Annotated in this window: 34 protein-coding genes and 1 tRNA gene (1 of these 35 running past the window's edge); 9 read left to right on the forward strand and 26 right to left on the reverse strand. The window is 67.4% G+C overall.

What is annotated here, in order from left to right:
- Window positions 1-289: 289 nt before the first annotated feature.
- Complete coding sequence (locus KAJ83_RS00005; protein ID WP_210679971.1) at window positions 290-967, reverse strand: hypothetical protein; 678 nt, start codon at window positions 965-967, stop codon at window positions 290-292.
- A gap of 202 nt (window positions 968-1,169) precedes the next feature.
- Window positions 1,170-1,898, reverse strand: coding sequence for a DUF1194 domain-containing protein (locus tag KAJ83_RS00010; RefSeq protein WP_210679972.1), 729 nt, complete (start codon window positions 1,896-1,898; stop codon window positions 1,170-1,172).
- Between the two features lie 234 nt (window positions 1,899-2,132).
- On the opposite strand from KAJ83_RS00010, the gene KAJ83_RS00015 reads away from it, so the two are divergent.
- Together KAJ83_RS00015 and KAJ83_RS00020 are read left to right on the forward strand one after the other, a co-directional pair.
- Window positions 2,133-2,963 carry an alpha/beta hydrolase gene (locus tag KAJ83_RS00015; RefSeq protein WP_210679973.1) on the forward strand — a complete coding sequence of 277 codons (831 nt, stop codon included), beginning with the start codon at window positions 2,133-2,135 and terminating at the stop codon, window positions 2,961-2,963.
- A gap of 102 nt (window positions 2,964-3,065) precedes the next feature.
- Window positions 3,066-3,755, forward strand: coding sequence for an SCO family protein (locus tag KAJ83_RS00020; RefSeq protein ID WP_210679974.1), 690 nt, complete (start codon window positions 3,066-3,068; stop codon window positions 3,753-3,755).
- 18 nt (window positions 3,756-3,773) lie between these two features.
- On the opposite strand, the gene KAJ83_RS00025 is transcribed toward KAJ83_RS00020, so the two are convergent.
- The 14 genes from KAJ83_RS00025 to KAJ83_RS00090 all read right to left on the reverse strand — a co-directional run bounded on the left by KAJ83_RS00025 (window position 3,774) and on the right by KAJ83_RS00090 (window position 18,813).
- Window positions 3,774-4,274, reverse strand: coding sequence for a copper chaperone PCu(A)C (locus KAJ83_RS00025; RefSeq protein WP_210679975.1), 501 nt, complete (start codon window positions 4,272-4,274; stop codon window positions 3,774-3,776).
- Complete coding sequence (locus tag KAJ83_RS00030) at window positions 4,240-5,241, reverse strand: cytochrome c oxidase assembly protein (protein WP_210679976.1); 1,002 nt, start codon at window positions 5,239-5,241, stop codon at window positions 4,240-4,242. Before KAJ83_RS00030 ends, KAJ83_RS00025 begins: the two co-directional genes overlap by 35 nt.
- Before the next feature lie 103 nt (window positions 5,242-5,344).
- Window positions 5,345-6,967, reverse strand: coding sequence for an NTP transferase domain-containing protein (locus KAJ83_RS00035; protein ID WP_210679977.1), 1,623 nt, complete (start codon window positions 6,965-6,967; stop codon window positions 5,345-5,347).
- Window positions 6,968-6,990: 23 nt separating this feature from the next.
- Window positions 6,991-7,698: an XdhC family protein gene (locus KAJ83_RS00040; RefSeq protein WP_210679978.1), complete on the reverse strand. Its 708-nt coding sequence runs from the start codon at window positions 7,696-7,698 to the stop codon at window positions 6,991-6,993.
- A gap of 4 nt (window positions 7,699-7,702) precedes the next feature.
- Complete coding sequence (locus tag KAJ83_RS00045; protein WP_210679979.1) at window positions 7,703-8,026, reverse strand: XdhC family protein; 324 nt, start codon at window positions 8,024-8,026, stop codon at window positions 7,703-7,705.
- Window positions 8,027-8,115: 89 nt separating this feature from the next.
- Complete coding sequence (locus KAJ83_RS00050; protein WP_210679980.1) at window positions 8,116-9,381, reverse strand: vWA domain-containing protein; 1,266 nt, start codon at window positions 9,379-9,381, stop codon at window positions 8,116-8,118.
- Window positions 9,382-9,427: 46 nt separating this feature from the next.
- Window positions 9,428-10,363, reverse strand: coding sequence for an AAA family ATPase (locus KAJ83_RS00055; RefSeq protein WP_210679981.1), 936 nt, complete (start codon window positions 10,361-10,363; stop codon window positions 9,428-9,430).
- Between the two features lie 98 nt (window positions 10,364-10,461).
- Window positions 10,462-10,845 (reverse strand): YdbL family probable chaperone protein, encoded by a 384-nt coding sequence (locus KAJ83_RS00060; protein ID WP_210679982.1) that lies wholly within the window; start codon window positions 10,843-10,845, stop codon window positions 10,462-10,464.
- Window positions 10,820-11,056 carry a YnbE family lipoprotein gene (locus tag KAJ83_RS00065; protein WP_210679983.1) on the reverse strand — a complete coding sequence of 79 codons (237 nt, stop codon included), beginning with the start codon at window positions 11,054-11,056 and terminating at the stop codon, window positions 10,820-10,822. The genes KAJ83_RS00060 and KAJ83_RS00065 overlap by 26 nt, the downstream gene beginning before the upstream one ends.
- Before the next feature lie 72 nt (window positions 11,057-11,128).
- A complete protein-coding gene (locus KAJ83_RS00070; protein ID WP_210679984.1) occupies window positions 11,129-13,702 on the reverse strand; it encodes an intermembrane phospholipid transport protein YdbH family protein in 2,574 nt (857 codons plus the stop codon).
- Window positions 13,703-13,869: 167 nt separating this feature from the next.
- Window positions 13,870-14,661: an FAD binding domain-containing protein gene (locus tag KAJ83_RS00075; RefSeq protein ID WP_210679985.1), complete on the reverse strand. Its 792-nt coding sequence runs from the start codon at window positions 14,659-14,661 to the stop codon at window positions 13,870-13,872.
- Between the two features lie 26 nt (window positions 14,662-14,687).
- On the reverse strand, window positions 14,688-17,063 hold the full coding sequence (locus KAJ83_RS00080) for a xanthine dehydrogenase family protein molybdopterin-binding subunit (protein WP_210679986.1): 2,376 nt from the start codon (window positions 17,061-17,063) through the stop codon (window positions 14,688-14,690).
- Between the two features lie 177 nt (window positions 17,064-17,240).
- Window positions 17,241-17,729 (reverse strand): (2Fe-2S)-binding protein, encoded by a 489-nt coding sequence (locus KAJ83_RS00085; protein ID WP_210679987.1) that lies wholly within the window; start codon window positions 17,727-17,729, stop codon window positions 17,241-17,243.
- 223 nt (window positions 17,730-17,952) lie between these two features.
- Window positions 17,953-18,813, reverse strand: a complete 861-nt coding sequence (locus KAJ83_RS00090) for an SRPBCC family protein (protein WP_210679988.1) — start codon at window positions 18,811-18,813, stop codon at window positions 17,953-17,955.
- 223 nt (window positions 18,814-19,036) lie between these two features.
- On the opposite strand from KAJ83_RS00090, the gene KAJ83_RS00095 reads away from it, so the two are divergent.
- The 3 genes from KAJ83_RS00095 to KAJ83_RS00105 all read left to right on the forward strand — a co-directional run bounded on the left by KAJ83_RS00095 (window position 19,037) and on the right by KAJ83_RS00105 (window position 20,110).
- Window positions 19,037-19,555 (forward strand): Panacea domain-containing protein, encoded by a 519-nt coding sequence (locus tag KAJ83_RS00095; RefSeq protein ID WP_210679989.1) that lies wholly within the window; start codon window positions 19,037-19,039, stop codon window positions 19,553-19,555.
- A 142-nt stretch (window positions 19,556-19,697) separates the two neighbouring features.
- Window positions 19,698-20,003 carry an ETC complex I subunit gene (locus KAJ83_RS00100; RefSeq protein WP_210679990.1) on the forward strand — a complete coding sequence of 102 codons (306 nt, stop codon included), beginning with the start codon at window positions 19,698-19,700 and terminating at the stop codon, window positions 20,001-20,003.
- A 30-nt stretch (window positions 20,004-20,033) separates the two neighbouring features.
- A tRNA-Arg gene (locus KAJ83_RS00105) sits at window positions 20,034-20,110 on the forward strand.
- A 37-nt stretch (window positions 20,111-20,147) separates the two neighbouring features.
- Here the strand turns inward: KAJ83_RS00105 and KAJ83_RS00110 are convergent.
- The 6 genes from KAJ83_RS00110 to metC all read right to left on the reverse strand — a co-directional run bounded on the left by KAJ83_RS00110 (window position 20,148) and on the right by metC (window position 26,750).
- On the reverse strand, window positions 20,148-21,176 hold the full coding sequence (locus tag KAJ83_RS00110; protein ID WP_210679991.1) for an endonuclease/exonuclease/phosphatase family protein: 1,029 nt from the start codon (window positions 21,174-21,176) through the stop codon (window positions 20,148-20,150).
- A 134-nt stretch (window positions 21,177-21,310) separates the two neighbouring features.
- Window positions 21,311-22,702, reverse strand: a complete 1,392-nt coding sequence (locus tag KAJ83_RS00115) for an adenylate/guanylate cyclase domain-containing protein (RefSeq protein WP_210679992.1) — start codon at window positions 22,700-22,702, stop codon at window positions 21,311-21,313.
- Window positions 22,703-22,826: 124 nt separating this feature from the next.
- On the reverse strand, window positions 22,827-23,981 hold the full coding sequence (modC, locus tag KAJ83_RS00120) for a molybdenum ABC transporter ATP-binding protein (protein ID WP_246484115.1): 1,155 nt from the start codon (window positions 23,979-23,981) through the stop codon (window positions 22,827-22,829).
- Window positions 23,978-24,682 (reverse strand): molybdate ABC transporter permease subunit, encoded by a 705-nt coding sequence (modB, locus tag KAJ83_RS00125; protein WP_210679993.1) that lies wholly within the window; start codon window positions 24,680-24,682, stop codon window positions 23,978-23,980. Before modB ends, modC begins: the two co-directional genes overlap by 4 nt.
- Window positions 24,679-25,518 (reverse strand): molybdate ABC transporter substrate-binding protein, encoded by an 840-nt coding sequence (gene modA / locus KAJ83_RS00130; RefSeq protein ID WP_210679994.1) that lies wholly within the window; start codon window positions 25,516-25,518, stop codon window positions 24,679-24,681. Before modA ends, modB begins: the two co-directional genes overlap by 4 nt.
- An 83-nt stretch (window positions 25,519-25,601) precedes the next feature.
- Window positions 25,602-26,750: a cystathionine beta-lyase gene (gene metC / locus KAJ83_RS00135; protein ID WP_210679995.1), complete on the reverse strand. Its 1,149-nt coding sequence runs from the start codon at window positions 26,748-26,750 to the stop codon at window positions 25,602-25,604.
- 193 nt (window positions 26,751-26,943) lie between these two features.
- Here metC and KAJ83_RS00140 point away from each other — a divergent pair, with 193 nt between their 5' ends.
- Together KAJ83_RS00140 and KAJ83_RS00145 are read left to right on the forward strand one after the other, a co-directional pair.
- Window positions 26,944-28,056 (forward strand): NAD(P)/FAD-dependent oxidoreductase, encoded by a 1,113-nt coding sequence (locus tag KAJ83_RS00140; RefSeq protein ID WP_417568565.1) that lies wholly within the window; start codon window positions 26,944-26,946, stop codon window positions 28,054-28,056.
- A 148-nt stretch (window positions 28,057-28,204) separates the two neighbouring features.
- Window positions 28,205-30,394, forward strand: a complete 2,190-nt coding sequence (locus KAJ83_RS00145; RefSeq protein WP_210679997.1) for a malate synthase G — start codon at window positions 28,205-28,207, stop codon at window positions 30,392-30,394.
- Between the two features lie 28 nt (window positions 30,395-30,422).
- Here the strand turns inward: KAJ83_RS00145 and KAJ83_RS00150 are convergent, their stop codons facing one another.
- The 4 genes from KAJ83_RS00150 to KAJ83_RS00165 all read right to left on the reverse strand — a co-directional run bounded on the left by KAJ83_RS00150 (window position 30,423) and on the right by KAJ83_RS00165 (window position 37,785).
- A complete protein-coding gene (locus KAJ83_RS00150) occupies window positions 30,423-31,967 on the reverse strand; it encodes a sensor histidine kinase (RefSeq protein WP_210679998.1) in 1,545 nt (514 codons plus the stop codon).
- Window positions 31,968-32,362: 395 nt separating this feature from the next.
- Window positions 32,363-33,751: an MFS transporter gene (locus KAJ83_RS00155; protein WP_210679999.1), complete on the reverse strand. Its 1,389-nt coding sequence runs from the start codon at window positions 33,749-33,751 to the stop codon at window positions 32,363-32,365.
- Between the two features lie 83 nt (window positions 33,752-33,834).
- Window positions 33,835-36,297, reverse strand: a complete 2,463-nt coding sequence (locus KAJ83_RS00160) for a GcvT family protein (RefSeq protein ID WP_246484118.1) — start codon at window positions 36,295-36,297, stop codon at window positions 33,835-33,837.
- 141 nt (window positions 36,298-36,438) lie between these two features.
- Window positions 36,439-37,785, reverse strand: coding sequence for a TolC family protein (locus KAJ83_RS00165; RefSeq protein WP_210680000.1), 1,347 nt, complete (start codon window positions 37,783-37,785; stop codon window positions 36,439-36,441).
- A 394-nt stretch (window positions 37,786-38,179) separates the two neighbouring features.
- Here KAJ83_RS00165 and KAJ83_RS00170 point away from each other — a divergent pair, with 394 nt between their 5' ends.
- Window positions 38,180-57,418 carry a LamG-like jellyroll fold domain-containing protein gene (locus tag KAJ83_RS00170; protein ID WP_210680001.1) on the forward strand — a complete coding sequence of 6,413 codons (19,239 nt, stop codon included), beginning with the start codon at window positions 38,180-38,182 and terminating at the stop codon, window positions 57,416-57,418.
- A 41-nt stretch (window positions 57,419-57,459) separates the two neighbouring features.
- A protein-coding gene (locus tag KAJ83_RS00175; RefSeq protein ID WP_210680002.1) for a peptidase domain-containing ABC transporter crosses the window boundary here: on the forward strand, window positions 57,460-57,671 show its 5' end (the start). It continues 1,927 nt past the right edge of the window; only the first 212 of its 2,139 coding nucleotides appear in the window; its start codon is at window positions 57,460-57,462; its stop codon lies beyond the right edge, outside the window.

Here is a 57,671-nt window from a genome sequence, read left to right on the forward strand (position 1 = left end):
CATCGCCCGCGCCACCCTTCCTACCCGACCAAAGCCGAACGCGATCCGCATGGGTCGTGATCAACAAGATTTGGTATAACGGGGGGAGAGGGGGCACACGCCGTCGGGAGCGATCGGTCCTCCCGATCTCGCCATGCGTCCCCGATTTGGTCATGCGGGGTCCGCCAATACTTGTGGCGCTATCACCCGGCGGGCGGCCCGACGATCCGTCAATAACGCCCGACCCTATTCATTGATAGGGAAGCGATGATGCCCGATAGCGGGAGGGAAAGGGGGCGGCGCGATCGGTTTATTGCGCCGTCAGGATACGGACGCTCGGTTCCTGATCGGGCGGGGCGGCGGTGGAGGACGCGTTCCCCGACATGTCGGCGGACGATGCATTGCCGGATGAGGTGCCGGCGGATTGCGTGCCGGTCTGGCCTTGCTGGCCGGCCTGACCCTGCTGGCCGGCTTGGGCTTGTCCGGAAGGTGACGTCCCTTGGTTCTGGGCTTGCGTCCTCTGCTGTTGCCCCTGCCCTTGGGATGTTTGCGAGGTCATGCCCGATTGCATGCCCGGCTGGGTCGCGGACGACTGGCCGCGCATATCCTCCGCGCCGAGGAAAGGCAGGGAGATCGAGGCCGAGCTTTCCGTCTTGTTCAGGAAATACCAACTGCCACCCGCCAGGACGCCGACCGTGATGCCGAACAGAAGGACCAGGGTGGTTAGGATCGCGGTGGTCAGTTTCCTTTGTCGGCCGAGATTGCCGACATCGGAGAGCACCCGGTCCAATTTGTTGTCGAGCTTGCCGGAACCGCTGTTCATTTCCGACTGGAGGCGGATCAGCGCGGCGGAGAGGTCGGCGCGCAGCGCGCTATGGGCCTGCTGCACCGATTTCGATTCGGCCGCGACAATACGCAAGGCGGCCCGCACCTGGGCCTCCACGGCGGACAGGTGGGCTCTCAACTCCTCGCGGGATAGGTCGGTCATGTCCCTTCCCAGCTTCTCGCTTGGGCCGACGCGTTCGCGACCGGCCCGGGGCTTTTCTGCGATCCGGCCGGAATGCGCGGTCCCGATCGGTTTGCCGGATCACCTCACCGTCTCGACGGTGCCGGACGTATATTTGTCTATCCGATTTGCAAGAAGGTTGCCAAGTATTCCCTGCCACCCGTCCATACCCGCGCAGTATACGTTAATTCGCGGTGAATTGAAGATGTTTCGAACCCTTTCGATTACCGTTCGCGCGGAAGGGTGTCGCGACATCGGATAGGGTTCCCGGGGCCTGCGAGACCGGCACGTAGCGGATCTCCCGCAGCATCTTCCGCCGGATCGCGTCGCGATAGTCGGGATAGGCGTTCGCGCGTTCCACGAAGGCGCCGAACCCGGCGATGACCTTGTCCTTGTAATAGAGGTCCAGGGTCCACTCCTCGTTCAGGATGGCGAGTGCGTTGACGGTAACGCCCCGCGCGGCCGCGGTGAGGCGGAAATGTTCGAGGTCGGGGCCGTTATTGTGCCGCCCGTCGCCGCTGATATCGATGATCCGGCGGACCGCGCGATAGGGACTTCGGTCCAGCACGCCGAGCGAGTAGCCGATGGCGGTCGAGATCGCGGTGGCTCCGTCCCGGGTCGCGCGCTTGAGCCCCCCGATCCGCGCGATCGCGGCGTCGATCGATGCCGGACCGTCCAGCAAGGTCCAGGGCAGGGCCAAGACCTGGCTGGTGGCCGACGACCATTGCACGACGGCGATGGCGATCGATGCGTAGGGACCGGCGGATATCGCCTGTCGAATCTCCGGATCCCGGAGGGCATGGGCGATGCCCTGGCGCTGGAGGTCGTATTCCTGGGTATCGACGCTATAGGAGCAGTCGATGGCGAGCACGAGGAGGAGATCGACGGTCCGTCCCTGGTCGGCGGCGATCATGCTCTGGGCGCGCGCCTCCCCCGTACCGGGCGGAAGACCGGCCAGCCACATGAATGCGATGGCGGTCGCCGCGATCGCGTTGAGAGTTCGAGAATGCTGGCGGCGGCGTGTGATCGGTCCATCCTCTCGTCATCGGGAGTGCTCGTGTATAAAAGCCCAAGCCGTGCTTGCCACGCAACAGGGGCGACCGGTGAGCACGCGGGACGTGATGGCGGGAAAGGTGGAATGAAGGCGATGATGTGGATCCTGGGGGTGATCGTGATCGCCTATGGTGCCGTGCTGGCCGGTCTTTACGTGGGGCAGCGGGGATTGATGTACCACCCGGCCGCGGGGGCGCCGCAGCCGCCCTCCGTCGTCGGCGTGCCGGAGATGACGGTGCTTCGCATCCCGTCCCATGACGGGCTGACCCTGCGTGCCTGGTGGGCGCCGCCGGCGGGGACGGGGCGGCCGGTCCTGCTCTATTTCCATGGCAATGCGGGCGATCTGGACGACCGGGCGGGGCGGGCGCGGTTCTTCCTGGACCGGGGCTATGGGCTGTTGCTGATGAGTTATCGCTATAACGGCGGAAGCGGGGGGAGCCCGGGCGAGAGCGCCCTGATCGCCGATGGCCATGCGGCCGCCGACTGGCTGGCGGCGGAACATGGGATCGGGGCGGATCGTATCGTGCTCTATGGTGAGTCCCTCGGCTCCGGCATCGCCTCGGCCTTGGCGGCGGAAGGGCGCGGGCGCACCCTGATCGTCGAGGGCGGCTTCGATTCCGCCGCCAATGTGGCCCAGGGCCACTATCCCTATGTTCCGGCGAAATGGTTGATCAAGGATCGGTTCGATAGCGCGGGGCGCCTCGCCAAGGCGCATGGCGTGGCGAAGCTGTTCGTCCATGGCGCGCGGGACCGGATCATTCCCCTGGCCCGCGCACGCGCCCTGCACGAGGCCGCCGCCGGGCCGAAACGCCTGGAAATCCAGGCGGAGGGTGGGCACAGCGACCTCTACGACCATGGCATGGGCGCGCTCGTCGCGGCGTTCCTGGAGGCGCACTACCCGACGCCTTCGCCGGACGATCGATAGGGCACGGCCCCCTGCAACCATTCGTCCCATTGCGCCGCCACGCCGGGGGGATTAGCTGCTTCGCCTGTGAAGCGCCCCTTCGAACCCGGGAGAGCCCGCGCCATGATATTCGGAATCCGCCATCTTCGCGCGCCGTTCACCGCGCGGATCGCGATGCTAATTTGCACCGGATTTCTGATCGCCGCCTTGCCGGGATGCGATGAGGACGATTCCTGGAACGAGACCGATATCGCCGGAACCCTGCCGCCGCTCGACTTCACCATGACGCGCGCGGAGGATGGCCGGACGGTGACGGCGTCGGATTATCGCGGCCGGATCGTCCTGCTCTATTTCGGCTATACCTTCTGTCCGGATGTGTGCCCGACGACGCTTTCGAGCGTCACGGCTGCGCTCGACCGGCTGGGCGGCAAGGCGTCGAAGGCACAGGTTCTTTTCGTCACCGTCGATCCGGCGCGCGACGATTCGGCGGTTCTGAAGCGATATGCCGATGCCTTCGGGGCGCGGGTCGATGCGTTGCGGGGGACACCGGCGCAACTTTCGGCATTGGCGAAACGTTATCGCGTCGCCTATTCGGTCCGGCCGGAGACGGAGGACCGCCCTTATGAGGTCTCTCACGGCTCCGCCGTCTATGTCTTCGACCGGTCGGGGGAGATTAGGCTCCTCGCCTCGTCGCTGGCGACGGGGGAGGCGGATGTCGACGGGCTGGCGGCCGATCTCTCCCGCTTGATCGAGGGCCGCTTCCAATCGGGCTGGGTCGGTCGTCTTCTGACCATGATCGGCATGCCCGCCTAGGCTCGCTATTGACGGGCGTTATCCCCCTGCGCCACGCACCGTGAAGCGGGCGGTCAGATCGGCCCCGTCCGAGAAACGCAAGGTGACGGGCACCGTCCCACCAACCTTCATCATCCCGTCATCGGGGGCCATGCACATCAGGTGATGGCCGTGCGGGGCGAAGCGGACGGTGCCGCCCGCGGGCACATCCACGCGCGCGATCGGCACCATCCGGTCGGCGCCGTTCCCGTCGCCGGTTCGGTGCAGCATCATCCGGCCGCAGGCGGGGGAGGAGGCCGCGACCAATGCACGGCCCCGCGTACCGTCGTTATGCAGGGTGAAATACCCGGCCGCCGGTCGCGCCGGGATGATCATGCGAATCCAGCCGTCGCTCAGATGCAGGCCGTCCGTGCGCGCCTCTCCAGCATGGGCGGCCGTCATGGCGAATAGTGGGCCGAGGGCGAGCGCGGCGCCGAGAAAGAGGGGGCGAAGACACCCCCCGGCCCTATGTCCATTGGCCGGAATCGATGATCGTCGCATCGCTTGCCGTCTCCTCCTTCCCGGTCTCCCGTTCCTCGACCTGGCGCATGAAATTCAGCGTCAGGATTACCCCCGCGACGCTCATCATCGCGCCGGGTATCCACACGATCAGCCCGCCGAACATCTGGTCGCGCAGCGCCCCCACGGCCGGATAGATGCGCCCGCACCAGTGATAGAAATCGTACCAGTCCTGGCCGGAAAAGGTGATCATCGCCCCCAGCAGGATCTGCGGGAACATCACTCCGACGGCGAGGCCGCACCGCCCCAGGAAGGACAGCCGCGCGGGCGGGCACGGCCGTGGGTCGAGCACGAGGCTCCAGAACAGGAGCCCATCGACCACCATGCTCCAATTCATCAGGGCATAGAGGTCGGGATCGATCATCGCGGCGAAATGCACGGACGGAACCAGCCATAGGCCGATCAACCCGACGAACAGAAGCGCGGCGATCAGCGGTTGCTGGATCCACCCCACCGGCCGCGTCAGCCAGGGCGAGCGTGCGAGACGCGCGAGCGGTGCCGGCATGCCGCGCAGCAGCGCCGCGCCGGGCCAGGCCAGCACGATCAGCAGCGGCCCCAGATGGTGCATCACCACATGCTGAATACGGTTCAGGAAGAACATATGTTCCGCCAGATATTCGAACCGCGTCAGCAGGACGGCGTAGGTCACCGCGAGGCCGACCGCGAAGCAGAGGATGCGCCAAAGCGGCGGCTGCTCCCCCTCCGGCGCGGCGATCACGCCCCGCGCGTACCACCAGGCGGCCACCCAGAAGGCGAGGAACTGTAGCGGCGCGAAGTCCCAAGGCGCCCAGACGGGCAGGGAGGCGGGATCGGTCCGCGTCCACCACCAGAAGAGCGTCCCCAGCGCGAGGATCGCCAGATAGACCGCGCCATCGAGCGGGCGCAGCCCCGGCTCGCCCTGTCCGTTCGGGCTGTCCGGCGGGGTTCGAGAGGTGGCGGGATCGACCATGGCCCCGTCATACGCCCCCTATCCCGGTGTTTCGAGGGGGCACGCCTGCGGCCTTTTGCCCGCACCCGGCGCGGCGTTCCCGCATCGGGCGTCCCGGTCGGCGTCAGGTATCCCGCGCGCGGGCCAGGGCCTCCGGCGTGTCGATGTCGTTGAGCACGGAATCGTCATCCATCTCGACCTCGACCACCTGATCCTCGTAGGCGCCGATCAGGGTCTTCGCGCCGGCATCGCCGGCAAGGTCCTGCATCTCCGCGAAGAAGCGCCGCGCGAAAAGGACGGGATTGCCCCGCTTGCCCCGATAGGTGGGTACGCAGATCGCGCGTCCCTCCGTCGGGTCGAAAGCCGCGATCAAGCGGTCGATCGCCCGGTGCGTGACACGCGGCATGTCGCCCAGGCAGACCACCACCCCGTCCACCGCCTCCGGCAGGGCGGCGATGCCGCGCTTCAGGCTCGCGCTCAGGCCCTGGTCGTAATCGGGGTTGTGCACGAAGGCCGCCTCGCAGGAGGCGACGGCGGCGCGCACTCCCTCCGGTTCATGGCCGGTGACGACGGTGAGGCCGTCGATATCGGAATGGGCCAGCGCCTCCGCCGCGTGCGCCACCATCGGGCGGCCCGCCACCTCGGCCAGAAGCTTGTTGGTCTCCCCCATCCGGCGGGATTGCCCGGCCGCCAGCAGCAGGCCCGCGATGCGTGGCGCGCGCTTCGCGCCGGTATCGACCGGTGCTTCCTCCGCGCGCGGTTGCGGGCGCGAGGGGATTTCCTTCAGCAGGCCGCCATCGCCCATGCGCATGATATCGGTACGGGTCACGGGCACGTCGGCGCACAGTCGAGAGAGCACCCAATCGAAGCCGTTCGGCTTGGGCGAGCGCACGCAGCCCGGCGCGCCGATCACGGGCTTGCCCTTAAGCTCGCCCAGCAGCAGCAGATTTCCAGGATCGACCGGCATGCCGAAATGGGTGAGCTTCCCGCCCGCCGCCTGGATCGCGGCCGGAATGACATCGCCGCGGTCGACGATCGCCGAGGCGCCGACCGCGACCACGATGTCCGATGCGTCGGCGGCCGCGTCCAATTCGCCGGCCAGGGCCTGGATTTCATGCGGCACGCGGGCCTCCGAGACCATTCGGCTGCCGAGCGTCGCCAGCCGGCGCGTCATCACCGGCACCGTCTTGTCCAGAACGCTGGCCTTGGTTTCGGGCAGGCGCGTCTGGATTAGGGCGACCCGCTTCTCGACCAGCGGGGCGACGCGCATCAACGGCCCGTTCTCGGCGGCCAGACGCTCCGCCTCCGTTACCGCCGCCTCGGGCGCGGCGAAGGGGATGATCTTGATGGTCGCGGCCATCTGCTTCGCCTCGACGATCTCGAAGGCGGGCAGGGTGGCGATCGTCACCGCCTCGTCGATCAGATTGATGGCGTCCAGCCGCGCGCGCTCCATCACCAGAACGCCGCGCGTCTTGACGATCAGGTTGGCGCGGCCGGTGAAGGGGGCGGCCGCCGTCAGATTGGCGCCGCAGGCCGCGCGCGCGATACGGCCCGCCGCCTCGTCCTCATGCACGTCGCCGGGGTCCAGCCGCGCGGTGACGACGTGGTCCCGCCCATCGGCGCGCAGCGCCGCCACATCCGCGGCCGACAAGGTTCGCCCCTTCTTGAAGCGCGTTCCGTCGACCGTCTGGCTATGGGCCAGGATGGCGCCGACGGCCTGGTCGAGCGGCGTGGGACCGAACCGCATATCCTCGACTTTCCTTCCGGGGCTCAGCGTCCCTTGGCGCCGCGCAGCGCCAAGGTGATCTGGGCCATGACGGAAATCGCGATCTCCGCCGGGCTGACGGCGCCGATATCGAGGCCGATGGGGGCGGCGATACGCTCGATCTCCTCCGGGGCGAGGCCGCTTTCGCCCAGGCGTTCGACCCGCGCGGCATGCGTCTTCTTGCTGCCCAGCGCCCCGACATAGAAGGCGTCGGAGCGCAGCGCGCGCACCAATGCGGGGTCGTCCAGCTTCGGGTCGTGGGTCAACGCGCAGACGGCCGTCCGCCGGTCGGGCGCCAGCGCTTCCAGCGCCTCGTCCGGCCAGCGTTCGTCGACCGCGACATCGGGAAAGCGTTCGGGCGTGGCCCAGGCACCGCGCGGATCGATCACCGTCACCGCATAGCCGGCGAGCGCCGCCATCGGCGCCAGCGCTTGCGCGATATGCACCGCCCCGATGCAGAAGAGACGCAGCGGCGGATTGAATATCTGCACGAAATAGGCATGGCCGTCCCCGGCATCGACCGTGCGGCCCTTGTCGGCGGTCAGCGCGGCCTCCGCCGCGTCGAGGACATCGGCGGGCGCGATCAGCCCCCCGCCCGCGATTTCGCCATCCACCAGCAGCGCCTGATCGCCGTTGTCGAGGCGGGTGATCAGCGCCGTGCGCTTCTTCTCCGCCCGCGCGGCGTTCAATGTCTCCAGGAGCGCGCGTTTCATCGCCTCACGCCTCCAACCGCTCGACGAAGACCTTCACCTCGCCGCCGCAGGCCAATCCCACCTCCCAGGCCATGGCGTCGGAGACGCCGAACTCCAGCAGCTTCGGCGTGCCGGTTTCCATGATGTCCAGGGCCTCGGTCACGACCGCGCCCTCGATGCAGCCGCCGGAGACGGAGCCCTCGAACTCCGAGTCCTCGTTGACGATCAACTGGCTGCCGACCGGGCGCGGGGAGGAGCCCCAGGTTCCGACGACGGTCGCGATGGCGACCTTCTTGCCACCATCGGCCCATTGCGCGGCCCGGGTCAGGAGATCGGGAGTGGTGGTCATGATCGGCCTCGTCTGCTGGGGCGTCGCTCCGGGAGGGGTGCCCCAAGGTTCGTCGCCAAAGGTTTGTCGTTCAAGACTTCGGATATGGGTCACGCGGCCAGTTTCTTCCAGCGGACCATCTCGCCCGTCGCGGCGCTTTCGCTTCGGCTGAGAGTGTCCGCCAGCTTCGCCAGGCTGTCCAGGTTATGGACCGGGCGGAACTCATCCACATGCGGGATCATGGCGCGCGCGCCCGCCGTTTTGGGGGCGTAGCCGTCGTAACGCAGCAGCGGGTTCAGCCAGATCAGCCGCCGGCAGCTTTTATGCAGCCGTTCCATCTCGACCTCCAGGCCGGCCGCTCCCTCCCGGTCCAGCCCGTCGGTGATCAGCAGCACGACCGGCCCCTGGCTCAACACCCGGCGGGACCAGTCCGCGTTGAAGCGGTGCAGGGACTCACCGATGCGCGTGCCGCCGGCCCAGTCCTCCACCGCCGCCGTCACCTTGTCGATGGCGGCGTCGGGGTCGCGGTCGCGCAGATGGCGCGTGATGTTGGTCAGCCGCGTGCCGAACAGGAAGCTGTGCACCCGGTCGCGATCGTTGGTCAGCGCATGCAGGAAATGCAGCAGCATCCGCGCATAGCGGTCCATCGACCCCGAGATGTCGCAGAGCACGACAAGCGGCGGGTTCTCCCGCCGGCGGCTGCGCTTCTTCAACCATATCAGGTCGCCCCCCTGCCGCGCGGAGGCCCGCAGCGTCGCGCGCAGATCGGCGCGCCGCCCGCCCGGATCGGCCCGGTAGCGCCGGGTCTTCACCGGTTTGATCGGCAGGCGCATGCGCTTGATCGCCTGCCGCGCGCGGTCGAGCTCGTCCTTCGTCATCTTCTCGAAGTCCTTCTCCGCGAGAACTTCCCGGTCGGTGACGGAAAGCGCGGCGTCGAGTTCGATCTCCTCCTCTTCCTGCTCCTGGGGGCGCTCCGGCTCGCGCTCGCCCGCCAGGGCCTCGGCCACGCGCGGGGAAAGCTCGGGCTTGTCCTCCGGCGCTTCCTCGCCGCGCATCGCCGGCAGCAGCATGCCCATCATGCGTTCCAGCAGGTTCGGGTTGCGCCAGAAGAAATGGAAGGCCTGATCGAACACCTCGCGCTGATCGCGCCGGTTCACGAAGACGGCATGCAGGGTCCAGTAGAAGTCCCGGCGGCTGGCGACCCCGACCTGGGAGACCGCGTCGATCGCGTCCAGCACCTTGCCCGGGCCGACCGGCAGGCCCGCGGTGCGCAGCACGCGCGCGAAATGCATGATGTTCTCCGCCAGCCGCCCGCCGTCCGCGTCGCCGAGGACGAGGTTGGGGGCGGGATCGTGCCGGTTGGCGTCGTCGCTCATCGTGACGGGTCCTCGAAGGGGAGGGGGCGACGCGGGACTGTGGCCTTCAGGCGGCCTGACCGGCCATCTCGCGCTTCACCTCGTCCAGTATCCGGGCGGCCTCCGAGCCCTGGAGCTTCTGGATGTCGTCCTGATATTTCAGCAGCGCGCCCAGCGTGTCGTTGATCGTGTCGGGGTCCAGCGCCAGCCGGTCGAGCTGCGTCAGCGCCTGGGCCCAGTCGATCGTCTCCGCCACGCCGGGCAGCTTGAAGAGGTCCATGGTGCGGATTTTCTGCACGAAGGCCACGATCTGACGCGACAGGTCCTCCGGCGCGTTCGGTGCCTTCACGCGCAGGATTTCCAGCTCCCGCTCCGCGTCGGGGTAGTCGACCCAATAATAGAAGCAGCGGCGCTTGATCGCGTCGTGGATTTCGCGCGTGCGGTTGGAGGTCAGGATGACCAGCGGTGGCTGATCGGCCTTGATCGTGCCCAGTTCCGGCACCGTCACCTGAAAATCGGAGAGTATTTCGAGCAGGAAGGCCTCGAACGGCTCGTCGGTGCGGTCCAACTCGTCGATCAGCAGGATCGGCGCCTTGCCGCCGGTCGCTTCCAGCGCCGTCAGGATGGGCCGCTTGATCAGGAAGCGCTCGGAGAAGAGATCGCTTTCGAGTTGCTCCCGCCCCCGGTCGCCGGAGGCCTCCGCCAGACGGATTTCCACCATCTGGCGGGGATAGTTCCATTCATAGACGGCGGAGGAAACGTCCAACCCTTCATAGCATTGGAGGCGGATCAACGGCCGGTCCAGGGTTTCGGCCAGGACCTTCGCGATCTCCGTCTTGCCGACGCCGGCCTCGCCCTCCAGGAACAGCGGCCGGCCGAGGCTCAGGGAGAGGTAGAGCGCGGTCGCCAGCGAGCGGTCGCAGACATAGCGGCCCGCGCGCAGCAGGGCCTCGGTCTCATCGACATTCCGGGGGACCCGGGTCGGGGGCGTTTGGGCTGGCATCGGGCTTACCTCATGGCCGGTTCGCGCATTGCTGCTTCCCGGCACGATATAGGCGCCGGGGGTGGACCCTCAACCGCTGCGAGGGTCGGTGCGCGCGCTCAAGGCTTCTGCGCCCAGCTTCCATCCTGCTTCAGGAACCACCAGCCGCTCGGTGCCTTGTCGTAGATCGTCTGGGCGTAGATTTTCGCCACCGCTTCCATGGGGGCGTTTTGCTGGGCGGATTGTTCCTGGTAATAGGCGCGGCGCTTCTCGTTGATGTCGGAGACGAGCGAGCGCAGCGCCGCGTCCGCGCGCGCCTCGTCCCGGATGACGGCGAGGCCGTCATACCGCTCGCCGACGATTCCGGCATCGCGTGGGGCGTCCAGTGGCGCGCTCCACGCCGCGCCCGGCATGACGGCGGCCATGCCGATCGCCAGGAAACCGGCGGCCATCACGCGCAGCGCGCCGCGCCGCGCTTTAGAAAATCGGGTTGTTCTGGACATCCTTCTCCGCCTTCTCCTCGACGCGAAGCCGGACGTCGGCGTCGAGCTTTACATTGAGATTGATGGTGATCGGTTCCTTCGGCGCCTGGACCGCGACCGTCGGCGTGCAGGCGCCCAGTCCCAGCAGCGTGGCCGCCAAGAATACCGTTGCCAGAAGCGCCGGGATCAACACGCCGCGCCGGGCGCGCGGTTCCGTTGGGGCGATATGCATTCGCTCAAGCGTCCTTTCGAGCCACGGCTGCCATCCATCCACAATCGAAGCCTAGCGCGCGCGGGCGCCGCGTCAACGTGCCTGACGGGCCAGCCGCTCCAACAATGAATCCGTGGCGTTAAAGACCGTCCCCAGGCTTTCGACCAGATCGGTGATGTCGGTTTCCACCGACAGATTCACATCGAAAGGCTGCCCGTCCAATACGGCCGGATTGCGGCCGAAGAGCGACAGGGCCAGGACGGCCGCGCCGTCCGGGGTCAGCGAAAGGTCGGCCGAGAGCCGGTCGTACCTGAAATCCTTCAGCGCCTCGATCATCAGGTCGACCGCCTGATTGCGGCCGCTGAGATAATCGCCGATCGCCGGGTTGTCGATGGCCAGCGTTCCGGGCCCGGTGGTTCGGACCGCCCCGTCGGATATCCGAATCCGGGGTGGTGCGTCCGCATCGGCGCCCGGCGCGACGGTAAGCGTGAAGCCCCCGTCGAGCGTTCCCGTGCCGGCCACCCCCTCCACGTCGAGCGCGCCGAGCGCCCGCGACAGGTCCAGCGTCTCCAGATCAATCCGCCCTTCGAACTGGTCCGCCAGCGGATCGTAGCGCGCGTCGCGCAGCAGGACCCGGCCATCCAGCGTTTCCAGGACGAGGCGGTCGATCAGGAGGCGTGCCCTTTCGTCCAGGGAGAAGAGCAGCGATAGACCGACCGGGTCCATGCCCGCGACGGAGAGCCGCGCGTCGAGCCTCTGCCTCGCCAACGTGGCCGGCGCGCGCGCCGCGTCGAAACGCACGGTGCCGGTCAGGTCGGTGATCCGCGCGAGACTGGCGCTCAGCGACACCCCGTCGACCGTCAGCGCGACGTCCCCCGCCGGACCATCCGCCCCGAAGGACAGATCGGCGTCGAGGGCGAGCGTACCCGCCACATCCTCCGCGATCCCCTCCGCCATCGCGGAGAGCATGGCCGGTGTCGGGCCGTCCGGCGTGAAGGTGACGGGCGGCATGTCCATCGCGAAGGTCGGGGCACCGTCCGCCGTCAGCAAGGCCCGGAAGGTGGCGATCACCTGTCCGCCGAGAAGGGATAGATCGCCGCCGCCCCGCCAGCCGCCGCCCTCCGTGCTTTCGATGTGGGCGTTCAGCACCGGATCGCCACGCAGGATCGCTTGCCCATCCCGGTCGATCGACGGGGCGGAAAGGGTCAGGTCATAGGGGCCGGCGACCGGTCCCGCGATCCGCGCGGCGAGGTCGCGGACCGACGTCGCGTTATCCGGATGGCGGATCGCCGCGCCGGATAGCGCGAGGGTCAGGCGACCTTCCTTCATATCGAGGCGAATATTCGGCAAGGCGAGATCGACCGCCGTCTCCTCCGGTCCCGTCAGGGCCAGGTCGGTGATAGCGGCGCGTGCGGTGACGGTCGGGCTCGTACTGTCCGGGGGGAGCCGAAGGGTGAGGGGGCCGGTCCCCTCGATCTCCAGCGGTCGGCGCAGGGCGGTGCCCTGGGGCAGGGGAAGGGGCTCCAAGCGCGCCGTCCATCCCGCCTTCAATGTGGCGTCGAGCGTGCCGTCGCCGGAAAGTGTCGCCGTCGGCGCCCCGGTCACGCGCGCCGGTCCGGCGGCAAGCATAAGCGCGCCGTCCGTCGCGATCCCCCAGCCGCCTTCCCCCATTGGGGAGAGGGAAAGCCGCACGGCCTGACCGCCCGGCACGGCGAGGCGGATCGGGGAGGGTGTCGTGTCGGGCAGGACGGGGCGGATCACCGCGACCAACGCCGTCGGGGCTTCCGCCATCGTTGCTTCGAAGCCCGGGGGCAGGGCGGCCGATACACCCTTGCCGCCCATCGTCAGATCAACCGGCGTATCGGATAGCGCGATGGGCGTCAGGCCCGTCGGCCGCAGACGCACCCCATCGGGTGTCAGCGTCAGCCCGCCGTCGAGTGCCGCCGCCAGCGCCGCGAGGTCCGTCGGCGGATCGGCGGGGTCGAAGGGGGCGCCCCGAACGTCGAGGGTGAAATGGACCGAGCCCTCCGCCGCGTCGAGGCCCGGAAGCAGCGGGTGCCAGACCGCGAGGTCGATCCTGCCCCCACCGGTTGCGTCGATCCCGTCCGGTCGCGCCGAGACGGCGATATCCACTGTGCCGCCGCCGTCGGCATCCCGCAAATCCGCCTCGACGGAGAGCGGCAGCAACGCGTCGCCCGCCGGTCGGGACAGGGCTGCCCGTCCGGCTATCCGGTGCGCGCCGGCCGGTGTTTCGACTGTGAGCCCAAGATCCTCCAGCGCGATCCGCGTCGGCAGCCGCGCCCAGGGCAGGGTGGACGCGCGCGCATCGCCCTCCGCTCTGCCGTCGAACAGATCAGGAGGCAGTCCCGCGACGGTCGGGGTGCCGTCGGAATCCGTTCCGATTCTGGCGCGAAGTCCCGCGACGGATAGCGTCGTCAGCGCGGGCGCCAGGGGATCGAAGCCGATTTCCACCCGGCGGGCGGTGGGGCGCTCCTCGGCGCCCGCCGGGCCGAGGGCGATGTCGTTTAGAACGATGCCCCCGGGCCCGATCTGCGCGACCGTGAAGGAAACCGGTGTGCCGAGCACCTCCCCCGCGAGGGGCGGGGCGATCGATTGCGCGACCGGCACGCGCGCCGCCCACAGCCCACCGAGGATCAGGGCCAGCACCAGCACAGGGGCCGCGACGCCCCAAAGAAGAACGGCGCCGATCCGCGACCGGCGCCGTTCCCCGGTCGGCGTGCCGCCCGGTCGGCTATGGGGTTCCTTGGTGATCGGCTCGGCCTCCCTCTGGATCAGCCCCCCGGGGTCAGCTCCCTGGGATCGGCCCCCTGGGATCAGCCATTAATGGCCGCGACGGCGCGCCGCGCCATCACCCCGATCAGATGCTGGCGATATTCCGCGCTGGCGTGGATGTCGCCGTTCAGGCTGTCGACGGGAATGGAGGAACTGTCCACCGCGTCGGGGCTGAAATTGGCGGAGAGTGCCTGTTCGATATCGCCCGCCCGGAAGACGCCGTCATTGCCCGCGCCGGTCACGGCGACGCGCACGCCGTCCTTGGTCTTGGCGACGAAGACGCCGACCAGGGCATAGCGCGAGGCCGGGTTCTCGAACTTCTGATAGTTCCCGGCCTCCGGCTTGGGGAAGCGCACGGCCTTGATGATCTCGCTTTCCTCCAGCGCGGTCTCGAACATGCCGGTGAAGAAATCGTCCGCCGGAATCTCGCGGGCGTTGGTGACGATCGTCGCCCCGAGCGCGAGACAGGCCGAGGGGTAGCAGGCGGTCGGATCGTTGTTCGCGACCGATCCGCCGATGGTGCCCCGGTTGCGCACTTGCGCGTCGCCGATATTGCCGGCGAGCGCGGCGAGCGACGGCGGCACCGCCGACGAGGCCGCGACGGCGGCATGCGTCGTCATGGCGCCGATGGTGACGCTGTCGCCATCGTCCTTGATGCCGACAAGGTCCGCGATACCGCCGAGGTCGACGAGATCGCTGGGCGCGGCCAGCCGCTGCTTCATCGTCGGGATCAGCGTCATGCCGCCGGCGACGAGGCTCGCATCCTCGCCCTTGCCCAACGCCGCGACCGCGTCGTCGAGCGAGGAGGGCCTGTGATAGTCGAAATTATGCATGGGTTTCGTCCTCTCCTCTCGGGGGCTTATTCGGCCGCCGCCGGCATTTCGGCCGCGCGCAGCGCCTGCCAGACCTTCTGCGGGGTGGCGGGCATGGAGATATCCGTCACGCCCCGTTCGCGCAGCGCGTCGATGACCGCGTTGATGACCGAGGGCGGGCTGCCGATCGCCCCGACCTCGCCGCAGCCCTTCACGCCGAGCGAATTGTGCGCGCACAGCGTCTCCGTCGTCGCCGCCTTGAAGTCGGGCAGGTTGTCCGCCCGGGGCATGCAGTAATCCATGTAGGAGCCGGTGACGAGCTGGCCGTCCTCGTCATAGATGCATTGTTCCAGCAGCGCCTGCCCGATGCCTTGGGCGAGGCCGCCGTGAATCTGCCCCTCCACGATCATCGGATTGATGACGCGTCCGACATCGTCGGCGGCGGTCATGTTGACCACCTCCACGACGCCGGTGTCGGGATCGACCTCCACCTCGCAGATGTGACAGCCGCCGGGGAAGGTGAAGTTCATCGGGTCGTAGAAGGCCTGTTCCTCCAGCCCAGGCTCCAACTGGTCGTGCGGGAAGTTGTGGGGCACATAGGCCGCCAGCGCGATTTCCCCGAAGGCCATTTCCTTGTCGGTGCCGGAGACGGTGAACTTGCCGTCCTTGAACTCGATATCAGCTTCCGAGGCTTCCATGATGTGCGCGGCGATCTTCTTCGCCTTGTCGGTCACCTTGCCGAGCGCCTTCATGATCGCTTCCCCGCCGACGGCCAGCGAGCGCGAGCCGTAGGTGCCCATGCCGAAGGCCACCTTGTTGGTGTCGCCATGGACGATGTCGACATTCTCCAGCGGGATGCCGAGCGTGTCGGAGACCAACTGGGCGAAGGTGGTCTCGTGCCCCTGACCGTGGCTGTGCGAGCCGGTGAAGATCGAGACCGAGCCGGTCGGATGGACGCGGACATTCGCGCTCTCGAACAGGCCGGCGCGCGCGCCGAGCGATCCGACGACCGCCGACGGCGCGATGCCGCAGGCCTCCACATAGGTGGAGAAGCCGATGCCGCGCAGCTTGCCGCGCTTCGCCGCCTCCGCCTTGCGGGCGGGGAAGCCGGCATAGTCGGCGAGTTCCAACGCCTTGTCCAAGGTGGCGTCGTAGTCGCCCGAGTCATATTGCAGCGCGACAGGCGTCTGATAGGGGAAGGCGTCCTTCGGGATGAAGTTCTTCCGCCGGATCTCCACCTGATCCATGCCGAGTTCCCAGGCCGCCTTGCTGACCAGACGTTCCAGCAGATAGGTTGCCTCCGGCCGGCCGGCGCCGCGATAGGCATCGACCGGGACCGTGTTGGTGAAGATCGCCTTCACCTCCGAATAGATCTTCGGCGTGGTGTAGACGCCCGCCAGCAGGGTCGAGTGCAGATAGGTCGGCACGCAGGTCGAGAAGGTGGAGAGATAGGCCCCCATATTGGCCTTGGTATAGACCTTGAGGCCGAGGAACTTGCCCTCCTTGTCGAGCGCCAGGTCGGCATGCGTGATGTGGTCGCGGCCATGCGCGTCGGAGATGAAGCTCTCCGCGCGTTCCGCCACCCATTTGATCGGCCGGCCGACGCGCGGCGCGGCCCAGGTGACCATCGCCTCTTCCGCGTAGTGGTAGATCTTGGAGCCGAAGCCGCCGCCGACATCAGGCGCCACCACGCGCAGCTTGTGTTCCGGCAGTTGCAGGACGAAGGCGCCCATCAGCAGCCGGATGACATGCGGATTCTGGCTGGTGGTATAGAGGGTATATTCCCCCGTCGCCTTGTCGAACTCGCCGATGGCCGCGCGCGGTTCCATCGCGTTGGGGACGAGGCGGTTGTTGGTGATGTCGATGGAGACGACATGGGCCGCGTCCTTGAAGGCGCCGTCAACCTCCGCCTCGTCGCCGAGTTCCCAGTCGTAGCAGAGGTTGCTCGGCGCGTCGTCATGGACCTGCGGGCCGGAGCCGGCGATCGCCTTTTCCATGTTCACGACGGCCGGAAGCTCCTCCAGGTCCATCTCGATCGCTTCGGCCGCGTCCTTGGCCTGGGCATAGGTTTCCGCCACGACGAGAGCCACGGGGTCGCCGACATGCCGCACCTTGCCCTCGGCGAGGACCGGGTGCTTCGGCTCGTTCATCGGGCTGCCGTCCTTGTTATTGACGCCCCAGCCACAGGGGATGCCGCCGAGGCCGGCCGTGTCCGCGCCGGTGAAGACGGCCAGCACGCCCGGCGCCGCCTTGGCCGCGTCGATGTTCAGGCCCTTGATCCTCGCATGCGCCATGGGGCTGCGCAGGATATAGGCATAGGTCTGGTTGGGACGGTCGATATCGTCGGTATAGTTACCGCGGCCGGTCAGGAACCGCTGGTCTTCCTTGCGCTTCACCGAAGCGCCGATGCCGGTATCACTCATCGTCGGATGCCTCCCAATAGTCCCAGCGCTTTCGATAGGGTCCGGTATGGGGCCATCATGCGCGGGGACGGTCGTTCGCTCCCTCAAAGGAGAGGCCCTCGCGCGGGTGCCGGTTTTCCGGTCTTGCTGGATGCGGCGCGGGGCCGTCCGGGGTCTTGTCGCGGGTCGTCCGCCGGCTCACTCGGCCGCGGCGGCCTGCTGTCCCTTCATCGACTGGGCGGCCTGCTTCACCGCCTTCACGATGTTATGGTAGCCGGTGCAGCGGCAGATATTGCCTTCCAGCCATTCCCGGATTTCCCGGTCGCTCGGGTCCGGATTGTGCTGCAGCAGGTCGACCGCGCTCATCACCATGCCGGGCGTGCAGAAGCCGCATTGCAGGCCGTGGCAATCGCGGAAGGCGGCCTGCATCGGGTGCAGATCGTCTCCCTGGGCCAGCCCCTCGATGGTGGTGACCGACGCACCGTCGGCCTGCACGGCGAGCAGGGTGCAGCTTTTCACGGACTTGCCGTCGACATGGACGACACAGGCACCGCACTGGCTGGTATCGCACCCGATATGGGTGCCGGTCAGGTCAAGCTTCTCGCGCAGGAAGGCGGAGAGCAGCGTGCGCCCCTCGACCTCCTGCGAAACCTGCTTGCCGTTCACCGTCATACTGACGTTGGGCATAGCGCGCGTACCTCCCTTCGGCTGTTGGGGCCAGATGCTTCGTTGGGGTCGGGGGCTTTCCAACCGTCGGATGCCCCATTCTCATTACCGTTGTTCTCATTACGGTTGCCGTGGGCCCTGTCGGGCCTTCTATCGTCGATTACTTTGGAACCGGCCCGAAAACCGGTCAACCCTTCCGCGTATGATGCGACCCATGGTCTCGCTCACGCGCGCGCGTCCGACATCACCCGGCGCCGCCGTCGATGCCGGAGAAGATCGCCAGCAGGATCAACACCGCAACGATCACCAGCATCACCCAGGTCATGCCGCTGAGGCCGCCCTTGCGGTTGCGCTTGATCTGCGCGACCGCGTCCGCCGCCGCTTTGGAGGGAGAGGCCGAGGGCGGCGCGGCGGACGCGGCCGGTTGGTTCTTAGCCGGCTCCGCTTCCTTCATGCCGTCGTCGATTTCCGCGTCGGCGGGCCGGTTGGGGCGCGGATCGGATCGCGCCTCCTTCGGGGCGGGCGGCGGCTCGGCGGCCGGCTCGGGCGTGGGGGCTCCGGCGGCCGCGGCGGGGGCGGAGGCCTCCGCCGCGTCCTTCACGGATTGGGGGGCTGGCGCGGCGGCCTGGGGCTCGGCATCGCTTGCCGCCGCGCCGTTGCCGCCGCCGCCGACGATTTCGGCGAACTTGGCGAAGAAGTCGTTGGCGTATTTCTTGGCCGTGGAATCGATCAGGCGCGAGCCGAGTTGCGCCAGCTTGCCGCCGACCTGGGCCTTCACGCCGTATTTCAGGACGGTCTCCGCCCCGTCCTCCTCTAGGGAGACATCGGCCGACCCCTTGGCGAAGCCGGCAGCGCCGCCCTTACCCTCGCCGGCGATGGTGTAGCTCACCGGGGCGTTGACGTTCTCCAGCTTGACCGAACCGGAGAAAGTCGCCTTCACCGGGCCGACCTTGGCCTTGACCTTGGCGTCGAAGCCGTCGCCGGCCTCGTTCTCCTGAAGTGTTTCGCAGCCCGGTATGCAGGCCTTCAGGACTTCCGGATCGTTCAGCGCCTTCCATACCGTTTCGCGGGAGGCGGGGATGCGATGCTCGCCGCTCATATCCATGGTATCGGGTCTCCCTGTTGGGTCGGCCGGATGATGATAGCGTCACGGGTATTGCCGTTTCGCGACCCTGGCACGACTCTGGCATGTCTCATTCCAGGCGATAGACTATCTGGGCGCGCGCCCTCGCAACAAGTATCCTGTCGGGTGCGCGCGCATGGGGCGTCCGATCGTTCGTCGGGCCCCCGGTTCCGGTGGCGCAGTTTTCAGCGAGTTGACCCGTGTCATGACCGTTCCCGCGATCCCTTCGACCCTCGACGTGGCGCTCTGGCTCTTCGACCAGAGCCGGCGCGAGGATATCTACATGCCGGCGCAGAAGCTTCAGCGCCTATTGTGGCTGCAGCAGGGCACCTATGCGGCGATGAACCACGGGCGGATGCTGATGCCCGCGACCTTCGTCGCGGACGAGACGGGGCCGATCGAGGCGACGGTCTTCCATCTGTTCGAGGATTCGCGTCCCCCCATCCCCCCGCGCCCTATCGAGGCCGTGGCCGAGAATCATCTGGCGCGCACATGGCGGCGTTATGCCCATCATTCGCCGGATTACCTGACCAAGCCCATCGTGAAGCAGTTGAGCTATCGCGAGGCCTGGAAGCGCGGGCCGGGCAGCGTCATCCCGTTCGAGGCCATCGCGCGGGACTTCACGCAACTGCCTGAAAGCGAGACCCTGGTGAAGGCCGGCGACGGCCGCGCGCTCAGGAAATGGGTGCCGACCGCCAAGCCCGCCATGCGCCGTATCCGATAGGGGCCGCATCCGGTGGGGCTTGCCGTCGTTTCGGGATGTTCGGGCGCGTCGGCGGCTTTTCTCGCGCGGCGAAGCGCGCTAAAGAAGGGCGGACGGGGCGTCGAGCCCCCCCAGCGCGTTCGAGGATGAGGGACGATCCGCCATGGAAGTCAGGATCTACAAGCCGGCGAAAACCGCGATGCAATCCGGTCGGGGAAAGACCAAGGACTGGGTCCTGGAGTTCGAGCCCGCCGATGGTGGCCGGCCCGACCCGTTGATGGGCTGGTCCGGCTCGCGCGATACGCGCAAGCAGGTTCGCCTCCGCTTCCACAGCGAGGAGGAGGCCGTGGCCTATGCCCGCAAGCACGGCTACGCCTATACCATCGAGAAACCGAGAACGCGCACCATCCGGCCGAAATCCTACGCCGCCAATTTCGCTTATGACCGGGTGCGTCCCTGGACGCATTAACGGCCGATCCGGCGACGCCGACCCCGCGCCGGCCCCGTAGCTCAACCGGATAGAGCAGGCGCCTTCTAAGCGTCAGGTTGCAGGTTCGAGTCCTGCCGGGGTCGCCAACTCTTTCTCGTAAACCAGCAAACGTCTCCTCCCGCCTCAACTCCCGGCTTCCGGGTCCGCATCGAGGGTGATGCGGATCGCGCAATGGTCGGAGAGGCGGTGGCTCATCGCCTCATCGCCCGCGAAGGGCGCGTCGTAGGGACGTTGCTCGAAGCTGCCGAGGCGGACGAGAGCGGCCGCCCTTTCGTTCATCACGAAATGGTCGATGAAGCGCCGGTACCTGCCACCCGCCCAGCAGGGCGCGACCTGGAAGCGTGTCGGGCGGACGAGGCTCTGGCCGATCGGATCGCCGTCGCTCAGGATCGGCCAGAGGGCGCTGCCGTCGCCCCGCGCGCCCTCGCCGTCGAAGCGGCGGTTGAAATCCCCGAACACAATGAACGGCACGTCCTCGCGCACCCTGTCCTCGATCCAGTCGACGAGGGGCGGAACTTGCCGGGCCAGGCGCGCGCAGGCCTTGGCGGTGCGCCGGGCCCAATCGGTGGCGTCGGCCGACAGCCGGGCGTACGCGTCGAGCGGCCCCGCGTGGCAGCCGGATTTGAGATGCACCCCCAGGAACCGAACGGCCCGCTGTCCCAGCGGCAATTGGAAATCGGCGCCATAGCGCAGATGATCCCCGGGCAGTGCCAATGGCAGATACCACCCCACGCGGGGCATGCAGCCCGAGGCGTCGGAGGCGAGGGCGGCCCGGAAGGCGACCACGAGCTTCTGACGGCTGGTGATCGGGTTGCCGTTGTCGCGTGGGGAGGCTTCGACGCAATAGCCATCGGGAAGCAGCATCCGCGCGGCCTCGGCTCCGTCGAGTTCCTGGAACAGGATCACATCCGCGTCGAGGCCCTTCGCATAGGCGCGCAGACGTGCCAAATCCTCCGGGGTGCGGGCGAACCGCCTGAGGCGCCCGTCCTCGTAATGGGAGCGGTCGGTGTAGAAATGCGCGACGTTCCAACTCACGATCGTCAGGGACTCCACGATATCCGACCGCGCCGCGCCGGCCGCCGCGAGAAATGGAAGGGCGAGGGCGAAGCACCGGGCGTGTACCGCGACGCGACGGAACAACGGGGTCGGCATGGGCGATATCCTGCAATCTAAGATCGCAAGAATTCATATCGGCCATCAAATCGTTAGTCTTCGTGCATTATTCACCGGCCGCTCAATCCCTGGGGGCCCGGCTCGTTCGTGAAGGATTTCCGGTGCGTGCGGAATCAGGACCAGAAATGCGGCTTGAACACCTGAATGGGGTCGGCGATCCCAGCGACCGGGTGCGCGCCGAAATCGGTCCGCGGGAATCGGTCGGATACCAGATCGGCGAAGTCCTTCGACATCAGGACCGGGGTGCCGAGACGCTTCGTCAGCGTTTCGATACGCGATGTGCGGTTGACCGCGGGGCCCATCACGGTGAAGTCGAGCCGCGCGTCGGCACCGACATTACCGTACAGCACGGACCCTTCATGCAGGCCGATGCCGAAGGCGATGGCCGGCAACCCCTGCCGCCGCAGGCGGGCATTGAGCGCCGGAAGCCGATAGATCGCGTCCGATGCCGCGTTGAGCGCGTTGTCGCATGCCTTGCCCGGGTCCTGCCCGTCGCCGGTCGGAAAGACGATCAACATCGCGTCTCCGATGAAGCGCAGGACCTCTCCCCCATAGACGGTGACGGATTCGAAGACATGGGCGAAATAGGCGTTCATCAGGTCGAGCATCGCGGTTTCCTCGACCGTCTCGCTCATCGCCGTGAAGTCGCGCAGGTCGGAATACCAGAGCGCCGCCTTGATCCGTTCCCCGTCGCCGCGCCGGATCTTGCCGGCGAGCACGCGCTGGCCCGTGCGCTCTCCCAGATAGGTGTTCAGGACGTTGACGGAGAGCTGATGCTGGGCCAGCGATTCCACCACCGGCAGCAGCATCCGGGCCAGCATGCGGAACTTCGCGATATCGGTATCGGTGAATCCCTCCGTCCGATCCGTCACGACGAAGAACGAATCCTGCCGGCCGGTGAAGGTCGGCATGGGGATGCCGATATAGTCGGTGCCGCCCATCTCGCGCAGGTTGAACAGCACATCGTGATCATGGACGGGGTCGAGCCGGTCGAGCCGGTAGCGCACGATCGATCCGCTGCGATGCATCATCTCGGTCGGCGAGCCGAGATAGTCCGGCGTCTGAAAAATGCCGTACCCGACATTCAACGTCGTCGCTTCCGCCTGACCGCGCATCCAGGTATAGGCGTTCGCTTCCTGCTGCGGATGGATCGCCCATATGCCGAGTCTTAGGCGCAAGACCGGCGCGCCGGCGGCAATCAGAACCTCGCCGAGGCCGCGCAACAGGTCCGGCAGGGTCGTGACACGGCTGCCCGGTCCGAACAGCCAGTCCACGACGGGCGTCATCGACCAGCCGGTGCCGGAAAGCGCCGCGATGCAATGGCCCAGCGGCCCGGTATCGTCCGTCGGCAAAAGGGTCAGGCTCGGACTCGCGCCGGTCGTCCAGGGCAGCGCGGGCATGCGCCGGTCATGCGGGATGTCCAGGGACACATCTTGTGGGGCGTTGTCGGCATTTTCGGTGGCGATGTCGGTGGGGCGGTCGGACATGTCGAGATCGGCGGTCATGGGAGGTGTCCAATTCAAGTGACGGCCGGGGGTAAGCCGGCCGACGCGTCATCCAAATGTAGCACGGAACGCGGCGGAGATGGGCATCGATGCGCGCGATTGCCAGGGCTTTATGATCCGGCGGCTATTTTCCCGGTACGCGCGACGTCCGTCCGCCGAGGCTGGCACGGTCGATCGCGCCGGCCTTGACGATGGCGTGAACCCTTTTCCCGGGCGAAAGGGCGAGGCGATCCGCCGACAGTCGCGTGACCCGCGCCCAGAGCGGCGCGCCCGCATCGACCAGAACATGGACGAAGGCGCCGTCCGCGCGCGCCATCTCGCGCACCGTCGCGGGCAGGACGTTCAACGTGCTGGCGGCCTCCGGCGGCGCCAGGCTCAAGGTGATGTCGCGCGCGCGCAGACGTACCCGCAGGTCCGTGCCGGGGGCAAGCGAAAGCAAGGCGACCTGAAGGCGTCCGCCGCCCTCGATCTCCAGCGTGGTAAGCGCGTAGTCCGCGTCATGCGCGACCACCCGCGCGCCGACCACGGCCCCGGCCTCGCCCTGGCCGGTCAGCAGCGGCAGGTCGATGCGCCCGGTCAGCGCCTCCACCGGCCCGACGGCGGCGAGAGCACCGTCATCGATCAGCGCCATGGTATCGGCGAGGCGGATCACCTCCTCCATGGCGTGGCTGACATAGACGACCGGCAATCCCGTTTCATGTACCAGCCGCTCAAGGAAAGGCAGGATCTCCGCCTTGCGCGGCGCGTCGAGGGAGGCGAGCGGTTCGTCCATCAGCAGCAACGCCGGATCGCTCAACAGCGCGCGGCCGATGGCGACGCGCTGCGTTTCCCCGCCCGAGAGCGCGCCCGGCCGGCGGTCCAGCAGGGTCTCGATATCGAGCAGCCGGCACACGGCCTCCAATGTCATGGCGCCCTGGCGCCTGCCGCCCGCCCATTGGCCATAGAGCAGGTTCCGGCGCACCGTCATATGCGGGAACAGGCGCGCATCCTGGAAGACATAGCCGACGCGGCGTTTCTCCGGCGGCAGGTCGATGCCGGCGCGGGAATCGAAAAGGGGCCGGCCGCCCACGGCGATGCGGCCCCGGTCCGGGCGCATCAAGCCGGCGATCATCTCGACAAGGCTGCTCTTGCCCGCGCCGGAGCGCCCGAACAGGGCGGTGACGCCGCCCGGCGCCTCGAACCGGACGGATAAGGCGAAGCGTGGTCCCAGGCGCTTCTCGACATCGATTTCCAGGGGCATGGGGATTTCCACGGGCGTGGGGCGCACGGCGTCGCTCATGGCTCCATCCCCTTCACGCGGCGGCTCGCGCGGCGCGCCAGCAGTTCGGAGGCGATCAGGGCCGCCATGGACAGGACCACCGCGATCACGGTGAGGCGGATCGCCGCCGCGTCGCCCGTCGGCGTTTGGAGGAAGGAATAGATCGCGATCGACAAGGTCCGCGTCTCGCCCGGGATGTTGGAGACGAAGGTGATGGTGGCGCCGAATTCCCCGACACCCTTCGCGAAGGAGAGGATCGCGCCGGCGATGATGCCCGGCATGAGTTGCGGCAGGCTGATGGTCAGAAAGACAACGGCGCGGCCCGCGCCCAGGGTGCGGGCGGCCGATTCCATGCGCGGGTCGATCCCTTCCAGCGACAGGCGGATCGCCCGCACCATCAGGGGGAAGCCCATCAGCGCCGCCGCCAATACCGCGCCGGTCCAGCGGAAGGCGAGGACGATGCCGAAGGTATCCTCCAGCCACCCGCCGATCGGGCCCTTGGTCCCGAACAGGATCAGCAGCAGATAGCCCGTCACGACCGGCGGCAGCACCAACGGCAGATGGATCAGCCCGTTGACGACCGACCGGCCGGGGAAGTCGACCCGCGTCAGCAGGTAGGCGGTCGCGACCGCGAGCGGCAGGCTGAGCCCGACGCTCCAGATCGCGACCTTGGCCGAAAGACCGAGTGCCTCCCATTCAACCGGCGTCAGCCAATCGGTCATGAACCGGCGGCATCCTTCGGCTGGGAGAAACCGAAGCGCGCGAAGATCGCCGTCGCCTCATCGCCCGCCAGGAAATCCAGCAGGCGGCGCGTGGCCTCCGCCCTGGCAGGGTCGGCGGCGGCGTGCGCGGTAATCGCGGCCGGATAGAGGATCGGCGGATGGCTGGAGGCAGGGAAGGCGGCGACGGTGCGCACCCCGTCCTCCGCCGCCGCGTCGGTGGCATAGACGATCCCAAGCGGCGTTTCCCCCCGGGCCACGAGCGCCAGGGCCGCGCGCACATTGGCCGCCCGCGCGACGCGGGGTTCGATCGCCGCCCAATAGCCGAGGCTGGTCAGCGCCTGGCGGCCATAGATGCCGGCGGGCACATGATCGGGGTCCCCCATGGCAAGGCGGCCGTCACCGCCCAGGGCGGCCAGAAGCCGGTCGCCGTCGCCGAGGATGTCGTCGTCGGCCGCCCCGCTATCGGCTTCACGATCGGCGGGGGCGATCAGGGCCAAGCTGTTCGCCAGCAATTGCCGCCGGCTTTCGGTATCGATCAGGCCACGCTCCGCGACATAGTCCATCCAGCGGGGATTGGCGGAGAGATAAAGGTCCGCGGGCGCGCCCTGCTCGATCTGGCGGGCGAGGGTGGAGCTGGACTCGAAGACGAGGCGCACGGTCCCCGGATGGTCGTCGCGATAGGCCGCGACGGCGGCATCGAGGGCGTCGGTCAGGCTCGCCGCGCCGAATACCGTCAGCGTCGGGGCCTCGTCGGCCCGCACCGTCATCGGCGCATGGAGCAGCGCCGGCAGGGCGAATGCCAGAAGGAGGGCGGTCAGTCGTAGCAAGCGACGCATTGTCGGTCTCCCATCTTCGATATGTTCAGTGAAACATATCGAAGATATTCCCGATTGGGAAGAGGGCGCCGAGCAGGCGATCGTCAGCGCAGCCGGCCCAACCCCGCTTCCAGATCGGCGATCAGATCCTTCGGGTCCTCCAGCCCGACATGCAGGCGGATCAGGAAGCCGTCGGCCTCCCATCGCGTGGCGGTTCGCATCTTCTCCGGATAGCCGGTCAGGATCAGGCTTTCATAGCCGCCCCAACTGGCCCCGATCCCGAAGAGTTCCATGCCGTCGATCATATCCACCAGCTTGGCTTTCGACGGTGCCTTGACGACGCAGGCGAAGAGGCCGCATGCCCCCTCGAAGTCGCGCTTCCACAGCGCGTGGTCGGGATGGCTTTCCAGGGCGGGGTGCAGGACCTTGGAGATTTCGGGTCTGTCCTCCAGCCAACGCGCGACCTCGATCCCGTTTTTCTGGTGGCGCTCCAGCCGGACGGAAAGGGTGCGCAGGCCCCGGTGGCAGAGATAAACCTCCTCGGTGCCGGCCGTGACGCCCAGTTGCGTGACGGCGGCGCGGACCGGCTCCACCGCGTCCGGCGCGCAAGCGATCAGCCCCATCATCGCGTCGGAATGGCCGACATGGTACTTCGTCGCGGCCAGCACGGAGATATCCACCCCATGTTCGATCGGCCGGAAGAAGTGGCTGGCCCCCCAGGTGTTGTCGAGGGCGGTGGGCACGCCCGCCGCCTTCGCCGCCTTGGCCAATGCCGGCACGTCCTGGATCTCGAAGGTGAGGGAGCCCGGGCTCTCCAGCCAGACCATGAAAGTTTCCGGCCGGATCAGTTTCGCGAGGTCCTCGCCGCCGATCCTCGGGTCGAAATATTCCGTCTCGACGCCCAGGGTCTTCAGCATTCCCTCGCAGAATTTCCGTACCGGGAAATAGGCGCTGTCCGTCACCAGGAAATGCCCGCCCGGTTTGGCATAGGCGAGGATCGTCGCCGTGATCGCGTTGAGGCCGCAGGAACAGGGGAACGTCTCCGCCGCGCCTTCCAGGTCGCTGATGGCGTTCGTCAGGGCGCGGGTCGTGGGGGTTCCGAACCGGCCGTAGAGCATCTCGCCGCGACGGGCCTCGAAATCCTCGATATGCGGTTGAAGCACCGTGGAGGCGCGATAGACCGGCGGGTTGACCGCCCCCTTATAGTCTCGCGGCGTACGTCCGGCATGGGTGATGCGGGTATCGCGTTCCATACTTGGTGTCCTCGGTTTCTCGGGTTTCGTCTCGCGGCGATCGGCCTGGGCGTGGCGATGCGCGCGGGGTTGGAGGCGGAAGGTGGCCCGCGCGCCCTTGCTTGGCAAGCGCGCGCGGGCTAAGGGCACGGGCGGAAAAGGGCGGCTCTCGGGGGCGGCGCCGGGAGATCGATGGGGGAATGATGGCGGCATGATGGAGACGGAACGGGTCGATTGCGTCGTGATCGGGGCCGGGGTCGTGGGCCTCGCGGCCGCCCGGGCGCTCGCCATGGCGGGGCGCGACGTCGTGGTGCTGGAGGCGCTGGACCTCATCGGCTCCGTCACCAGCGCGCGCAACAGCGAGGTGATCCACGCCGGCATCTATTATCCAACCGGCGGCTTGAAGCATCGCCTGTGTCTGGAGGGTAAGCGTCGGCTCTACGACTATTGCGAGACGCGCGGCGTGCCCCATCGGCGTTGCGGCAAGCTGATCGTCGCGACCTCCGAGGCGGAAAACGGAACGCTGGAGGGCATCCTAGCGAAGGCGGAGGCGAACGGGGTGGAGGAGATGCGCATGCTCTCCGCCGCGCAAACCTCGGCGATGGAGCCGGACCTCGCCTGTACCGCCGCGCTCTGGTCCGGCTCGACCGGCATCGTCTCCAGCCACGACCTGATGGTCGCCTATCGTGGCGAGGCGGAGGATCACGGTGCCATGATCGCCTTCAACACGCCGGTGCTGCGCGGCGCGGCGGGCGATGATGGGCGTATCGCGATCGAGACGGGAGGCGACAGCCCGATACGCCTGGAGGCCGATCTGGTGGTGAATGCCGCGGGCCTCGGCGCGCAGGGCGTGGCCCGGGCGGTCGAGGGTGTGCCGGCCGACAGCATCCCGCCGCTGTTCCTGGCCAAGGGCAATTACTATGGCCTTACCGGGCGCGCGCCCTTCACGCGGCTGATCTATCCGGTGCCGGTGGCGGGCGGCCTCGGCGTGCATCTGACCATCGATCTGGGGGGGCAGGCACGGTTCGGGCCCGACGTGGAGTGGATCGAGCAGGAGGATTACGACGTCGATCCGGCGCGCGCCGAGAGCTTCTACGAGGCCGTGCGCCGCTATTGGCCGGGTCTGCGGGACGGCGCGCTGATCCCCGGCTATGCCGGTATCCGTCCGAAGATCGCCAAGCCCGGTGGCTCCGGCGAGGATTTCATCATCCAGGGGCCGGAGGATCACGGGCTGCCCGGCTATGTCGCGCTCTATGGGATCGAGAGCCCGGGCCTCACCGCCTCGCTCGCCATCGCGGACCGGGTGGTGGAGAAGGCGTCGGGCTGAGCCTTCCGGTCCCGAGGACCCCACGAACGCTTGACTATGCGGGGTGCGGCCTTGATTTTACCGGGCCGCGCGCGGACGTGTCGCGTGATCAAATTGATAAGAACGTGACCGACCGAAGAAGTCGATTGAATTGAAAAAGGGGGCACCCATGGGAGAGACCGACCGGAAGCTTGATACCGGACCCTATGTCGAGCGGGCGTCGCTCAAGGTGGCGGAGGAACTGGCCGCCTTCATCGAGCGGGAGGCGCTGCCCGGCACCGATGTCGATCCGAAAGCCTTCTGGGACGGTTTCGCGCGGCTGGTGGACGAGTTCGGACCGCGCAATGCCGAACTGCTTGCCCGGCGGGATGAATTGCAGGCCGCGATCGACAAATGGCATCTGGAAAATCGCGACCGCGCCCACGATCACGAGGCCTATAAGGCGTTCCTGACGGAAATCGGGTACCTTCTGCCGGAAGGCGGGGATTTCTCGATCGAGACCGCCAATACCGACCCCGAGATCGCGACCGTGCCCGGCCCGCAGCTCGTGGTGCCGATCACCAATGCACGCTATGCGCTGAACGCCGCCAATGCGCGCTGGGGCAGCCTCTATGACGGCTTCTACGGTACCGACGCCATGGGGGCGCCGCCGCCCGCCGGCGGCTATGACGAAGGGCGCGGCGCGCGTGTCGTGGCCCGCGCGCGGGTGTTCCTGGATCAGGCTTTCCCGGTCGAGGGGATCAGCCATTCGAGCGCGACGGCCTATGCGGTCGAGGGCGGGGCGCTGACGGTCGACGGCCATTCGCTCGACCAGCCGGAGAAGTTCGTCGGCTATCGCGGGTCGGCCGACGCGCCGGATGCGGTATTGCTGCGCAACAACGGCCTGCATGTGGAATTGGTCTTCGATCGCGAGCATCCGATCGGCAAGCGCGACCGCGCGGGCCTCGCCGATGTGCGGTTGGAGAGCGCGGTTTCCGCGATCATGGACTGCGAGGACTCCGTCGCCTGCGTCGATGCCGAGGACAAGGTCCTGGCCTATCGCAACTGGCTCGGCCTGATGAAGGGCGATCTGGAGGAACGGCTGGAGAAGGGCGGCAAGACCATCACGCGCCGCCTCAACCCCGATCCGGACTTCACCGCGCCGGACGGCTCGGGCGCGGTCTCGGTCAAGGGGCGGGCGCTGATGCTGGTGCGCAATGTCGGCCATCTGATGCGCAACCCGGCGATCCGCGACGGCGCGGGTAATGAGGTTTTCGAGGGGCTGATGGACGCGATGGTGACGAGCCTGATCGCGATCCACGATCTGAAGAAGACGCAAGGCCCGCGCAATTCCGTCGTGGGTTCGGTCTATGTCGTGAAGCCGAAGATGCACGGGCCGGAGGAGGTCGCCTTCTCCGACGAGATTTTCAGCCATGTGGAGGCGGTGCTGGGCCTGCCGCGCTATACCGTCAAGCTCGGCGTGATGGACGAGGAACGGCGCACCAGCGTCAATCTGAAGGAATGCATCCGTGCCGCGAAGCACCGGGTGGCCTTCATCAATACCGGCTTCCTCGACCGCACGGGCGACGAAATCCATACTTCGATGGAGGCCGGTCCCTTCAGCCGCAAGGACCAGATCAAGAAGAAGGGCTGGATCGCCGCCTACGAGAATCAGAACGTCGATATCGGCCTGGAATGCGGTCTTTCCGGCAAGGCGCAGATCGGCAAGGGCATGTGGGCCATGCCGGACAAGATGGCGGCCATGCTGGAAGCCAAGATCGAGCATCCGAAGGCCGGCGCCAACTGCGCCTGGGTGCCGAGCCCGACGGCGGCGACGCTGCACGCGCTGCATTACCATCAGGTCGATGTCTTCGCGGTGCAGCGGGGTCTCGCCAAGGGCGGGCGGCGCGCGCTGGTCGATGCGCTTCTGGATATTCCGTTGGCCAGCTATCGCAAATGGACCGACGCCCAGATCCGCCGCGAGGTCGAGAATAACGCGCAAGGCATCCTCGGCTATGTCGTGCGCTGGATCGATCAGGGGGTCGGTTGCTCCAAGGTGCCGGACATCAACGATGTCGGCCTGATGGAGGATCGCGCGACCTGCCGCATCTCGGCCCAGCATGTCGCCAACTGGTTGCATCATGGGGTGGTCGACGAGGCGACGGTGCGCGAAATCCTGCGCAAGATGGCGGAGATCGTCGATCGACAGAACGCGGGCGACCCGGCCTATATCCCGATGGCCCCCGGTTTCGATGGGGTGGCTTTCCGCGCGGCCTCCGACCTGATCTTCAAGGGGACGAGCCAACCGTCGGGTTATACCGAGCCGCTGCTGCACGCCTATCGTCTGGAAGCCAAGGCGGTTGGCGTCGACAACGCCTAAGGCAGCATTGCCGGGCGCGGATGGGGTTTTATTGCCCCTTCGCCTCCGGGCGGGGCGGTAGGGAAAAACGGACCGTGGTTCCGACGCGCGGCTGGCTGGCGATATCGAGCACGCCGTCATGCGCCTCGACCACGGTTCGGGACAGCCAGAGGCCGAGGCCCGCGCCCTCCGCCCGACGCTTGAAGGAAACAGTGCCTTGGGAGAAGGGCTCGGTAATGCCCGGCAGGTCCGAAGGCTCGATCCCGATTCCGGTATCCTTGACCATGAAGGTCACCGCGCCTTTTGGCTCGCGATGCGCGCGGACGACGATTTCGCCGTTCTCGGTGAATTTCCGGGCGTTGTGAATGAGGTTGCTCAGCACTTGGCGGATACGCCGTTCGTCGCCATAACCGACGAGGCGGTCATCCGGCAGTTCGGTTCGGATCGGCACATGCCGGTTCCCTTGAAGCTCCGCCAGTTCGATGCAGCGGCGGACGAGAGCGGCGGCGTCGAAGACGTCCTTCTCCAGATCCAGCGTCCCGGCCTCCGCCTTGGACAAGTCCAGCATGTCGTTGATCAGTTCCAGCAGAAGGGATGCCGAGGCCGCGATGTCGGCGGCGTAGTCCCGATGCTGTTCGAGGCTGAGGTCGTCGATCACGCTATCACGCATGATCGAGGCGAAACCGATGATGGCGTTGAGCGGCGTGCGTAGTTCGTGGCTCATCATGGCCAGGAACTGGCTCTTGGCGCGGTTGGCCATTTCCGCTTCGGTCTTGGCGAGGGTCAGCGCCTCCTCCATCTCCTTCAGGTCGGCGATCGAGGGCTCCGTTCCACCGACGCCGAGCAGATGGCCGTGGCTGTCGCGCACCGGAAACTTCAGAACCATGTGCTGCTTCCCGGCGAGCGTGATTTCGCGCGTGAAGGTTTCCCCCGTTCGCAGGACGCTCAAATCCTCGTCCACATATTCATGACCCGGCGCCCCGAAGGCTTCGGCCGAGGTCAGCCCCACGACATTGTCCGTGGGCGCGCCATAGAGTTCCAGCAACGCGCGGTTGGCGACCGTGAAGCGTGCCTCGCGATCCTTGAAGTAGAGCGGGAAGGGGACGGAGCGGATCAGCGCGTCGAGCCGCGCCGCGTCGATATCCATATCGATCGCGTTGATGGAGATCGTCACCACCCCGACAACCTCGTCGGTGCCGGGCGCGCGCAGCGGCGCCTTGGAGGTGCGAACCATCACCGGGTCCCCGCTGGGGGCGAAGCTTTGCTCGAAGGTCGCGGGCAGGGTCTCTCCCGACAGGATGCGACGATCCGCTTGCCGAATGGCGTGGGCGAGCGACCGGGGAACCAGGTCCTCGATCCGACCGCCGATGGCGCCGTGCTCGGACACGCCCAGAAGCTCCCTGACGGCCCGGTTCATGACGAGATAGCGGCCGTCCTCGTCCTTGACGGAGATGGCTGCCGGGATCGCATCCATCGCCGCGTCGAGCAAGGCGGCGCGCGCACTGGCCTCGCTGTCGGAAGCCTGGCGGGCTCGCATGTCGTGAATCAACGTGATGAGCTCTTCGCGGCTCAGCTTTTCAAGGTCTTTGCTCAAGGGTTCCGTGATCCGGTGGCCGTTTGTCCCGGATCATACCGGGACGGTACAATGTTACGCGCAGCCCGACCTTTCGGCCGACCAGCGCCCTCCTGCCCCGATCCATCCATGGTGCGATCGAAATTGCCGTCCCGGCAAATGATCCCCGTTAAGCTAGCAGCCTTCCAATACGTTTGAAAGACACGGAAATCGCGCTTCGTTCCAAGAGTGTGATGCTTCCATATGGCGTAACCTGATACGCCGCCTTGGATCGTTTCCCGAGCCCCCGGACCGCGTCGAGGCCGCTTGACGATGAACCCATATCGCCTGCACGCCCCTCCTGACCGGGAGCCTGGAGAAAGCGCTCTCGGGCGGCTCCATATGGAACCAACATGTATCCAGGACCGAGCGGCGCTCTAGGACCGCGCGGCGCGCTCCATGGCTTCGGGGTGGGGCAGCGCACGGGCATGGAAGGCGGCGATCAACGCCAGGACGCCGGCCGCGGCGACGGCCACCAGGATTCCTCCCGATTCCACGAGCCATCCGACCAGGAAGGCCGAGAGCGCGATCAGCCCGACGGCGCTGTTCGCGAAGGCGGCGTAGAGCGCCTTTTCGTCCTTCGGCGCGCCATCGACCAGATAGGTCTTGCGGCCGAGGCGCACGCCCGATTCCGCGATGCCGAGCAAAATGAAGACGCCGGTATAGAGCCAAAGGCTCCAGGCCGGGTCCGGGCCGACGATGAATTCCATCACGAAGGCGAGCGAGGCGGCGCAAGCCCCGGCGGCGGCCGCCGCCGCCATCACCTTTTGCGGGGCCGTGTCGGAGAGTCGCCCCCAGAGCGGGCTGGAGACGATGTTCGCCAGCCCCACGCCGAACACCATGAGCGCCAGAGCTCCCGCCCCATGGCCATAGAGATTGGCGGCCTGGATGGCGTAGATCGGCATGGCGAGTTCGATGGAGAGCAGTAGCGCGCGCGCCTTGACGAAACGGTTATAGGGCGCGTTCTCGCGCATCAGGGCGAGACCGGCGCGCAGCGACTGCGCCATCGACCGTCCGCCGCCGGTCGATCCCGGCAGTTCCGATATCCCCGCGAAAGCGAGGGTCGCCGCCACCCATAGGGCCGCGGCGCCGAGCACCAGCGGCATCGCGATGGCGGCCCCGTCGTCGACGCCGAATTTCAAGGCCGCCGCGGCGATCAGGACCAGGATACCCCCGATCGTCGCGCGGGCGGAGAGCAAGCGGCCGCGCCGGCCCTTCGGAATGGTCTTGCCCATGACGTCCTGAAAGGCGACCGATGCGGCGCCCGACATCAGGCTGAACAGGGCGAAAAGCCCGACGATGGTCGCGCCCGCGATCGCCCCATCAAGCGATTCGGCCGCCAGGGCGATCAGCACCATGGTTCCCGCCTGTACCGTTCCCGCCGCGACCCAGACCCATTTTCTACAGGCCTGCGCCCGGATCAGGCCCGCGACCGCCATTTGCGGGGCGAGGGAGAAGGCTTGCTTAATTCCCGGGATGACGGTGGCGAAGAAGGCCGGGGCCCCGGCGGCCGTAAGAAGCCAGGGCAGAACCAAACCCGGACTCGCCAATTGCTCCGCCAGCTTGGAGCAGGCGCCGTTCAGCGCGTTGAGCGTGAAGTTGCGCGGTATCTCCGAACATTGACCGTCCGGGATCGCCTCGCAGGCGCGCTCGTCCGAATCGTCGCCGGACAGCACCCGATAGGGCAGATCGAAACGATCGCCCCACGCGCCGGTCCCGCCGCCATTCCCGCCGGGGAGATCGGCGCCCAAGGATTGCGTGCTCATCAGCCGGATTTTCCCTCGTCCAGTCGATACGACCGTGACAGGAAATAGGCGCTTCGGTGGGCGAAGGGAAGGGCGACGTTAGTCTATCCCCGCATCCGTTCGCTCTTCGGGTCGTACCAGGGGCGCAACTGGACCTTCGCCGGATGGCGCGCCCAGGCGATTTCCACCTCCCAGGACCCGGCCTCCAGCCAATCCTTGGTGACGCCGTCCGGGCAGGCGACATACCCCATGGCGAGGCTCTTGCCCAAGCGGTGCCCCCAGGCGCCGGAGGTGGTGGCGCCGACGATCGCGCCGTCGCGCAGGATCGGCTCCTCATGCAGCATCAGGGGGGTGGCCGCGTCGTCCTGCTCCAGCATGATCTGAACCAGACGCCGGGTCGGTACGCCCGCCTCCTTTTGGGTGAGCAGGGCGTCGCGTCCGATGAAGCCGCCCGGCTTGTCCCAGGCGACCGCGAAGCCGAGCCCGGCCTGAAGCGGCGAATCCTCGTCCGCGATATCGTGTCCCCAATGCCGGAAGCCCTTCTCCACGCGGCAGGCGTTCATCGCATGCATGCCGGCATGGCGCAGGCCGTGCGCGGCGCCGGCTTCCAGGATCGTGTCATGAACATGGGCCGCGAACTCGCCGGGGATATAGAGCTCCCACCCCAATTCCCCGACATAGGAGACGCGGCCTGCCTGCAGCTTGGCATAGCCGATCTCTATCTCGCGCATTGCGCCGAAGGGGAAGGCGGCCGTCGACCAGTCGGTATCGGGGGCGAGGGTGGATAGCAGCGCCCGGCTGTTCGGCCCCATCAAGGCGATCTGGTTGATGCCGGATGTCACGTCGGTGGCGAAGCAATGCGCGTCCGACGGGATGTGGCGGGTCAGCCAGGCCAGATCGCGCACCTGCGCGCCGGCGGCGGTGATGACCAGGAAGTCGTTCTCGCCCGTGCGGATCACGGTCAGATCCGCCTCGATCCCGCCGCGCGCGTTGAGCCATTGGGTATAGGTCAGGGCCCCGACCGGCTTGTCCACGTCGTTGGCGCAGAGACGGTTGAGGACGGCGAGGGCGTCGCGCCCCTGCACCCGGAACTTCGCGAAGCTCGTCTGATCGTAGAGCGCGACGGCATCGCGCGTCACCTCGCATTCCGCCTGCGCGTGCGGGAACCAGTTCTGGCGGCCGTAGCTGTAGCGATAGGTTCTCTCCACCCCGTCGGGCGCGTACCAGTTGGGGCGTTCCCATCCCATGGCCTCGCCCATCACCGCGCCGGCGGCGAGGAAACGCTCATGCAGCGGCCCGCGCCGGGCGCCGCGCGCGGTGCGCATCTGATGATGCGGCCAATGCATGGCGTAGAGCAGGCCCAGCGTCTCCGTCGTGCGGTCGCGCAGATAGCGCCGGTTCGACTGGAAGGGATGCAGGCGCCGGACATCGACGTCCGACAGATCGATCGGCGGGTGCCGGTCGCGAATCCAATCGGCCATCACCCGGCCGACGCCGCCGGAGGATTGAATGCCGATCGAGTTGAAGCCGCAGGCGACGAAGAGGTCGCGCACCTCCGGCGTTTCCCCGACGAGGTAGCGGTCGTCGGGCGTGAAGCTCTCCGGCCCGTTGAAGAAGAGTTGGATACCGGCTTCCGCCAAGGCGGGCATGCGCTCCACCGCCTTCTCCAGGATCGGCTCGAAATGGTCGAAATCCTCGGGCAGGCTGTCGAAGGAGAAATCCTTCGGGATGCCGTCCATGCCCCAGGGCTTGGCCTCCGGCTCGAAGCAGCCGAGCAGGATCTTGCCCGCATCCTCCTTGTAATAGCTGTATTCATCGGGGACGCGCAGCACCGGCAGGTCGGTGGAGAGGCCCGGCACCGGCTCCGTCACGATATAGAAATGCTCGGCCGCGTGCAGCGGCAGGCTGACGCCGATATCGCCGCCCAGATCGCGCGACCACATGCCGCCGCAGATGACGACCGTGCCGGCGCGCACGGGGCCCCGCGCGGTTTCCACGCCGACGGCGCGGCCGTTCTCCACCAGGATGCGGGTGACGGCCGTCTCCTCGAAGATCGAGGCGCCGCGCATCCGCGCGCCCTTGGCGAGCGCGGCCGTGGTGTCGATCGGGTTGGTCTGGCCGTCCTTCGGCAGGAAGACGCCGCCGACCGCGCCGTCGAGCGAGACGGAGGGATAGAGCGTCGCGACCTCCGAGGGGCCCAGGACCTCGACCTCGAGCCCGAAATTGCGGCCCATGGAGGCGCCGCGCTTCAACTCTTCGAAGCGGGCGTCGGTGAGCGCGAGGCTGATCGAGCCGTTCTGCTTGAAACCGGTGGCCTGGCCCGTCTCCGCCTCCAGTTCGGCGAAGAGTTCGGAGGTGTATTTGGCGAGTTCCGTCATGTTGCGCGTCGCGCGCAACTGCCCGACCAGACCGGCCGCGTGCCAGGTGGTGCCGCAGGTCAGTTGCTTGCGCTCGAACAGCGCGACATCGGTGATGCCGATCTTCGTCAGGTGATAGGCGATGGAGGCGCCGGCGACGCCCCCGCCGATGATCGCGACATCGACCGACTGCGGCAATTCCTTGGCCAAGGGCGTATCCTCCCGTTTCAGGCGTGGCGAACGATATCGCAATCGAAGGGTAGCCCACCCCCGGGACGATAGAGCCACGCACGCCGGATCGGGCGGGCCAGCCCTCGCTGGTGCCCGCGAGACCCATCCGGTGGGGATGGCCTATTGCAGGGTTTTGTCGTCCTCGGGGAAGACATAGGCGGTCATGCCGACGCGGTCCGGGGTCAACTCCCCGATCGCCAGCAGCAGTTGGTAGGCGGAGAGGCGGGCTTGCGTCTCGAAGGCGATGAGCTGGCGCTGGCGCAGGAACAGCTCGATCTCGGTGTCCAACAGGACGAGCTGCGTTTCCCGTCCGGCCTCGACCAGTTCGCGGCGCGCGGCCACGGCCTCCTCGGTGATCTCCAGCAGCCGGCGCCCGGTCTGGATCGCGTCCCGGTTGAGCCGCAGCGTGTTCCAGGCGCGCTTTACCGTTTCCTCGATCGCCCGGTGGGTTTGCAGATTGCGATCCTGGGCGGCCGATTTCTGATAGCCGGCCGCCTGACTCGCCGAATCGGTCGCGAACCCGTCGAAGACTTGCCACGTGCCGCGTAGAACGACCGACAGGTCACGGCGAATGCCGGGCGTCGCATCGACATTGTTCTCCCAATTCGCGGTGCCTACCAGATTGAGTTCCGGATACCAGCCGGATTCCGCCTGGCGCTGGCTTTCCCGGGCGCGGTCGATCTGGATCGACGCGGCCTCGATGTTCGGGTTCTGGCCGAGCGCGCGATCGATCGCCGTCTGAAGATCGGGAGGAAGCCGGTCGCGCACCACGGGCGGGGCCGTCATGCTCCGATAGTCGGGCGGCTCGCCGAAGATGCGTTCATACTCCGCTTCCGCGTTGACCAACTCGGTCTGAAGCGTGATGCGTTCGTTCGTGGTGTTTTGCAGGCGCCCCTCGGCCAAGAGGCTATCGATGGCAAGGCCGGTCCCTTGATCGACCAGTTGGCGTTGAAGGTCCGTCTGGCGTTGGATCGCCGCCAATTGACGTTCCAGGATTTCAAGTTGGCGGTTCAGTTGCCGCACGCGCCAATAGACGCTCAACCCCTCGAAGATCACCCGCTGGCGGACGGCGCGCAGATTGAGCCGGGCGAGCGTCGCGTCCGCCGTCGCGATCTCGAAGCCCGCGTCGCTGGCATAGCCGTCGAAGAGATTGTAGCGCATCTCCAGCGTGACCTTCTCGCGGGTCAGGCTGGAATTCTCGCCGGGGTCGAGGCGCCGGGCGGGGTTGTCGATATTCTCGTAGCCCTTGTCGCCGGTGACTGTGACGGAGGGCATATAGGCGGACTCCGCCTGATCGATGCGCTTGCGGGACGCGCGCCATTCATTGGCGGCGGCACGGATTTCCGGGTTGCCGCTCAATAAACGGGCGAGTTCATCGTCCAGCGGCCGGGCATCGGCCGGCGCCGTGGACACGAACCCAATTGCGGCCGCCGCCACCATGACGCGGCGGACACGTCGCGTAAGCACGCGCTACCCCCTCTGTCCGACGAGCGTTCAAGCCCCCTCGCGCCGACACTCCACCCCATGCTTGTAGCGGTGCATCGGGGGATGGCGCAAGAACGGCCGACGCCATCCCGCTCATCCGCGCCCGTGCTTGTGACCGTGGTCACAGTGACACCGGCTCCATGTCGCTATAAACTCGCTACAACTTGGGGCGCATTTTATCGGTATTGTGTGCGTGGGCGAAAGCGTGAGGTATTATCCTGTCACGTAAGGGCCCGAGAAATCGGGGATCGATAAGGAATAATCGAGCATTTGGGGGCGTCGGCGCGGGCGCGCGACGCCATGAGGGACGGTCCGCATACGCGGATTTCCTGACGTCCAGCGGTCGGGCCGGTCGGGTTCTAAGGGGTGAGTCTCAGTGGCGGCGAGAGGCGAGGATAGCCGGGGCGGCTTCGCGGGCGGATATGGCCTGGGCACCGCCGGTGGAGGGGAAATCGGCGGTGACGGTGGGCCAGTCAGCCATCTGATTCGCGTGCCTTCCTCCGAAGGGGACATGTCCGCTGGCGGCACGGTACCGCCGCTGTCGCTCGCCCGGGCCGTGGCGTTGTCGGACGACGGCGCGGCATTGCCGGCGGATTTTCTCGTCGATGCGCGCTATGCGCGCGAGGTGCATGATCTCGTGCTTTCCGACCCGGCGGGCGGGGCGCGTCTTCGGATCGTGGATTACTTCGACCGGCCGCTTCCGCCGCCGCTCGCCGACGCGGCGGGGCGGCAACTCTCCGCCCATGTCGTGGAGCGGCTGGCCGGGCCGCGCGCGCCGGGCCAGGTGGCCCAGAACCAACTGGACCAATCCGCGGATGACGGCGCGCTCGGCGCGCCGATCGGCAGCGTCACGGAGACGACGGGCACGGTCACGATCGCGCGGGCGGACGGCAGCACCGTCCAGGCGGAAGCCGGCTTGCGCGTATATCAGGATGACCGGATCGAGACCCCGCCGGGCGGCGCCATCGGCCTCAGCTTCAACGACGGCAGCAGTTTCTCCCTCGGCGGCGACGCAAGGGTGGTGCTGGACGAGTTGATTTATCAGCCGGGCTCCGACAGCTCGATGGTGCTGAATCTGGTCAAGGGATCGTTCTCCTTCGTTTCGGGCCAGATCGCCAAGACCGGCGACGAGAACATGGCCGTCGTGACGCCGGTCGCGACCATCGGCGTGCGTGGCACGGCCGGTGCCGGCACCGTGAACGAAGTGGTGTTGCTGCCCGAGGACGGGCCGGACGGTCAGCCGATCCTGGGCGAGATATCGTTCCGCACCCAAGCGGGCGAAACGATCCTGAACCAGCCTAACCAGCGAACCTTCGCCAATAGCCCGTTCGACCCGCCCTCGCTGCCGGAGACCTTGTCGGACACGGATATCCAGACCCGTTTCGGCGAATCCCTCGGCTACCTGCCGGGCGATATCCCCGCCTCCCGCGGCGCGCGGGAACAGCGCAACAACGACGGGGCAAGCGGGGAGGGCGACGGGGCTTCCGGCGATGGGGGGGGCGACGACGACGGCGGCGACGCGCAGGATGGCGCCGATGACGGTGCCGAGGGCGGAGAGGACGGAGACGGCCAGGACGGTGATACCGAAGCCGCCGCGGAAGAAGGCGCGGACGGAGAAGAAGGGGAAGAGAACGCGGAGGACGAGGAGGACGCGGTCGACCCCGATGCCGATCCCGATGCCGATATCGAGGATGGGGATCAGCAAGACGGCGCCGCCGACGACGATGCCGCCGCCGATGATGCGGATGACGCTGGAGATGACGGCCAGGACGGAACCGGCGGCGAGACCGACGAGGATGGCGCGTTCCTGGAGGACCGGGACGATACCCAACTGGCGCAGTTCGAGGATGGCGAGGGTGCGGGCGAAGGGGACGACGACGAGGAGGCGGCCGAGTCCGATCCGGAGGGCGAGGGCGAGGACTCCGATTCCGCGGATCTCCTCGACGAGATCGATTTCGGCGAGGATACCGGGCCGGTCGAACAGCCGGGGCAACAGGCTGGCACCCAGACCACGCCGGGGCAGGAAACCGGCGCCACGAAGAAGCCGACCAGCGTCGCCGGCAAGCAGGGCGGTGATGTCGCGGGTGGCGATCAGGAAGTGGCCGGCGGTGGCATCGACACGACTGGCGGCTCCGGCCTGTCGAAGAGCAGTGGTGGCGGGTCGTCGAGCGTCGGTGGCGGATCGCAGTCGATCGGCGGCACGGGCCCGGGCACGACCGGCGGGACGCTATCGCAGACCGGCACGGGGCTCGATCAGGAGGAGGATGGCCTCCTCCTCGACGAGGATCGCACGGACGGGCCGTTAACGGACGGTACCGACGAGTCCGCCGGCGGCACCACGATCGTCGAGACGGCGATCACCTTCACGGGCGGTGGCGGCAGCGACCGCGTCACCGGCGGCTCCCTGCCGGATGTGATCGATGGCGGCGGCGGCAACGACGTGCTCCTGGGCGGCGGTGGTAACGACCGGCTGACCGGCGGCGCGGGCAATGATGTCGTGGCGGGCGGCAGCGGTTCCGACACGCTGGTCGGCGGGTCGGGCGAGGGCGACGATATCTATGTCGGCGGCGACATGGTGGAGGCGAACGGTATCGTTTCGGGCCTCGGCACGGACGACAGCGCCGAGGACGAAATCATCTTCACCAGCGCCACGCAGGGCATCACGGTTAATTTGGGGGACGGCTCGGCCGTCTTCTCGCTGCCCGGCGCGTCGACCAGCGCGCTCGCCGCGCAATTGGGCGGTGGGCTGACGGTCAACCAGTTCGGCGGCGCCTATGGCGCGCAGACCGGCACCGACCTTATTTACGGGGTCGAGAATATCGAGAGCGGCGTCGGCAACGACCACCTGACCGGCGATTCCAAGGCCAACCGCATCATCGCCGGCGCCGGTAACGACATCATCGCCGGCTGGGACGGCAAATCGGGCACCGGGCCGGGCGCCGACCGGATTCAGGCCGGGGCGGGCAACGATCAGGTTACCTATTTCGCGGGCTACGCGGGCAATTCGGCCGTGACGCTCGACGGCGGGACGGGCAATGATACGCTGAAGCTCGCCACGGCCATGAGCGTCGGTCTCAATACCCTCAACGCCGCCGCCGACGGCTTCGAGACCGTTTCCCTCGCGAGCGGCGGGGGAACCTTGTCGGTCGGCGCCGGCGATGTGGCGGCGTTCCTTGGCGCCGCCGGGACGCTGACCGTGACCGGTGGAACGGGGACGGTGTCCCTGACCGGCGCCTGGAGCGCGACCGGCACGGCGACGGATGCCGCGGGCCTTTCCTATCGCCTGTTCAGCGATGGCGGTTCCGTCATCCGGGTGCAGAGCGCGCTGTCCGTCCCGGGCCAGCCCCTCGTCGCGACGGGGGGCGCCACGGCCGAGAGCTTCACCGGCACGGCCCTCGCCGACAGGATCGACGGGCGCGGTGGGGATGATCTGATCGATGGCGGGCTCGGCGCCGATACGCTGGAAGGCGGCGCGGGCGACGATGTCGTCATCGGTGGCGGTGGCGCCGATACGCTGATCGCGGGCGAGGGCGCGGGCGACGATATCTATGTCGGCGGCGCGGCGAGCCGCAGCGGCATGACGATCACCGCCCTTGGCGCGGATACGGAAAGCGATACCGCCATCTATACCAGCGCGACGCAGGGCGTGACCGTCAATCTGGGCGACGGGGCGGCTGTCTTCGGGTTGAACGGCGCGGACAGCGCGCGGCTGCAGGCGCGCCTCGGCGGGTCGCTCAGCCTGTCCCAGGCGGGCGGCGCCTATGGCGCGCAAACGGGGACCGACGCGCTCTTCGGGGTGGAGAATATCCAGAGCGGCGTCGGCGCCGACGATCTGACCGGCAGTTCCGCCGCCAACCGGATCGTCTCGGGCGCGGGCAATGACAGGATCGCCGGCTGGGATGGCTATTCCGGCAACGGTCCCGGCAGCGATGTGATCGACGCGGGCGCGGGCGACGACCGGGTTACCTGGTTCAGCGGTTACGCCGGCGATTCCGCCGTCACGCTTACCGGCGGGCAGGGGACGGATACCCTGATGCTGGCCTCCTATACCGGGGCCAACCTGTCCGATATCGCCGCCCGGGCGAGCGGCTTCGAGGTGATCGGGCTTCAGGATAGCGATTCCTCCCTGACGGTCGATGCCGCGTCGCTTGCGAGCTTCGCCGGTACCGGCACCCTGACGGTGACCGGGGACGACGGCTACGTCCATTTCAACGGCTCGGGATGGAATGTCGTCGAGAGCGGCACGGACGCGGCCGGGACCGTCTATCAACTCATTCGCAACGGGAACGCGACGATCCGGCTGGAGGGTGGGGTCGATGCCTCGGGCATCAATCTTCCTCCGGTCGTTCTGGAAGGGCAGGGGCTGGCGCTGTCCTTCGATACGGCCGGGGAGGCGGCCACCGGGCAGTTCGGCGCGCTCGACCACACCACGGATTTCACGATCGAGCTTTCCTTCGCCTGGGACGGTACCCATACGGGCGAGGATCAACTCCTCTTCTATGTCGGCCTGCCCGGCCCGGTCCAACCGCAAATCCAGGGGGAGGGCGAATTTCCTCCGATGATGGCGAACGGTTTCGGCCTGAAGCTGATCGACGATGGGGCCAACGGCTACAAGCTGGCCGGCGTGGTCAATGGCACGACCCACCTGGAAAGCGCCATCACCGTCACCGCCGATACGCTTCACCATGTGGCGTTGGTCAATGACGACGGCACTTTCCGGCTTGTCGTGGACGGCACGGATCAAAGCGTCACCAACCAGAATTCGTTCGTGAACACGCCGTCCACCTTCCTCTCGGTCGGCGGCATGCCAACGACGAGCGATCAGTCCTTCTTTGGGCAGATCGACGATGTGCGCGTCTGGTCGATGGCGCGCGGGACGGCGGATATCGCGGGGGACCGCGCGACCCTTCTGACCGGCGAGGAAGGCGCGCTGGTTCATTATTTCCGCTTCGACGAGGACGGGTCGTTCCGCGACGTGGTGACCGGCGGACCCTTGTCGAGCCAGGGGGCGGACCATGTCGCCTCCGACGCGCCGCTCGCCACCATCAAGCTTTCGGAGGATCCGAGTGGCGGTGTCGCGCTGTCGCTGGCCGGGGTGGATGATCCGGACGGCTCCCCCTCCGACGAGTTGAGCGTGACCCTCAGTCTGCCCAACGGGTATTTCTTCATGGAGGATGCCGGAGAGTCGGGCGTCGGGTTCGAGTCCGTCACCGGCATCGAGACCGATACCCTGGTCCTGACGGGGACCCGCGCCGCGTTGAACCATACGCTTCGCAACGGCTTCGTGCATTTCTCCCCGGCCCCCGATTTCTCCGGCACCGCGACATTGACGGTCACGGCCGACGACAACGATCCAGGCGGCGCGGCGACGGATAGCGCGACCTTCACGCTCCGGATCGAACCGGTTCTGGATGATATTCAATCAAGCCTGAAGCAGACCTATATGCGCGGTCCGGGGGAGGTCCTCGATCTCTCCGGCGTCTTCACGACGGCGGATACGGATGGCTCGGAAACCCTGTCCGTCACCATCACCGGCGTGCCGGAGGGGGGCAGCTTCAACGCGGGCACGGAGATATATCCCGGAACCATTGTCGTCTCCGGCGCGGATCTCGGCACGCTGGCCTTCACGGCGCCGGCGGATAGTCTCGATCCCGTGGCCTTGAGCTTCATCGTCAACGCCGCCGAGGGCGATGAGACGGCGACCGCCTTCTATTCGACGACCCTTTCGTTGGAATTGACCGATACGACCTTCGATTACGGCGCGGAGGGCGAGGGCAACTTGTTGTTCCTGGCCGATAGTTGGTCCGAAGGCACGGTGCCCGGGACCGGCAACGCCGTGACCATCGACACGGAAGGGTTCTTCACGCTGTCCACGGGCGAGTCGTTGGCGCTGGGCTCCCTCGACGTGCTCGGCGGCGCGGGCATCGAGGTCGCGGGCGGCTCGCTCTCGACCGCCTTCGGCATGACCTTCGGCGACACCTATGGCGGCCATGGCGAGCTGAATGTGACCGGCGGAACGCTCGACACCGGCAATGTGGGCGCCGATCTTTATGGGGAGTTCCTCTGGACCGGCGGCACGATTTCCGGCGGCACGATCTCGATCGTCAATGACGGGTACTATACGGGCGGCTACGCGACCCTTGACGGGACCATGACGTTGGACGGGGCCGCGCTCGTCCTCGATGGCGGCTCCGATCACGAGATCGCGGAGGATACGCGCCTTCTGGGCGGCGGCACGCTGACCAATGGCGGTACGCTCGCGATCGCCCAGAACGTCACGATCGCGCCGACCCTCATCCAACAGGAGGGCGCGGAGGCGACGTTCACGGCCGACGGCGCCCATGGCTATCTGGCGCTGACGGGCGGGGCGGAGAATGCCGGTACCTTCGTGATCGCGGGTGCTCAGGCGGGCACGCTTTCGCTCGGCGGGGGAGAGCGTTTCGTCAACGAGGCCGGCGGCGTCGTCCGGATCGCCGGAACCTATTCCAACGACCAGTTCAGTCTGCGCGGCCTCTTCGACAACCGGGGTACCGTCCTGATCGATAGCGATGCGATCTTCGAGACAGGCACCGGCATCACGCTCACCACCCTCGACACCAGCGAGGGCGGCGTCACGGTTTCCAGCGGCAACGCCCTCGAATTCGGGGCCGGAACGACCCTGTCGCTTGGGTCGGACAGCATGCTGGACGGGGGCGGGACCCTTCGCTGGACGGGTGGGCAGGCGGTGGTCCGGGTGGATAGCGATTATAGCTGGACCTCGACTTCGCTCGATATGGAAGTGGATGCGGCGGCCGTCACCTTCACCGGAAGCGGAACCTTCAGGAACCAGGGCGATCTGACCCTCGGCGTCGCGGACGATGTGTTCGACGTGGCGTTCGTGAACGATGCCCAGGGGACGCTTGAATTGCGCGCGCCCGGCAGTGTGACCGACGCCACGCTTTCCATCCGGGAAGGTCTGACGAACGCGGGCGCGCTGACGTTGGCGGGTGGATCGGCCGCCACCGGAAATCAGGCGCTGACCCTGTCGATCGCGGACGGTGCCGCGCTGGTCAATCAGGAGGGGGCCACCTTCACGATCGCGCATGGCGATCAGACCGGCGACACGGCGCGCATTCTGGGGGATGTCGTCAATCATGGCGTGATAGAGATCGCCGACGGGGTGCGCGTCACCGGCGACGTCACCAACAACGGTACGATCGGGGTCGCGTCCGACGCCGAGTTGACGATCGACGGCGCGACGGGCGGCAATATCGCCGGGTCCGGCACGATCCTCGGCTCCGGAACCTTGAGCTTCGTCAACGGCGCCACCTTGTCCACCCTCGGGACTCTCGACTTGCTGACCGGCGGCCTGACGGTGCGCGGCATCGATGCGGCGCTAAGTGCCCTGTCGCTCGATATCACGGATGTCGAGACGATCGAGACCCTGACGGTCGATACGCTCGACCTGACCGGAAGCGAGACCCTGACCCTCGATTTCGAGAATGCGAGCGAAGCCGCCGGCACCTACCGGATCGTCAATTACGACGGCCATGATTCCGAAACGGACGGGTCCTTCGAGACAGTGTCCACCAATCTCGACGACGCGCTCTACGATGTATCGTTGGTTTATGGCGCCAACGGCATCGATGCCGTCGTCCGCGCCAAGCCCCGGATCTCCGGCGCCGGAAGTGTTCTCGGCGACGAGGATGCCGCGATCGCCATCACCGGGCTCTCCATCCTCGACGCGGATGCCGGCGGGACGGATGTCCTGACGCTCGATCTCCAGGTGTCGAACGGGACGCTGCATCTAAGCGATGGCGCGGAAAGCGGCGTCACCATCATGCAGAATGACGGTGCCCAGGTTCGCGTCACCGGGACGCTGGCCCAGATCAACGGGTTCCTTGGGGGCGCGGGCGCGGTCACCTATCGGGGGGACGTGAATTTCCACGGCACGGACAGCATCGATCTCTCCGTGACCGATGCCGATGGGTTGACGGGAAGCGGGTCGATCGGGGTCACGGTCGCGTCGGTGGATGATGTGGGGCTGGTCGATCTCTCCTATCTCGCGTTCGACGGGGTGGATGATCATCTGGATGTCGGCGACGTGGATGCCGCCGATATCACCGGCGCCCTGACGATCGAGGTGCGCGCCAATCTGACGACCGCCCCGGGCGCGGGCGATCTGGCCACCCTGGCGTCGAAATGGGGGGGCTATGGCGAGCATAGCTATTGGTTCGGCATCGATGGGGATACGGGCAAGCTGCGCCTCGTGCTCTCCGGCGATGGGGGCGAGGACGAGACCGTTTTCCTTTCCGACCACGTGGTCGAGGCGGGCGTCTGGGCGCAATATAGCGTCGTCGTCGATCCCCAGGCGGAAAGCGTCACCTTCCATGTGAACGGCGGCCAAGTCGGCGCGGCGCAGCCCTGGACGGGCTCGATCCATTCCTGCGACGGCGATTTCGTCATCGGCGCCAATGACGACGGCGCCGGCGGCCGCCAGCATCATTTCGAAGGCGGTATCGCCGAGGTACGCCTGTGGGCGGACGCGCACGACCCTGCGGGCGATCACGGTGGCCTCCTTCAAGGCGACGAAAGCGGGCTCGCCGGCTATTGGCGGCTGGACGCGGTCGATGACGGTCTCGTTCCCGACCGCACGGACAACGGCAATGACGCGGCCGCCGCGCACGGCCCGCCGGTGGAACGGACGGCGGCCAACGCGCTTCTCGACGGCGGGGATGATTGGATCGACATTCCCGTCGGGGCGGCGGCCGCGACCGGCACCGGCGATTTCACCTGGGAAGGCTGGGTTCGGACGAGCGGGCGGGAAGGCGCGATCCTCAGCATCGGCGACGCGCAGGGGGGAGCGGCCGGCACCCTCTATGTCGACGGCGACGGCATGCTTGCCTTCGCGCCGGGATATGACGCGCCCTCGACGGTGGGGGGCGACGCGGTCGATGACGGGGCTTGGCATCATGTGGCCGTACGCTATGAGGGAAGCTCCGGCGGAACCTTGCAGCTTTTCGTCGATGGCGCGGCTTCCGGCGATCCCGGGGAATATGGTCTCGACATCTCCGGCGACATGGCGGCGATCGGACGGTTGGTCGATGGCGGTATGTCGTTCGAGGGCGCGATCGCCGATTTCCGCGTCTGGAACGACGCGCGCACCGATGCCGAGATCGATTTCCACAAGGACGGGCGCCTGACGGGCGAGGAGGATGGCCTCGCCGGCTATTGGCCGCTGGACGAAGGCAATGGCGCGATCGCCGCCGATCGCTCCGGCGAGGGCAATCACGGTACGGCGCGCGGCGGCGTTGGCTGGGCCAATGGCGGAACGAGCCCGCCCGTGGTGCCGGGCGAGGCGTCCGTCGCGCTGGACGGAAACGGCGACCATATCGATCTGGGAAGCGACGCGGCGCTCTTCCCCGGCGGGACCAGCTTCACGCTGGAAAGCTGGGTGCGAATCGATGCCGGCGCCGTCGCGGGCGGCCATGCGCAAATCTTCTCGATCGGCACGATGACGGCGGAGGGACGCATCGACCTGCGGGTCGTGCAAGGGACGGGCACCGTTACCTTCACGACCTATGGGTATTCGGCCAATGCCAATTCCGCCGTGTCGGTCGCCGACGGGCAATGGCACCATGTCGCCGCCGTCTATGATGCCACGACGCAGCAGGCCCGGATCTATATCGACGGCGAGGCCAGCGGCGCGCCGGTCGATTGGTCGGCGCACCAGCCCAACATCACCGCCGGCACGGCGGTGATGGGCCGCAACACAGGCGGCGACAATCCGTTCGTGGGACAGTATTCGGAGGCGCGCATCTGGAATGACGCGCGCACCGCGGGCGAGATCGCCGACAATTATCTCGACAGGCTTTCCGGGGCGGAGGACGGGCTCGTCGGCTATTGGCCCTTCAACGAGGAAGGGGGCAGCAGCGCGGCGAACTCGGTGCCCGGCGGCACGGACGCCACGTTGCAGGGCGATGCTTGGTTCCAGGGGCCGGATTCGGAAAGTCCCGTCGTGACCGGGAGCGGCGGCCCCTCGGTCGATCCGGCGGGAACCGTCGTGATCGACGAGGACCAGACCCTGCGCGGCCGGATGAGCGCCGGGGACGTCGAGGGAACGCCGACCTTCGCGCTGACCGGCGCCGATGGGGTCGATGGCGGGACCGCCACCAAGGCGCTGGATCACGGGACGGTCACCCTCGACATCGCGACGGGCGAGTGGACCTATAGCCCGAACGCGGATGCGACCGGCTCGGACAGCTTCACGGTGACGGTCGCGGGCGCCACCTCCGGCAGCGACAGCCAGACCTATGCCGTTACGCTCGATCCGGTGGCGGATGCGCCGCGCATCGCGGCGGTGGGGGGCAACGCGCTCGACATCGATGCGGGCGAGGCGATATCGGTGCCGCACGACGCGGCGCTCGATCCCGGGACCGGCAGCTTCACGGTCGAGGCCTGGGTTGATTTCGACGAGATATCCGGCACCTCGGATATCGATACCATCGTCGGGAAGATATCCGGCGCCGCCGGTTGGGTCATCCAGGCGGAGGGTGACGCGCTGGTCGTGCGAGTGAGCGCGGGGCCGACCGAGAATGCCGCGCAATCCTATGATATTTCGGGACTTTCCGGCTGGCACCACCTGGCCCTCGTGGTCGACCGCACGACGGGCACGGTGCGCGGTTATCTCGACGGCTCGAACGCGGGGTGGAGCGACGGCGGCGCCGGGGCGGTGGACAACGATATCTCCGGCTTCGGCGCGATCGGAAGTACCGCGCGCTTGGGTATCGGCGGGCGCTTCGACGAGCAGGGCACGATCGAGAGCGAGAGCGCGTTGGAGGGCCAGATCGACGAGGTGCGCCTCTGGTCGACGGCGCGAAGCGAGAGCGATCTACAGGACTACAGCACGCTACGGCTCGGCGCCGGGGAGGACGGGCTGGTCGCGATCTACGGCTTCGAATGGCCGGACGCTCCGGGCTATGACCTCACGGGCAACGGCCATGACGGCGTATCCCATGGCGACCCGGACCCGGTTGAAAGCGGTGCGCCCGTCACGGGCTATACCCTGGCGGAGGATTCGGTCGACATTTCCCTGCATGGCCTGTCGATCGTCGATCCGGACGGCGATGGCGGCGAGCTTACCGTCGTCATCGCCGTGGAGCGTGGCCGCCTCGACCTCGATGCGGGCATCGCCTCGGGCATTCTCGCCGCGGAGGTTGTCGGCAACGGTACCGGCAAGCTGATCGTCACCGCCTCGGCGGAGGCGATCGCGCGGACCCTCGCGACCGGCGGCGGTCTGATCTACACCGCCGATCCGGGAGCGAGCGGCATCGACCGCCTTCAGGTCACGGTCAATGACGGAACCGCCATCACGCGGAAAAGCTTCGATATCGCGATCGCGGCGGAGGATGAGGGCGTCCGCGTCACGGGCGGCGCGCTGCAGTTCGACGGCATCGACGATGTCGCGGAGGCCGCGGAACTCGGCGACGTCTCGTCCTCCGGTGATGGCTTTACCATCGAGGGATGGGTCAATAGCGCGGCGTCGGGTGGGGGCAGTCTCTTCGCCCTGACCGGCGCGGACGGGACGCTCACGATCGGTCTGGACGAGGCCGGCTATCTCATGGCCATGCAGGATCTCGGCGACGGTGGAAACGTCGAAAGTCAGGTGAACGTCGCCGATGGTCTTTGGCACCATGTCGCCGTCAGCTTCGAGGGGGGATCGGTTCGCTTCCATGTCGATGGCCGCCTCATGAGCACGGTCGACGACTTCATGCCGTCGGTCGGCGAGGGGGCGCGCCTGATCCTCGGCGAGAACGGCTTCGGCGGCGGGTCCTTCGAGGGCATGATGGACGAGGTGCGTCTGTGGGACGGCGCGCGCACCGATGCGCAGATCGGGGCGTCGCATGACCGGCAACTCGTCGGGGACGAGGCCGGGCTGCGGGCCTATTATCGCTTCGACGAGCAATTGCTGGACGAGGTATCGGATTCCAGCGGCAATGGGCACGACCTGCGGCTGGGCGGCATCGGGGGCAGCGACGAGGCCGCGCCGGACCTGATCAACGATTTGGGCGGCGCGCTTTCCTTCGACGGCACGGGGAGCGTCACCGTCGCGGAGGATCCGGCGCTCGACGTCGCGAGTTTCACGATCGAGACTTGGTTCCGATCCACCACGGACGACCGCGCGGGTTCCGCGCGCATGGTGCTGAAGCCCGATATCTCGAACGAGGTGCCGCAATATTCCCTCGTGCTTGACAATGGCGTGCCGCGCTTCGTCGTGCATGGCGGTACCGACGGGGTGGAGCAGCGTGTCCTCTCGCATTCCGGCCCCTTGGATGACGGGCAATGGCACCACGTCGCCGGAACCTACGATGCCGGTACTGGCGAACTCGTTTTCTATGTCGATGGCCAACGGGTCGACGCGGGCGAATTGGAAGGCAATCTGACCGACGCCTCGGATGGCCTGATTTTCGGGCAGGCCGTGGGCGGCGGGGAGAATTTCACCGGCGAATTGGCGGAAATTCGCCTCTGGGACGACGCGCGCGGCCCGGCGGAGGTGCTGGACGGCTATAACCTGCCCGCCCAGGGCGACGAGAGCGGGCTGGTCGGCCTGTGGCGCGGCGTGGAGGGGCCGGACCGCGCCGGCGTGGTGACCGACGGTACCGGCGGCCATGACGGCATGATTTCCGGCGGCGTCGATTTCACGGATGTCCTGCCGCCCTTGCAGTCGGCGGCGGACGGCACGGCGCACGCGATCGCGTTGGAGGGACGAACGGTCGGCGGCATCGCCACGGCCGACGATGTGGGGGGCGCGGTCTCCTTCGCCATCACCTCCGGCGGCGGCACGATCACCACCAGCGCCGACGGCCTGTTCCAGACCCAGGCGCTGGCGGCCGGGACGCTGCGCCTCGACACCCGCACGGGCGAATGGGTGTTCGATGCCGCCTACGACGTAAGCGGCCCCGTCGGTTTCGAGATCACGGCCAGCGGCGATGATGGACGCACGGATGTCCAGCCGGTGACGGTCATGATCCGCGACATGACCTTCGAGCCTCAGGTGAATGGCGGCGTGCTGTCCTTCGACAGCACGGATTTGGTGACGATGGGGCGCGGTCCTGACGATGATCTGGCCATTACCGGGGACCTGACGGTCGAGATGTGGATCAATCCATCCGATCTGTCGGGGGGGCGGCTTCTTTCCTTCGGCGCGGACAACGGCGAGACGTCGGCGGACAATGTCCTCTACAGTCTCCATGTCTCGGAATCGGGCACGCTCACCTTCATTTCGGACACCGGTCAGCGCGATGCGCAGGTGGCGACGTTCGACGCCGTCGACCTGACCCAAGGGGCTTGGCAGCATGTCAGCGTCGTGCGCGACAATGGCGCCGGCGAATTGCGCCTCTATCTCAACGGCCAGATCGCGCAGACCCTGGACTATGCCGTGACCCCGACCGGCGGAGGGGCCGGGCAACTGGTGCTCGGCGCGGATACGGGCGGGGAGGGCGGCGGCTTTAGCGGCCTGATGGACGAAATCCGGGTCTGGTCGGGGGTCCGCGACGCGGACGCCATCCGCGCAGGCTACACTCACACGATCGACGATCCCGGCGGCGAAGGCGCCCTCAAGGGCTATTGGCGCGCGGATGACGGGAAGGGCGCGATCCTCCGTGATTCCAGCGCGAGCGGGAGCGACGGCGCGATCGCGGGCGCCGAATTCCTGGGTGGCCTCGGCAAGGCACTCTATTTCGACGGGACCGACGACATCGCCGTCGGCGACAGCTCGGCGACGACACGGACCTCGGACTACACGATCGAGACCTGGTTCAAATGGGACGGCGTCGATCGGTCCGAGGATCAGGCGATCGTCTTCAACGGCAGCTATTCGAATGGCGTCGGCATCGTGCTCGACCGCCAGTCCGGCACCGTCAACGAGATCGTCGCGGTCGTCGGCGATGAGAGCGTCAACGGCCAGTTCGTGGTGCAATCCGGCACCACGGTCGAGGCCGGCCGTTGGTACCATGTGGCGCTCGTCAACGAGGGGGGCGTTTTCCGCCTCTATGTCGATGGGGCGAAGGCCGGTCCGGACAGCGACGCGATGCAGACGGGGGGAGCGGTCGACGGATTCACGATCGGCGGGGCGCTACGCGACCAGAATGGCGAACTGACCCAGGAAAAGCATTTCGGCGGCGAGGTGGCCTCCGTCGCGGTCTGGGAGGACGCGCGGACGCCGGCACAGATCATCGCCGACCGGCGCGGCGATATCGATCCGGGCGACGGCGATCTCGCGGCCTATTACCGGGCCGAGGATATGGCCGGCGATGCCACGCTTGCGGACCGCGCGGGTGGACAGTCGCTCGCCGTCACCGACGCGCGGGTCGTCGATGCGATGCCGGAGGTTACCGGCTCCGCGATGGATGTGACCGCTGGCCTCAATGCCCATGGCTGGTTCGAGACCCATGAAATCGAGGGCACGGCCAGCTATACGCTCGCCGGGGGCGCGCTGAACGCTCAGGGCGCGATCCAGGCCGACCGCGTCGGCCGGGGATCGCTGATCATCGATCCGGATAGCGGCGCCTGGACCTTCATCCCGGCCGACGGGTTTGTCGGGGAACTCACCTTCACGATGCAGGCGACGGGCTCGATATCCGGCGTCGATACGGAAAGCGTGACCTTCACCGTGCGGCAGGCGGCCGAGGATCAGGTCCTGCCGAATGTCGCGGGGGCCCAAATCGCGTTCGATGGGGACGACGTGGTGACGGTCGGAATGGACGAGAGCCTGCGCGTCACGGACGATCTGACGATCGAACTTTGGCTCAACCCCTCCGACCTGCCGGAGGCCGGCGAGGAGGCGGTGCTTCTCGGCCATGCCGGCGACGGCGAAGCGTCGGGCGACAATATTCTCTACAGCCTCGGCCTCGATAGCGCCGGCGACATCGTTTATCGCCAGGAGGGCGCGCAGAGCGGGGCGGTCGCGATCACCTTCTCGGATGTGGACCTGACGGCCGGGACCTGGGCGCATATCGCCCTGGTTCGTGACGGAGCCGAGAAAACGGTCAGCCTTTATCGTGACGGCGTGCTGGTCGGCGGCCCCTCCGGCTATGGCTACGCGCCGACCGGGGGCGGGACGGGGACGCTTCGGATCGGCGGGGCGGCGCCGGGCGATGACGGCGGTTTCAAGGGCATGATGGACGATATCCGTCTGTTCGACGAGAAGCGCTCGGCGGCGGATATCGACGCCTATCATGATCGCGCGATCGATCCGGATAGCGCGGGGCTCCTTGCCAACTGGCGGGGCGCGTTGGGCGGCGACGGTCACCTTGTGGATGCGACGGGTAACGGCCATGACGGTATTCTGGGCGGGCCGCTCGGCGCGGGCGGGGACATGCCGCGCGTGGTCGATCCGCCGGACCGGGCGCTTCGTTTCGACGGCTCGGACGATTCGCTCGCCATCGCGGACTCCCCGGACCTCTCCTCCGGCGATTTCACGCTCGAGGCCTGGTTCCGCACCGACGTGGATACCGGCCGCATACGCATCCTGACGAAGCCGCGTTCCGAAACCTTCAATGCGTCCTATAGCTTGCGGTTGGAGGATGGACGGGCGGTCTTCAACGTGCCCGTGTCGGAAGATCCGGATGGCGGGTCCGTGTTCAGCGAGGACAGCTATGCCGACGGCCAATGGCACCATATCGCCGGCACCTACGAGGCCACGACGGGCCGCGTGACCCTCTATGTCGATGGCGCGGTGCAGGGCGTGGTCACGCGCGAGGGCGCTGTTCTGGGCAGTTCCGAGGACCTCCATATCGGCTCCTATGACGGGGCATCGCAATATTTCGACGGCGAGATCGCCGATGTCCGCCTATGGACCGAGGCGCGTGACGCGGAATCGATCCACGATTCCATGAGCGGCCGGCTCGTCGGGGACGAGCAGGGACTTGCCGGCTATTGGCCGTTGGATGACGGCACGGCCGGCGCGACGCCGACCGGTTTCACCGACCGATCCGCGAACGGCAACGACGCGGCGGCGGCAAGCGCGCCCACCATCGTCGACACTGGACCGCCGATCGGCGGCGATCTGATGACGAGCGCGGTGAATGCGACGGCGACGGGGATTTGGGATGCCGCCCAATCGGTCGTGGGGACCGTGACCTATGGTTTGCAGGGCGGCACGGTCGGCGATGGTGTCGCCAGCCTTTCGACCGCGCACGGCACCGCCTATATCGCGACCGCGACCGGGGCGTGGTGGTTCGTGCCCGATGCGGGCTTCACGGGAACGGACGGCTTCACCCTGACGGCGACAGGCGCGGAGAGCGGTTCGGTCACGCAGGACATGACCGTCGAGGTGACGGATCGCGTGCGCGATCCGCTCGTCGGTGGGGCGGCGTTGATGTTCGACGGGGGAACGGACGCGGTCCTGGCGCAGGATGTGTCGGGCCTGGGCGGCTCGGCTCTAACAATCGAGTTGTGGGTCAATCCGGCCGAGATCGAAGAGGTAGCGCAACAGCTCGTCAGCTACGCCACTTCGGGCGAGGCGGACGGCTTCGGCCTCGGCTTCGACGAAGCCGGCACGCCGCGCTTCTTCCTGAATTTCAACGGTGGAGACGACGCGGAAAGCTATGTCGCGGCGGAGGGTGTTTCGCTGCCGCCGGGGCAATGGAGCCATCTGGCGGTCAGTTGGGACGGGGCTACCGGTGCGACCAGTTTCTACGTCAATGGGGTCAAGGTCGCCGAAGGCAGCTATCAGTTCGGCGAGACGCTCGAGGCGTCGGGCACCCTCGCGCTCGGCCAGGATGCGGCGGACGGGGGCATCGAGGAAGGGGCGCGTTTCAAGGGCGCGCTCGACGAGGTGCGCATCTGGTCCGAGGTGCGGAGCGAGACGGAGATCGCCGCCGGTTTCGACCATCAGGTGAACCCGGGCGAGGCGGCGCTGGCCGTCTATTACACGGCCGATGGGCTACGCGGCGGGGTGCTGACGGATCTGAGCCCCCAGGGCAATGACGGCACCCTGGACGGTGCGTCCTTCGCGACACTTCCGACTGCCGTGGCGCGGTTCGAGGCCGAGGACGCGAGCAATTTCATCGAGATCGATGTCGGCGGTTCGGCGAGCGCGCTCGACCTGACCGACCGCTTGACCATCGAAGGCTGGATCAAGCCGAACGGCCATAGCGAGGCGGCCCGGACGATCTTCGCCAAGGCTGGGGCCTATTCGCTCGTTCTCGACGGCAATGGCGATCTGGTCTTCACCGGCCATGCGGGTGGGTTCTCGGGTAGCGTCGATTCCGACAAATCGCTGGCGGCCGATCGGTGGCAGCATGTCGCGGCCGTCTTCGAGAACGGCGTCGTGAGGCTCTATATCGATGGCGAGTTGGATAGGACCGCCACGTTGCGCGACGGCCAGAGCAACCCGATCGAAAGCCTCTCCGTCACCACCGACAATGCCGCGATCGGCGGCATCGCCGAGGGCGACGGCACGGCGAGCGCGCTTTTCCTCGGCGACATGGGCGAGATACGCGTCTGGAGCGTTGCCCAGGACGCCAACGGCATTCACGCGCGCTATCAGCAGGCGATCGCTACCCCCGACGCCGAAACCGATCTCGCCGGCTATTGGCGGCTCGACGACATGGCGGATGGCGTGGCGGACGATCTGGCGGGCGATCTGGACGGCCTCGCCCATGGCGGCATCGGCCCGGCGGAGGGCGGCGCGCCGTTGCATGGGCTTTCCATCCGGCTGGTGGAGGACATGGTGCATTCCGGCCTGTTCGACGCGGCCGGGGTTCCGGGGCAGCCGGTCTTCACCGTCGATGGCGGCAGCGTCTCGGGCGAGTATCATGTCGCAAGCCTGACCGAGGGGACGATACGCATCCATCAGCAAACCGGCCATTGGACCTTCACCCCGGCGGCGAATTTCGCCGGGACGGCCGCCGATCTCTTTACCTTGCGCGCGACGGGTGACGGCGGGGCGGTCCGGAGCGCGACGATCTCGGCGAGCGTGACGGCGGCGCCGGAACTCTCCGTCGGCGCGTCGGGCGCGTCGCTGCGCTTCGACGGAGACGATATCGTCCGGGTGGAGGACGCCGCGACGCTCGACATCGCCGCCGGGCAGGACTTCACGGCCGAGATGTGGGTCTATTATAGCGGCGACGGCGCGGGCACCTTCATCGAGAAATGGGACGCCGGTGAAACGGGCGCCGGGTTCCGGGGGCTGATCGACGAGAGTGGGCGCGTTGCCTTCGAGATGAGCGACGGCGCCGGTACGGTACGCGTGACGGAAACGGCCGCGCTCGGGAAGAACGCCTGGCACCATATCGCCTTCACCGCCGACCGGGACGGGCTGGGGACGATCCATATCGATGGAGAGGCCGGGGAATCGGCCGCGATCCATTCGCTTTCGGGGGCCGCGTTCGCGGATAGCGATCTGCTTTTCGGGGACAGCGCGCTCGCGAGCATGAATGGTTTCGAGGGCGGCCTGGATGAAATCCGGTTCTGGAAGACGCTGCGCGCGGCGGGCGAGATCGCGGCCGACCGGGATACCCAGCTCTCGGGCACCGAGGCGGGGTTGGAGGGCTATTGGCGCTTCGACGATGTCGGGGGCGACGGCGTGGCCGACAGCACCAGCGTCAACGCGCACGACGGGATCGTCGGCGAGGCGGCGGCGGTGCCCTTCGCGCTGCCCGATCTCGGCCGCGCCGCCACCTTCTCGGGCACCAGCGGAGGGCAGCTTACCGGCGGCGATATCCTGGATGTCGGGGGCGGAAACCTGTCCGTATCCGCCTGGGTACGGTTCGACGATACCGGGTCGGCGCAGACGATCCTCTCGAAGGGGGACAGGAACGCCACCGGCGGCGGTTGGGCGATCAAGCTTGACGATGACGGAAACCTCACGGTCGAGGTCGGCAGCACGCTGACCTATTCGATGACGCGGTCGATCGATGTCGCCGGGCTGAATGGCTGGCACCATGTCGGCTTCACCTATGGCCGGGACGGCAACGATCTGGAGCTTGCCGCCTATCTCGACGGGCATGGAGGCGGTTGGGCGGAGGACGAAACCGGCGTTTTCTCCATCATCGATCTCCTGGGTGGGAACTACAGCTTCTCGAACCTTCGGGAATTCACCATCGGCGCGCGGGACAACGGCCTGGACTACGATCAACACTTCACCGGCGCGGTCGACGAGGTGCAGATCCACGACGTGATCCTCGGTCCGGGCGGGATGCGGGACGCCATGGCGGGGCCGATCGCCAACCCGCAGGGCGATTCCGATCTTGTCGCCTATTACCGCTTCGATGAGCAAAGTGGGGTCGCGCTCGATTCCTCCGCCTCGGGCAATGACCTCGTCGGCGCGGTCACTCGAACGAATGCGGCCCCGGAGATCGAGGGATATGCCTTGAGCGTCGCCGGTGGCAACACGATCGGCGGCGTGCTCGACGGTGGGGATACGGGCGGGAACGCATCCCCCTTCTCGGTCGGGGACGAGGCCGAGAACGGGACGGTCGAGGTCGATGCCGAAACCGGCGCCTGGTCCTACCGGCCGGACGGTCAGTTCACCGGCGAGGATAGCTTCAGTTTCCAGGTGACCGATGCCTCGGGTACGGTCACCGAGAGGAAGATTTCGGTGCAGGTCACCGAGGGCATTGGGCCGGTCTAGAAACGCGGCGGCGGTCGATCGGCGAAGGAACGGTTCGGGGCATGGTGGCGAACGACAGCGAAGGGCAAGCCCGGCATCCCCCCTCGGACGCCGTCCGCGAAGGCGGCGGGGGCGGCGGCGGTCGGTCGGGCGGCTTCCGGCGGCGCCTGTTCGCGCCGCTCGTGGCGCGCCTGCCCGAGCTTGTCGCCACCAGCCTCTTCATCAACATCCTGTCGATCGCGGTGCCGATCTTCGTCCTTCAGGTCTATGACCG

The organism is Marivibrio halodurans, from assembly GCF_017963645.1.
In the GTDB taxonomy this organism is placed as follows: Bacteria; Pseudomonadota; Alphaproteobacteria; order UBA8366; family Aestuariispiraceae; genus Marivibrio; species Marivibrio halodurans.

Excerpts from the sequence above, each read along its gene's own strand:
- KAJ83_RS00005 (WP_210679971.1), bottom strand. The coding sequence starts at position 967 with ATGACCGACCTATCCCGCGAGGAGTTGAGAGCCCACCTGTCCGCCGTG.
- KAJ83_RS00010 (WP_210679972.1), bottom strand. The coding sequence starts at position 1,898 with ATGATCGCCGCCGACCAGGGACGGACCGTCGATCTCCTCCTCGTGCTC.
- KAJ83_RS00015 (WP_210679973.1), top strand. The coding sequence starts at position 2,133 with ATGATGTGGATCCTGGGGGTGATCGTGATCGCCTATGGTGCCGTGCTG.
- KAJ83_RS00020 (WP_210679974.1), top strand. The coding sequence starts at position 3,066 with ATGATATTCGGAATCCGCCATCTTCGCGCGCCGTTCACCGCGCGGATC.
- KAJ83_RS00025 (WP_210679975.1), bottom strand. The coding sequence starts at position 4,274 with ATGCGACGATCATCGATTCCGGCCAATGGACATAGGGCCGGGGGGTGT.
- KAJ83_RS00030 (WP_210679976.1), bottom strand. The coding sequence starts at position 5,241 with ATGGTCGATCCCGCCACCTCTCGAACCCCGCCGGACAGCCCGAACGGA.
- KAJ83_RS00035 (WP_210679977.1), bottom strand. The coding sequence starts at position 6,967 with ATGCGGTTCGGTCCCACGCCGCTCGACCAGGCCGTCGGCGCCATCCTG.
- KAJ83_RS00040 (WP_210679978.1), bottom strand. The coding sequence starts at position 7,698 with ATGAAACGCGCGCTCCTGGAGACATTGAACGCCGCGCGGGCGGAGAAG.
- KAJ83_RS00045 (WP_210679979.1), bottom strand. The coding sequence starts at position 8,026 with ATGACCACCACTCCCGATCTCCTGACCCGGGCCGCGCAATGGGCCGAT.
- KAJ83_RS00050 (WP_210679980.1), bottom strand. The coding sequence starts at position 9,381 with ATGAGCGACGACGCCAACCGGCACGATCCCGCCCCCAACCTCGTCCTC.
- KAJ83_RS00055 (WP_210679981.1), bottom strand. The coding sequence starts at position 10,363 with ATGCCAGCCCAAACGCCCCCGACCCGGGTCCCCCGGAATGTCGATGAG.
- KAJ83_RS00060 (WP_210679982.1), bottom strand. The coding sequence starts at position 10,845 with ATGTCCAGAACAACCCGATTTTCTAAAGCGCGGCGCGGCGCGCTGCGC.
- KAJ83_RS00065 (WP_210679983.1), bottom strand. The coding sequence starts at position 11,056 with ATGCATATCGCCCCAACGGAACCGCGCGCCCGGCGCGGCGTGTTGATC.
- KAJ83_RS00075 (WP_210679985.1), bottom strand. The coding sequence starts at position 14,661 with ATGCATAATTTCGACTATCACAGGCCCTCCTCGCTCGACGACGCGGTC.
- KAJ83_RS00080 (WP_210679986.1), bottom strand. The coding sequence starts at position 17,063 with ATGAGTGATACCGGCATCGGCGCTTCGGTGAAGCGCAAGGAAGACCAG.
- KAJ83_RS00085 (WP_210679987.1), bottom strand. The coding sequence starts at position 17,729 with ATGCCCAACGTCAGTATGACGGTGAACGGCAAGCAGGTTTCGCAGGAG.
- KAJ83_RS00090 (WP_210679988.1), bottom strand. The coding sequence starts at position 18,813 with ATGGATATGAGCGGCGAGCATCGCATCCCCGCCTCCCGCGAAACGGTA.
- KAJ83_RS00095 (WP_210679989.1), top strand. The coding sequence starts at position 19,037 with ATGACCGTTCCCGCGATCCCTTCGACCCTCGACGTGGCGCTCTGGCTC.
- KAJ83_RS00100 (WP_210679990.1), top strand. The coding sequence starts at position 19,698 with ATGGAAGTCAGGATCTACAAGCCGGCGAAAACCGCGATGCAATCCGGT.
- KAJ83_RS00110 (WP_210679991.1), bottom strand. The coding sequence starts at position 21,176 with ATGCCGACCCCGTTGTTCCGTCGCGTCGCGGTACACGCCCGGTGCTTC.
- KAJ83_RS00115 (WP_210679992.1), bottom strand. The coding sequence starts at position 22,702 with ATGACCGCCGATCTCGACATGTCCGACCGCCCCACCGACATCGCCACC.
- modC (WP_246484115.1), bottom strand. The coding sequence starts at position 23,981 with ATGAGCGACGCCGTGCGCCCCACGCCCGTGGAAATCCCCATGCCCCTG.
- modB (WP_210679993.1), bottom strand. The coding sequence starts at position 24,682 with ATGACCGATTGGCTGACGCCGGTTGAATGGGAGGCACTCGGTCTTTCG.
- modA (WP_210679994.1), bottom strand. The coding sequence starts at position 25,518 with ATGCGTCGCTTGCTACGACTGACCGCCCTCCTTCTGGCATTCGCCCTG.
- metC (WP_210679995.1), bottom strand. The coding sequence starts at position 26,750 with ATGGAACGCGATACCCGCATCACCCATGCCGGACGTACGCCGCGAGAC.
- KAJ83_RS00140 (WP_417568565.1), top strand. The coding sequence starts at position 26,944 with ATGGAGACGGAACGGGTCGATTGCGTCGTGATCGGGGCCGGGGTCGTG.
- KAJ83_RS00145 (WP_210679997.1), top strand. The coding sequence starts at position 28,205 with ATGGGAGAGACCGACCGGAAGCTTGATACCGGACCCTATGTCGAGCGG.
- KAJ83_RS00155 (WP_210679999.1), bottom strand. The coding sequence starts at position 33,751 with ATGAGCACGCAATCCTTGGGCGCCGATCTCCCCGGCGGGAATGGCGGC.